56 protein-coding genes, 1 other RNA gene and 1 other annotated feature (1 of these 58 running past the window's edge) are annotated in these 56,024 nt (G+C 56.0%); of the genes, 31 read left to right on the top strand and 26 right to left on the bottom strand.

Going from position 1 to position 56,024, the window contains the following annotated elements:
- From ppiD to PZBJ_RS10375, 3 genes are all read left to right on the top strand, one after another.
- Positions 1–1,866 carry the 3' portion of a peptidylprolyl isomerase gene (gene ppiD, locus PZBJ_RS10385; protein ID WP_101762560.1) on the top strand. It extends 3 nt beyond the left edge of the window, so 1,866 of the gene's 1,869 nt are visible here — the last part of the coding sequence; its start codon lies off the left edge, out of view; the stop codon is at positions 1,864–1,866.
- Positions 1,867–2,006: 140 nt separating this feature from the next.
- A complete protein-coding gene (locus tag PZBJ_RS10380) occupies positions 2,007–2,330 on the top strand; it encodes a ComEA family DNA-binding protein (RefSeq protein WP_101762421.1) in 324 nt (107 codons plus the stop codon).
- Between the two features lie 102 nt (positions 2,331–2,432).
- Positions 2,433–2,840 carry an acyl-CoA thioesterase gene (locus PZBJ_RS10375; protein WP_101762420.1) on the top strand — a complete coding sequence of 136 codons (408 nt, stop codon included), beginning with the start codon at positions 2,433–2,435 and terminating at the stop codon, positions 2,838–2,840.
- Positions 2,841–2,877: 37 nt separating this feature from the next.
- Here PZBJ_RS10375 and queC read toward each other — a convergent pair whose 3' ends face one another.
- Positions 2,878–3,573 (bottom strand): 7-cyano-7-deazaguanine synthase QueC, encoded by a 696-nt coding sequence (queC, locus tag PZBJ_RS10370; protein ID WP_101762419.1) that lies wholly within the window; start codon positions 3,571–3,573, stop codon positions 2,878–2,880.
- A 26-nt stretch (positions 3,574–3,599) separates the two neighbouring features.
- Positions 3,600–5,315 (bottom strand): SgrR family transcriptional regulator, encoded by a 1,716-nt coding sequence (locus PZBJ_RS10365; protein WP_101762418.1) that lies wholly within the window; start codon positions 5,313–5,315, stop codon positions 3,600–3,602.
- 93 nt (positions 5,316–5,408) lie between these two features.
- On the opposite strand from PZBJ_RS10365, the gene cof reads away from it, so the two are divergent.
- Positions 5,409–6,230, top strand: a complete 822-nt coding sequence (gene cof / locus PZBJ_RS10360; RefSeq protein WP_101762417.1) for an HMP-PP phosphatase — start codon at positions 5,409–5,411, stop codon at positions 6,228–6,230.
- 34 nt (positions 6,231–6,264) lie between these two features.
- Here the strand turns inward: cof and PZBJ_RS10355 are convergent, their stop codons facing one another.
- Complete coding sequence (locus PZBJ_RS10355; protein ID WP_101762416.1) at positions 6,265–7,299, bottom strand: PLP-dependent cysteine synthase family protein; 1,035 nt, start codon at positions 7,297–7,299, stop codon at positions 6,265–6,267.
- A gap of 115 nt (positions 7,300–7,414) precedes the next feature.
- On the opposite strand from PZBJ_RS10355, the gene PZBJ_RS10350 reads away from it, so the two are divergent.
- From PZBJ_RS10350 to amtB, 5 genes are all read left to right on the top strand, one after another.
- The gene (locus PZBJ_RS10350; RefSeq protein WP_101762559.1) at positions 7,415–7,876 is read left to right on the top strand and encodes an Lrp/AsnC family transcriptional regulator; all 462 of its coding nucleotides are present in this window, start codon (positions 7,415–7,417) and stop codon (positions 7,874–7,876) included.
- A gap of 23 nt (positions 7,877–7,899) precedes the next feature.
- Positions 7,900–9,669, top strand: a complete 1,770-nt coding sequence (locus tag PZBJ_RS10345) for a SmdA family multidrug ABC transporter permease/ATP-binding protein (RefSeq protein ID WP_101762415.1) — start codon at positions 7,900–7,902, stop codon at positions 9,667–9,669.
- Positions 9,662–11,437 (top strand): SmdB family multidrug efflux ABC transporter permease/ATP-binding protein, encoded by a 1,776-nt coding sequence (locus tag PZBJ_RS10340; protein ID WP_101762558.1) that lies wholly within the window; start codon positions 9,662–9,664, stop codon positions 11,435–11,437. Before PZBJ_RS10345 ends, PZBJ_RS10340 begins: the two co-directional genes overlap by 8 nt.
- A 259-nt stretch (positions 11,438–11,696) precedes the next feature.
- Positions 11,697–12,035 (top strand): P-II family nitrogen regulator, encoded by a 339-nt coding sequence (gene glnK, locus PZBJ_RS10335; RefSeq protein ID WP_007886947.1) that lies wholly within the window; start codon positions 11,697–11,699, stop codon positions 12,033–12,035.
- 33 nt (positions 12,036–12,068) lie between these two features.
- Positions 12,069–13,358, top strand: coding sequence for an ammonium transporter AmtB (gene amtB / locus PZBJ_RS10330; protein WP_101762414.1), 1,290 nt, complete (start codon positions 12,069–12,071; stop codon positions 13,356–13,358).
- Between the two features lie 71 nt (positions 13,359–13,429).
- On the opposite strand, the gene tesB is transcribed toward amtB, so the two are convergent.
- Positions 13,430–14,293 (bottom strand): acyl-CoA thioesterase II, encoded by an 864-nt coding sequence (tesB, locus tag PZBJ_RS10325; RefSeq protein WP_101762413.1) that lies wholly within the window; start codon positions 14,291–14,293, stop codon positions 13,430–13,432.
- 205 nt (positions 14,294–14,498) lie between these two features.
- Here tesB and PZBJ_RS10320 point away from each other — a divergent pair, with 205 nt between their 5' ends.
- On the top strand, positions 14,499–15,056 hold the full coding sequence (locus PZBJ_RS10320) for a YbaY family lipoprotein (RefSeq protein ID WP_101762412.1): 558 nt from the start codon (positions 14,499–14,501) through the stop codon (positions 15,054–15,056).
- Between the two features lie 188 nt (positions 15,057–15,244).
- Here PZBJ_RS10320 and PZBJ_RS10315 read toward each other — a convergent pair whose 3' ends face one another.
- The gene (locus PZBJ_RS10315; protein ID WP_101762411.1) at positions 15,245–15,556 is read right to left on the bottom strand and encodes an MGMT family protein; all 312 of its coding nucleotides are present in this window, start codon (positions 15,554–15,556) and stop codon (positions 15,245–15,247) included.
- A 177-nt stretch (positions 15,557–15,733) separates the two neighbouring features.
- Between PZBJ_RS10315 and ffs the strand changes: the two genes are divergently transcribed.
- Positions 15,734–15,830, top strand: an RNA gene (ffs, locus tag PZBJ_RS10310) — signal recognition particle sRNA small type.
- Positions 15,831–15,959: 129 nt separating this feature from the next.
- Here the strand turns inward: ffs and PZBJ_RS10305 are convergent.
- The 3 genes from PZBJ_RS10305 to PZBJ_RS10295 all read right to left on the bottom strand — a co-directional run bounded on the left by PZBJ_RS10305 (position 15,960) and on the right by PZBJ_RS10295 (position 17,081).
- Positions 15,960–16,178, bottom strand: coding sequence for a hemolysin expression-modulating protein Hha (locus tag PZBJ_RS10305; protein ID WP_007886938.1), 219 nt, complete (start codon positions 16,176–16,178; stop codon positions 15,960–15,962).
- Between the two features lie 24 nt (positions 16,179–16,202).
- Positions 16,203–16,580 (bottom strand): Hha toxicity modulator TomB, encoded by a 378-nt coding sequence (tomB, locus tag PZBJ_RS10300; RefSeq protein WP_007886936.1) that lies wholly within the window; start codon positions 16,578–16,580, stop codon positions 16,203–16,205.
- Between the two features lie 147 nt (positions 16,581–16,727).
- Positions 16,728–17,081, bottom strand: a complete 354-nt coding sequence (locus tag PZBJ_RS10295; RefSeq protein ID WP_101762410.1) for a hypothetical protein — start codon at positions 17,079–17,081, stop codon at positions 16,728–16,730.
- A 340-nt stretch (positions 17,082–17,421) separates the two neighbouring features.
- On the opposite strand from PZBJ_RS10295, the gene PZBJ_RS10290 reads away from it, so the two are divergent.
- The 3 genes from PZBJ_RS10290 to PZBJ_RS10280 are packed head-to-tail and all read left to right on the top strand — an operon-like array spanning position 17,422 to position 19,815.
- Positions 17,422–18,078 (top strand): metal ABC transporter ATP-binding protein, encoded by a 657-nt coding sequence (locus tag PZBJ_RS10290; protein ID WP_101762409.1) that lies wholly within the window; start codon positions 17,422–17,424, stop codon positions 18,076–18,078.
- Complete coding sequence (locus tag PZBJ_RS10285; RefSeq protein ID WP_101762408.1) at positions 18,075–18,914, top strand: metal ABC transporter permease; 840 nt, start codon at positions 18,075–18,077, stop codon at positions 18,912–18,914. The genes PZBJ_RS10290 and PZBJ_RS10285 overlap by 4 nt, the downstream gene beginning before the upstream one ends.
- Positions 18,915–18,936: 22 nt before the next feature.
- The gene (locus PZBJ_RS10280; protein WP_101762407.1) at positions 18,937–19,815 is read left to right on the top strand and encodes a metal ABC transporter substrate-binding protein; all 879 of its coding nucleotides are present in this window, start codon (positions 18,937–18,939) and stop codon (positions 19,813–19,815) included.
- Between the two features lie 44 nt (positions 19,816–19,859).
- On the opposite strand, the gene ykgO is transcribed toward PZBJ_RS10280, so the two are convergent.
- The 4 genes from ykgO to PZBJ_RS10260 form a co-directional block, all read right to left on the bottom strand.
- A complete protein-coding gene (gene ykgO / locus PZBJ_RS10275) occupies positions 19,860–20,000 on the bottom strand; it encodes a type B 50S ribosomal protein L36 (RefSeq protein ID WP_008103894.1) in 141 nt (46 codons plus the stop codon).
- Between the two features lie 15 nt (positions 20,001–20,015).
- Complete coding sequence (locus tag PZBJ_RS10270) at positions 20,016–20,273, bottom strand: type B 50S ribosomal protein L31 (RefSeq protein WP_101762406.1); 258 nt, start codon at positions 20,271–20,273, stop codon at positions 20,016–20,018.
- 149 nt (positions 20,274–20,422) lie between these two features.
- Positions 20,423–23,572: a multidrug efflux RND transporter permease subunit AcrB gene (locus PZBJ_RS10265; protein WP_101762405.1), complete on the bottom strand. Its 3,150-nt coding sequence runs from the start codon at positions 23,570–23,572 to the stop codon at positions 20,423–20,425.
- A gap of 16 nt (positions 23,573–23,588) precedes the next feature.
- Positions 23,589–24,779 carry an efflux RND transporter periplasmic adaptor subunit gene (locus PZBJ_RS10260; protein ID WP_101762404.1) on the bottom strand — a complete coding sequence of 397 codons (1,191 nt, stop codon included), beginning with the start codon at positions 24,777–24,779 and terminating at the stop codon, positions 23,589–23,591.
- Between the two features lie 142 nt (positions 24,780–24,921).
- Between PZBJ_RS10260 and acrR the strand changes: the two genes are divergently transcribed.
- Positions 24,922–25,560: a multidrug efflux transporter transcriptional repressor AcrR gene (gene acrR, locus PZBJ_RS10255; RefSeq protein ID WP_101762403.1), complete on the top strand. Its 639-nt coding sequence runs from the start codon at positions 24,922–24,924 to the stop codon at positions 25,558–25,560.
- On the opposite strand, the gene rsmS is transcribed toward acrR, so the two are convergent.
- Genes rsmS through priC form a run of 3 tightly spaced genes read right to left on the bottom strand, consistent with a single transcriptional unit; the run spans position 25,547 to position 26,524 of the window.
- On the bottom strand, positions 25,547–25,705 hold the full coding sequence (gene rsmS / locus PZBJ_RS10250; protein WP_101762402.1) for a pleiotropic regulatory protein RsmS: 159 nt from the start codon (positions 25,703–25,705) through the stop codon (positions 25,547–25,549). The two genes, acrR and rsmS, sit on opposite strands and share 14 nt — an antisense overlap.
- 8 nt (positions 25,706–25,713) lie before the next feature.
- Entirely contained in the window at positions 25,714–25,959 is a 246-nt protein-coding gene (locus PZBJ_RS10245) for a GlsB/YeaQ/YmgE family stress response membrane protein (protein ID WP_101762401.1), read from the bottom strand.
- 52 nt (positions 25,960–26,011) lie between these two features.
- Positions 26,012–26,524, bottom strand: coding sequence for a primosomal replication protein PriC (gene priC, locus PZBJ_RS10240; protein ID WP_101762400.1), 513 nt, complete (start codon positions 26,522–26,524; stop codon positions 26,012–26,014).
- A 58-nt stretch (positions 26,525–26,582) separates the two neighbouring features.
- Between priC and PZBJ_RS10235 the strand changes: the two genes are divergently transcribed.
- From PZBJ_RS10235 to htpG, 6 genes are all read left to right on the top strand, one after another.
- Positions 26,583–26,966, top strand: a complete 384-nt coding sequence (locus PZBJ_RS10235) for a DUF454 family protein (protein ID WP_101762399.1) — start codon at positions 26,583–26,585, stop codon at positions 26,964–26,966.
- A 149-nt stretch (positions 26,967–27,115) separates the two neighbouring features.
- Entirely contained in the window at positions 27,116–27,667 is a 552-nt protein-coding gene (gene apt, locus PZBJ_RS10230; RefSeq protein WP_101762398.1) for an adenine phosphoribosyltransferase, read from the top strand.
- Between the two features lie 151 nt (positions 27,668–27,818).
- Positions 27,819–29,798: a DNA polymerase III subunit gamma/tau gene (gene dnaX / locus PZBJ_RS10225; RefSeq protein ID WP_101762397.1), complete on the top strand. Its 1,980-nt coding sequence runs from the start codon at positions 27,819–27,821 to the stop codon at positions 29,796–29,798.
- Positions 29,140–29,201: a sequence feature (DnaX frameshifting element), on the top strand. Its footprint overlaps the gene before it by 62 nt.
- Positions 29,799–29,848: 50 nt before the next feature.
- Complete coding sequence (locus PZBJ_RS10220; RefSeq protein WP_008103874.1) at positions 29,849–30,178, top strand: YbaB/EbfC family nucleoid-associated protein; 330 nt, start codon at positions 29,849–29,851, stop codon at positions 30,176–30,178.
- Positions 30,178–30,783, top strand: coding sequence for a recombination mediator RecR (gene recR / locus PZBJ_RS10215; protein ID WP_008103873.1), 606 nt, complete (start codon positions 30,178–30,180; stop codon positions 30,781–30,783). Before PZBJ_RS10220 ends, recR begins: the two co-directional genes overlap by 1 nt.
- A gap of 99 nt (positions 30,784–30,882) precedes the next feature.
- Positions 30,883–32,757: a molecular chaperone HtpG gene (htpG, locus tag PZBJ_RS10210; RefSeq protein WP_101762396.1), complete on the top strand. Its 1,875-nt coding sequence runs from the start codon at positions 30,883–30,885 to the stop codon at positions 32,755–32,757.
- 54 nt (positions 32,758–32,811) lie between these two features.
- On the opposite strand, the gene PZBJ_RS10205 is transcribed toward htpG, so the two are convergent.
- Positions 32,812–33,681, bottom strand: a complete 870-nt coding sequence (locus PZBJ_RS10205) for a LysR substrate-binding domain-containing protein (protein WP_101762395.1) — start codon at positions 33,679–33,681, stop codon at positions 32,812–32,814.
- A 188-nt stretch (positions 33,682–33,869) separates the two neighbouring features.
- On the opposite strand from PZBJ_RS10205, the gene PZBJ_RS10200 reads away from it, so the two are divergent.
- The 4 genes from PZBJ_RS10200 to PZBJ_RS10185 all read left to right on the top strand — a co-directional run bounded on the left by PZBJ_RS10200 (position 33,870) and on the right by PZBJ_RS10185 (position 37,937).
- On the top strand, positions 33,870–34,700 hold the full coding sequence (locus PZBJ_RS10200; RefSeq protein ID WP_101762394.1) for a DUF6024 family protein: 831 nt from the start codon (positions 33,870–33,872) through the stop codon (positions 34,698–34,700).
- A 151-nt stretch (positions 34,701–34,851) separates the two neighbouring features.
- Positions 34,852–35,496: an adenylate kinase gene (gene adk / locus PZBJ_RS10195; RefSeq protein WP_008103865.1), complete on the top strand. Its 645-nt coding sequence runs from the start codon at positions 34,852–34,854 to the stop codon at positions 35,494–35,496.
- Between the two features lie 121 nt (positions 35,497–35,617).
- Positions 35,618–36,577, top strand: a complete 960-nt coding sequence (gene hemH, locus PZBJ_RS10190; protein WP_101762393.1) for a ferrochelatase — start codon at positions 35,618–35,620, stop codon at positions 36,575–36,577.
- Between the two features lie 58 nt (positions 36,578–36,635).
- The gene (locus PZBJ_RS10185) at positions 36,636–37,937 is read left to right on the top strand and encodes an inosine/guanosine kinase (RefSeq protein WP_101762392.1); all 1,302 of its coding nucleotides are present in this window, start codon (positions 36,636–36,638) and stop codon (positions 37,935–37,937) included.
- 197 nt (positions 37,938–38,134) lie between these two features.
- Here the strand turns inward: PZBJ_RS10185 and ybaL are convergent, their stop codons facing one another.
- Positions 38,135–39,823, bottom strand: coding sequence for a YbaL family putative K(+) efflux transporter (gene ybaL / locus PZBJ_RS10180; protein ID WP_101762391.1), 1,689 nt, complete (start codon positions 39,821–39,823; stop codon positions 38,135–38,137).
- A 459-nt stretch (positions 39,824–40,282) separates the two neighbouring features.
- Here ybaL and ushA point away from each other — a divergent pair, with 459 nt between their 5' ends.
- Entirely contained in the window at positions 40,283–42,034 is a 1,752-nt protein-coding gene (gene ushA / locus PZBJ_RS10175) for a bifunctional UDP-sugar hydrolase/5'-nucleotidase UshA (RefSeq protein WP_101762390.1), read from the top strand.
- Positions 42,035–42,084: 50 nt separating this feature from the next.
- Here the strand turns inward: ushA and PZBJ_RS10170 are convergent, their stop codons facing one another.
- Entirely contained in the window at positions 42,085–42,516 is a 432-nt protein-coding gene (locus PZBJ_RS10170) for a multidrug/biocide efflux PACE transporter (protein ID WP_101762389.1), read from the bottom strand.
- A gap of 90 nt (positions 42,517–42,606) precedes the next feature.
- On the opposite strand from PZBJ_RS10170, the gene PZBJ_RS10165 reads away from it, so the two are divergent.
- Complete coding sequence (locus PZBJ_RS10165) at positions 42,607–43,476, top strand: LysR family transcriptional regulator (RefSeq protein WP_101762388.1); 870 nt, start codon at positions 42,607–42,609, stop codon at positions 43,474–43,476.
- Here PZBJ_RS10165 and ybaK read toward each other — a convergent pair.
- The 3 genes from ybaK to copA all read right to left on the bottom strand — a co-directional run bounded on the left by ybaK (position 43,473) and on the right by copA (position 47,602).
- Entirely contained in the window at positions 43,473–43,952 is a 480-nt protein-coding gene (gene ybaK / locus PZBJ_RS10160) for a Cys-tRNA(Pro)/Cys-tRNA(Cys) deacylase YbaK (RefSeq protein WP_101762387.1), read from the bottom strand. The genes PZBJ_RS10165 and ybaK overlap by 4 nt on opposite strands.
- A gap of 261 nt (positions 43,953–44,213) precedes the next feature.
- Positions 44,214–45,014 carry a TraB/GumN family protein gene (locus PZBJ_RS10155; protein WP_101762386.1) on the bottom strand — a complete coding sequence of 267 codons (801 nt, stop codon included), beginning with the start codon at positions 45,012–45,014 and terminating at the stop codon, positions 44,214–44,216.
- 68 nt (positions 45,015–45,082) lie between these two features.
- Positions 45,083–47,602 (bottom strand): copper-exporting P-type ATPase CopA, encoded by a 2,520-nt coding sequence (gene copA, locus PZBJ_RS10150; protein WP_101762385.1) that lies wholly within the window; start codon positions 47,600–47,602, stop codon positions 45,083–45,085.
- Positions 47,603–47,698: 96 nt separating this feature from the next.
- On the opposite strand from copA, the gene cueR reads away from it, so the two are divergent.
- Positions 47,699–48,115: a Cu(I)-responsive transcriptional regulator gene (cueR, locus tag PZBJ_RS10145; protein ID WP_101762384.1), complete on the top strand. Its 417-nt coding sequence runs from the start codon at positions 47,699–47,701 to the stop codon at positions 48,113–48,115.
- Here cueR and PZBJ_RS10140 read toward each other — a convergent pair.
- The 5 genes from PZBJ_RS10140 to tesA all read right to left on the bottom strand — a co-directional run bounded on the left by PZBJ_RS10140 (position 48,091) and on the right by tesA (position 51,892).
- Positions 48,091–48,552: an NfeD family protein gene (locus PZBJ_RS10140; protein ID WP_225608369.1), complete on the bottom strand. Its 462-nt coding sequence runs from the start codon at positions 48,550–48,552 to the stop codon at positions 48,091–48,093. The two genes, cueR and PZBJ_RS10140, sit on opposite strands and share 25 nt — an antisense overlap.
- On the bottom strand, positions 48,549–49,463 hold the full coding sequence (locus tag PZBJ_RS10135; protein WP_101762383.1) for an SPFH domain-containing protein: 915 nt from the start codon (positions 49,461–49,463) through the stop codon (positions 48,549–48,551). The genes PZBJ_RS10140 and PZBJ_RS10135 overlap by 4 nt, the downstream gene beginning before the upstream one ends.
- A 63-nt stretch (positions 49,464–49,526) precedes the next feature.
- Positions 49,527–50,381: a co-chaperone YbbN gene (locus PZBJ_RS10130; protein WP_101762382.1), complete on the bottom strand. Its 855-nt coding sequence runs from the start codon at positions 50,379–50,381 to the stop codon at positions 49,527–49,529.
- A 79-nt stretch (positions 50,382–50,460) separates the two neighbouring features.
- Positions 50,461–51,234, bottom strand: coding sequence for an SDR family oxidoreductase (locus PZBJ_RS10125; RefSeq protein ID WP_101762381.1), 774 nt, complete (start codon positions 51,232–51,234; stop codon positions 50,461–50,463).
- 31 nt (positions 51,235–51,265) lie between these two features.
- Positions 51,266–51,892, bottom strand: a complete 627-nt coding sequence (gene tesA, locus PZBJ_RS10120) for a multifunctional acyl-CoA thioesterase I/protease I/lysophospholipase L1 (RefSeq protein WP_176971305.1) — start codon at positions 51,890–51,892, stop codon at positions 51,266–51,268.
- Here tesA and ybbA point away from each other — a divergent pair.
- The 3 genes from ybbA (at position 51,860) to PZBJ_RS10105 (ending at position 55,786) form a co-directional block, all read left to right on the top strand.
- Positions 51,860–52,546, top strand: a complete 687-nt coding sequence (ybbA, locus tag PZBJ_RS10115; RefSeq protein WP_101762379.1) for a putative ABC transporter ATP-binding protein YbbA — start codon at positions 51,860–51,862, stop codon at positions 52,544–52,546. The two genes, tesA and ybbA, sit on opposite strands and share 33 nt — an antisense overlap.
- Positions 52,543–54,960, top strand: a complete 2,418-nt coding sequence (gene ybbP / locus PZBJ_RS10110; RefSeq protein WP_101762378.1) for a putative ABC transporter permease subunit YbbP — start codon at positions 52,543–52,545, stop codon at positions 54,958–54,960. Before ybbA ends, ybbP begins: the two co-directional genes overlap by 4 nt.
- Positions 54,961–55,042: 82 nt before the next feature.
- Entirely contained in the window at positions 55,043–55,786 is a 744-nt protein-coding gene (locus PZBJ_RS10105) for a class I SAM-dependent methyltransferase (RefSeq protein ID WP_101762377.1), read from the top strand.
- Positions 55,787–56,024 lie beyond the last annotated feature (238 nt).

The raw sequence follows: 56,024 nt of genomic DNA, 5'->3' as shown, positions 1-56,024 counted from the left end.
ATGGACAATTTACGCGCGGCGTCGAATCATGTCGTGCTCAAGATTATTCTGGGATTGATCATCCTGTCTTTCGTACTCACCGGGGTGGGCAACTACCTGATCGGTGGCGGCGGTGATTATGCTGCCAAAGTTAACGGCCACGAGATCAGCCGTGCAGAGCTGGAGCAGGGTTATAACAACGAGCGCAATCGTCAGCAGCAGATGCTGGGCGATCAGTTCTCGCAGTTAGCCAGCAACGAAGGCTACATGCAGCAGATGCGCCAGCAGGCGCTGTCGCAGTTGATCGATCAGGCGTTACTTGATCAGTACATCAAAGATCTGCACATCGGCATCAGCGATGATCAGGTGAAACAGGCGATCTTCAATCAGAAAGCTTTCCAGACCAACGGTAAATTCGACAACGCCAAATACAGCGGCCTGATCACCAGCATGGGCTTCACTGCCGACCAGTATGCCGAAGCGCTGCGCAAGCAGCTGGCGACGCAGCAGCTGATTAACGCAATTGCTAACACCGATTTCATGCTAAAAGGCGAAACCAGCAAGCTGGTGGATCTGGTGTCTCAGCAGCGTGAAGTGCGTCAGGCGGTGATTGATGTCAACGCGCTGGCGGCTAAGCAGACGGTCAGCGACGACGAAATCAGCCAATATTACCAGCAGCATCAGAATAGCTTCATGGCGCCTGAACAGTTCCGCGTGAGCTACATCAAAATGGATGCCGCTAGCATGCAGGAAACGGCCAGCGAAGCGGACATTCAAAGCTGGTACGATCAACATAAAGCGGATTATTCACAGCCACAGCGTAATCGCTACAGCGTAATCCAGACCAGGACGGAAGCTGACGCTAACGCCGTGGTTGACGCGCTGAAGAAAGGCGAAGATTTCGCTGCGCTGGCAAAAAGCAAATCCATCGACCCAATCTCAGCCCGCAAAGGCGGTGACATGGGTTGGCTGGAGCCGAGCACTACGCCAGACGAGCTGAAAAACGCCAATCTGACGCAGAAAGGCCAGCTTTCCGGCGCTATCAAATCGTCGGTTGGCTTCCTGGTGGTGCGTCTGGATGATATCCAGCCGGAGCAGGTTAAGCCGCTGGCCGATGTTCATGACATCGTTGCCGATAAAGTAAAACAAGAGAAAGCGGTTGATGCCTTCTACAAAATTCAGCAGAAAGTCAGCGAAGCAGCCAGCAACGACAACGAATCGTTGGCGGGCGCCGCGCAGGCTTCCGGCTTGAAAGTGGTAGAAACCAACTGGATCACCCGCGATAACCTGCCAGACGAGTTGAATTTCGATCAGGTTAAACAAGCGATCTTCAACGGTGGTCTGGTAGGCCAGAATGGTGCGCCGGGTAACAACTCCGACATCATCTCTGTGGATGGCGATCGTGCCTTTGTACTGCGTATCAGCGAGCACAAACCGGAAGCGGTGAAGCCGCTGGATCAGGTAAAAGCACAGATCGTAGACTCGCTGAAGCATGATAAAGCGACGCAGCAGGCGAAAGCACAAGCAGATAAGCTGCTGGCCGATTTGAAAGCCGGTAAAGCGGATGCACTGAAGGCTGCAGGCCTGACGCTCAGCGCCAGCAAATCGTTCGATCGCAACGCGCAGGATCCTGTTGCTCAGTCGGCCTTCAATCTGCCACAACCTGCCGAAAATAAACCGTCGTGGGGCGTGAGCGAAGATATGCAGGGCAATGTGGTGCTGATCGCGCTGGATAAAGTCAGCGCGGGCAACATGCCGCAGGCGCAGATCGATGAGATGGTAAAAGGCGTAACGCAGAATAACGCGCAAATCGCCTTTGAAGCGCTGCTGGAAAACCTGCGTAAAGAGGCGAAGATTAAGTACGGCGCCGCAGCACAAAACCAGTAAGCCTCACAAAAAAAATTAAATCACTGCAATACCCGAAAGGCCGCTTATGCGGCCTTTTCCATTTCTATAATTGCCCTTTTGAGCGTTGAATTGAGCTGTGACACCCTGCTGTTGCTGTCAAACACAAGGAGAAACACAGCATGGTTAAATCAACGTTTCAAGCCCTATGCATTACGCTGGCGCTGGGCGGCGCAGTTTATACCACCGGACTGGCGGCTGCCGAAAGTCCCAGTGAAACGCAGGCGACGCAAGTCTCCACGCCACAGGAAGGACAGGTCAGCATCAATTCAGCCACTGCCGAACAACTGGCGGCTGGTATGAACGGTATCGGGCTGAAGAAGGCGCAGGCGATTGTCAGTTATCGCGAACAATACGGGCCCTTTACCGCCATTGAACAGCTCAAGGAGGTGCCGGGCATTGGTAGCGCCCTGATTGAGCGTAACAGCGCCCGGCTTAAACTGTGAAGCGTCTCGCGACTTTGAAGGATTGAAAAAGCCCGGATTCAGGCTGTGCTATGCTCAACAGGTCTTACCAGTTGTCATTCTCAGCCTGAACAAGGAGCAACAATGCAAACCACAATTAAAGTGCGCGGTTATCATCTGGATGTTTATCAGCACGTGAATAACGCGCGCTATCTGGAATTTCTGGAAGAGGCGCGCTGGCAGTGGCTGGAGGATGTCGATGCGTTTCATTGGCTGATGGAGCAGCAACTGGCGTTTGTGGTGGTGAATATCAACATCAACTATCGTCGTCCGGCGGTATTGGGCGACGTATTGAATATTGAAAGTGAAGTGTCACAGCTCAGCGGTAAAAGTGGCATCATTGCGCAGCGTGTCTTGCTGGCGAGTGATAATTCGGTGGTGGCCGATGCCGCGCTGACCTTTGTCTGTATCGATTTGCGCACGCAAAAAGCGGTGCCGATGGAAGGGGAGTTGCGCGAGCGTCTGATGTCATTGATGGTGGAAAATGAATAACTGGCGCCGATGACGCCAGTTTACCCTGCGGCCTGAATCAGTTGAGGCCGCTTTTTTGTTTCATCGCTGCCATCACCGCCGGCGCGTTCGCCTGATAATCTGCCAGGCCACGGGCGCGTAAATGACAGGCCGCGCATTCGCCACAGCCATCACCTTTTACGCCGTTGTAGCAGGTAAGCGTTTCAGCGCGTACCAGCGGCAGCTGCTGCCAGTAATCGGCCAGCGCCCAGGTTTCCGCTTTATTCAGCCACATCAGCGGCGTCTCAAAGCGAATATTGCGCGCCATGCCGAGGCTGACGGCGTTATTCAGTGCTTTAACAAACTCATCACGGCAATCCGGGTAGCCGGAGAAATCGGTTTCGCACACGCCGGTGATCACCGCTTCGGCTTCGACCTGATAGGCATAAATCGATGCCAGCGTCAGGAACAGGATATTGCGGCCCGGTACAAAGGTACTCGGCAAACCGCTGGCATTGGGATCATAGGTTGGCACCGGAATGTTGTCGCGCGTCAGGCTGCTAACGGCTAACTCGTTGAGCAGCGTAACGTCCAGCACTTTGTGCGCGCGCGCGCCCAGCTTGTGCGACAGCTCAGCCGCAACCTCGATCTCTTCACGATGGCGTTGGCCGTAATCAAAAGTAACGCAATGCACTTCATCATAGTGTTGCAGCGCCTGAATTAAACAGGTGGTGGAGTCTTGTCCGCCACTGAATACCACAACGGCTCGTTTCATTTTTTCTTCCCCAAAAATCAGTGCGCTTATGGTACTGGCTCGGACGCAGGCTGAACAGCGCTAGCTGTGGTTGGCGGCGGAATCCAGGCGCGGATGAAATCAAACCATCCCAAACTATTAAGCTGGATGCCCTCCACGCCGGGCGGCGCAAAAACCTGATAGCGATAGTTAAACAGCGGCAGTAAGTGGCCATCGCACATCAGCTGCTGAAACAGTTGCTGAGTCAATTCACTGCGCTGCAGTGCATCAGGTTGTTGGGCAATCGCGCTCAGTGGCGTTTGCAGAACCTGTTCGCGCAGCGGCTGCCAGACCGGATCGTTCTCCAGCCAGTTCACCAGCGTAAACAGCGGTGCATCGCCAATCAGTCGATCGCCCATCACCACATCGGCCTCACTGAGATCGCTATCGTCACGCCAGCTTTTTACGTCATGGAAGATGCAGGTGAGGGCGCAGCCGTGTTGCGCCAGCAGTGGAATCAACGCCTGTGCCATCACATGCAGTTCGACCGGCAAGTGGTAATGCAGCGTTAATGTGGGCGGCAGTGCAATCGTCTCTCTTTCGGCGCGCGGTACCGGCCAGCCAGGAAGCAGCTCATGGCTCGGTGTGATTAAACCCTCATCCAGCGGCAGTTGCTGAATCACACCGCTGCGCTGAATCAGGGCAATCAGCGATTGGGCCTGTTCGGCACTGAAGTTCGCCGAGATGCGTGGCGTCAGATAGCAAAATCCCAGGCTGATACTGCGATCAACCGGACGTAGCGAGCCGAGTTCGTCAGGATCGCCAATGGCGATTTGCACCGGATGGCTGCAACTGGTGCCGAGATCACGATCAAACAGCTGCGGTGTGATCCAGTATTCCATCCGCTGGATCAGCGGGCGCTGCAAATGCCAGCGCGCATGGCTCTCCAGCCGCACCATCTCAGCGGTGAAATGCGTGAGTTTCCACGGCCCGCTACCGATATCGGCGAATTCAGGATGCGGTAATAGACAGAACTGGTGCGCCAGCCGCTGCGGCAGCCAGTAATCGCTTTCACGCAGTTGAATATGTATCGCTAGCGGATGCGGCGCTTCAATCTGTTCAATCGCCGCCAGCAGCCGCGCACCGCGTGGCGAATGCCTGATCTGTTGCAGTTGCTCAACCAACTGTGCCGCCTGCACCGGTTCATCGTTGTGCCAGCTGAGCTGTGGGCGCAGCCAGAAATACCAGTCACGGCCGCTGGCATCATGCTGCCAATGGTGAGCGAGATCGCCTTCAACATCGTTATCGCGAAAGCGCGTTAACCCGGAGAAAACCTGGCGCGCCAGATGTTGCTCGGCACGTCCGGTCAGCTGCAGCGGACGCAACGGCTCCATCGCGCGGTAGTAAGGAATGCGCAGCACCGGCGATTGCTTCTGCCACTGACCGCCCATCAGTGGTCGCAGCAATTTTACTAATCGCTCGGGATGCAGATCGAGCACCTGCAGCGCCTGTACCGCCTCGCCGGCGTCGAGTTGCTGCGTTAACAACTGCTGGCGCAGCTGTTCCGGCGACACCAGGAAAGTTAGCTCACCCTGTTTGCCACGCCCGGATTCACCGCGCCACTGCAGCCAGCCGGCATCCTGCCACTGACGCAGCAGCGTGCGCAGATGGCGCTCGCTGCAAAAGCAGTGTTGCGCCATCGCGGCGACGCTGAGGCGTTGAGTTTCGCCGTGGCTGAGTTGCCACAGGCGCTGAAATTGATTGACCCGATGAAGTTCACGCATAGTTAAACCCGGAACAGTTTTTAAAAAGTATTCACTATTAGTTCCGTAATTACCAGGCGATAGTAGCTGCCTCACTCAGACAGGAGAATTCGCATGGCTCGCCTCGCGGCATTTGATATGGACGGCACGCTGTTGCTGCCTTCGCACCGGTTAGGTAATGAAACGCTGGCAAGCCTGCATGCGTTGCATCAGCGCAGCGTCACGTTGGCGTTTGCCACCGGGCGTCATCTCATGGATATGCAGCGAGTACGCGAACAAATCACCTTGCCTGCGTGGCTGATTACCGGCAACGGCACGCGCATTCACGATTTGGAAGGCAACCAACTTTACGGCTGCGATTTATCGCCATCAGTGGCGGAAGAGGTGATTCATACGCATTGGCAAACGCCTGCCTCGATTCATGTTTTCAACGATGAGGGCTGGTTTACCGATAAGCCGCTGCTCGGCGCGCTGGAAGCGCATGCGATGAGTGGCTTCCATTATCAGCTGCGCGATTTGCGTCAGATGTCGGCGCATGAAGTCACGAAAATCTGTTTTATTGCGCCACATGAAATGTTGCAGGCGTTAAAAAGCGAATTGCAGGCCGCGTTGGGCGAGCGGGCCAACATTTGCTTCTCTGCGTGGGATTGTCTGGAGGTGTTGCCGGTCGATTGCCATAAAGGCGCGGCATTGGGACGTTTGTGCCAGCATCTTTCGCTGTCGCTGGCGGATTGTATGGCGTTTGGCGATGCCATGAACGATCGCGAAATGCTGGAACGTGTTGGCAGCGGTTTCATTATGGGCAACGCCATGCATCAACTGAAAGCGTCGTTGCCCCATTTACCGATTATCGGACATTGCGAGACACAGGCGGTGTCTCACTACCTTAATCACTGGATGACCACACCACACCTCGATTATTCCCCCGAATGCTGAGGCTTACAGTGAACCGGACAGGACGTCCGGTTTTTTATTGCAGCTCACGCACCCACGGCGCAATGTCGCCGATATTCTGCTCTACCCACTGCGCATTGTAATAGGTGTCGGGATAGCGCTCACCGCTGTCACACAGCAACGTCACTAAAGAACCCTGCTCGCCGTTTTCCCGCATGCGTTTTGCCACCTGCATCATGCCCCAGAAGTTGGTGCCGGTTGAAGCGCCAGGGCGACGTCCCAGCACCTTTTCCAGCTGCAGCATCGCAGCGATAGTCGCGCCATCCGGCACTTTCATCATCTCGTCAATCACGTCGGGTAAAAACGACGGTTCCACGCGCGGACGACCAATGCCTTCAATCAGGCTACCGCGTTCGCTGCGCAGCGTTTTGTCGCGGCTCTGCCAGTAATCAAAGAACACTGAATGCTGCGGATCGACCACCAGCAGGCGCGTGTCATGGCCCTGATAGCGGATATAGCGGCCCAGCGTTGCCGAGGTGCCGCCGGTACCGGCGCTCATGATCACCGTATGCGGCACCGGGAAGGGTTCGTGTGACATCTGGCGGAAAATGCTTTCGGCAATATTGTTGTTGCCGCGCCAGTCGGTGGCGCGCTCAGCATAGGTGAACTGGTCCATAAAGTGGCCGTTGAGTTCACGTGCTAAACGCTCGGATTCGCTGTACAGCTGGCAGGGATCGGCGACGAAATGGCACTCGCCACCGTAAAAACCAATCATCTCGATTTTGCGTTTCGCGGTGCTGGCGGGCATCACAGCGATAAAGGGCAAACCGAGCAAACGCGCGAAGTAAGCTTCCGATACCGCAGTACTGCCGGATGAGGCTTCAATGATCGGCGTATTTTCGTGGATCCAGCCATTCGCCAAGCCATAGAGAAACAGGGAACGCGCCAGTCGATGTTTTAAGCTGCCGCTGGGATGCGTGCTTTCATCCTTGAGATAGAAGTGAATGCCGGGATAATCATCCAGCTTAAAGCGGATCAGATGCGTATCCGCAGAGCGCTGAAAATCGGCGTTAATTTCATTGATGGCGCGGCGAACCCAGGGCGTTTGCATGTGGCATTTCCGTAATCATTATTGCGCACAGTGTAAGGCACTGGCAGGAAAAAGAGGTTGCTTTAATCACGGTATAATGGTGCGCTTAGAGAAAATTTTTCTCCGGGAGTGGCAAATGTTAGATAAAACTGACCGCGCTTTGCTGGCAATGCTGCAGCAGAATTGCACGTTGTCGCTGCAGACGTTGGCCGATGCGGTGAACCTCACAACCACGCCGTGCTGGAAACGCCTGAAAAAACTGGAAGATGATGGCATTATTCGTGCGCGTGTGGCGCTGGTGGACAGCGAAAAAATCGGTCTGTCACTTACCGCTTTTATGTTTGTCAAAACTCAGCAGCACAGCAGCGAGTGGTTTAAGCAATTTGTCGCCGTGGTGCAGCAAATGCCGGAAGTGATGGCGTTTTACCGCATGGCGGGCGAGTACGATTATTTGCTGCGCATTCAGGTCGCGGACATGAAGAGTTACGACAGCTTTTATAAGCGCCTGGTGAACGGCGTACCGGGACTGATAGATGTGACCTCCAGTTTTGCCATGGAAGAGATTAAATACACCACCGCCTTGCCGGTAGCGCCCTAACGGGCACAGAAAGAGACACGCTTGTGCAATTATTCAGCCAGTTAAGTTGGTATTTCCTGCGCGAGTGGCGGCGATATCTGGGCGCCGTCAGCTTGCTGATCGTTATTGCCTTACTGCAATTGCTGCCACCGCACGTGGTTGGCGTGATTGTCGACGGCGTCACCCAGCATAATTTAAGCGCCGGGCAGATCTTAATGTGGATCGGCGTGATGCTGGTGACGGCGGTGATTGTCTATCTGCTGCGCTACGTCTGGCGCGTGCTGTTGTTTGGCGCATCCTATCAATTAGCCGTTGAGCTACGTGAAGATTTCTATCGCCAGCTCAGCCGCCAGCATCCGGCATTTTATCTGCGCCATCGCACGGGCGATCTGATCGCCCGCGCCACCAATGATGTGGATCGCGTGGTGTTTGCCGCCGGTGAAGGCGTGCTGACGCTGGTGGATTCGCTGGTGATGGGATTGGTGGTGCTGATTGTGATGAGTACCCAAATTAGCTGGCAACTGACGTTACTGGCGCTGATCCCGATGCCAATTATGGCTTTCGCCATCCAGAAAGACGGTGCCCGCTTGCATCAACGTTTTAAAGTGGCGCAGGCGGCGTTTTCAAGCCTGAACGATCAAACCCAGGAAAGCCTGACCAGCATCCGTATGATCAAAGCATTTGGTCTCGAAGATCACCAGTCGCAGCAGTTTGCCGGCATCGCTGCTGATACCGGCAAGAAAAACCTGCATGTGGCGCGCGTGGATGCGCGATTCGATCCGATCATTTATATCGCCGTTGGCTTCTCCAACCTGCTGGCGATTGCCGGTGGCGGCTGGATGGTGTGGAACGGCAGTTTGACGCTCGGGCAACTCACCAGCTTTGTGATGTACCTCGGCCTGATGATTTGGCCGATGCTGGCGCTGGCGTGGATGATCAACATCGTTGAGCGCGGCAGTGCGGCGTGGAGCCGTATCCGTTCATTGCTGGCGGAAGCGCCAGCGGTTGAAGATGGACAGAAAGTGTTACCGCCCGAACCTGGCATCCTGCAGGTCGCTATTCGTGAGTTCCGCTATCCGGCCAGCTCTGGCCCGGTGCTGAGCCATCTTAATTTCCAGTTAAAACCGGGCCAAATGCTGGGATTATGTGGGCCAACCGGCTGCGGCAAGAGCACGCTCCTAAGCTTGATTCAGCGCCACTTCGACATCGATCAGGGCGATATTCGCTACCACAATACACCGCTGCCGCAGTTGCGGCTCGATAGCTGGCGCAGCCGGCTGGCGGTCGTCAGCCAGACGCCTTTCCTGTTCTCTGACACCATTGCCGCCAATCTGGCGCTGGGTCGCCCGAATGCGACGCAGCAAGAGCTGGAGCGTGTGGCAACCATGGCCTGCGTGCACGATGATATTCTGCGCCTGCCACAAGGTTATGAGACCGAAGTGGGCGAACGCGGCGTGATGTTATCGGGCGGACAGAAGCAGCGCATCGCGATTGCACGCGCGCTGCTGCTGAATGCCGAAATCCTGATTCTGGATGATGCGCTGTCGGCGGTTGATGGCCGCACTGAACATGACATCCTGCATAACCTGCGTCAGTGGGGCAAAGGGCGCACCTTGATTATCAGCGCGCATCGTCTTTCGGCACTTACCGAGGCCAGCGAAATTCTGGTGCTGCAGCACGGCGCCGTGACGCAGCGTGGCGATCATGACACCCTGGCGGGCAAAGAGGGTTGGTATCGCGATATGTACCGTTATCAGCAGCTGGAAGCCGCACTGGATGACGATGAAGTGGCAGAAGGAGCAAGCCGTGGCTAAATCACAACGTTTATGGCCGACGCTGAAACGACTGCTGGCGTATGGCAAACCGTGGCGTAAATCGCTGTGGCTGGCGGTCGGCATGCTGTGGATTGCGGCGGCAGCCGAAGTGACCGGACCGGTGCTGGTAAGCTACTTCATCGATAATCTGGTGGCGAAACATCAGATGCCGTGGGGCGTCGTCGCGGGCCTGCTGGTGGGCTTTGTCCTGCTGCAATTGCTGGCCGCCGGTTTGCACTATTTTCAGGCGTTGCTGTTTAACCGCGCGGCGATTGGCGTGGTGCAGCAATTGCGCGTGGACGTGATGAACGCGGCGTTGCGCCAGCCGCTCAGCGCCTTCGATACGCAGCCGGTCGGCCAAATCATCTCGCGCGTCACCAATGACACCGAAGTGATCAAAGATCTCTACGTTACCGTGGTGGCCACAGTGTTGCGGGCTGCCGCGTTGATTGGCGCGATGCTGGTGGCGATGTTCTCCCTCGACTGGCGCATGGCGTTGGTAGCGATCGTGATTTTCCCGCTGGTGCTGACGGTGATGATGATTTATCAGCGCTTTAGCACGCCGATTGCGCGTCGCGTGCGCAGCTATCTGGCGGACATCAACAACGGCTTCAATGAAGTGATTAACGGCATGAGCGTGATCCAGCAGTTCCGCCAGCAGGCGCGCTTTGGTGAACGCATGGGCGAAGCCAGCCGTTCACACTATCTGGCACGTATGGAAACGCTGCGGCTGGATGGCTTTTTGTTGCGCCCGTTGTTGAGTCTGTTTTCGGCCATGATTCTGTGCGGTTTGCTGACGCTGTTCAGCTTCGCCACGCCGGGCGTGTTTGAAGTCGGTGTGCTGTATGCCTTTATTACCTATCTTGGCCGCCTCAATGAACCGCTGATTGAACTCACCACGCAGCAGTCGATGCTGCAACAGGCGGTGGTGTCCGGCGAGCGTATCTTCGAACTGATGGATGCGGAGCAGCAAGGTTACGGCAGCGATAGTCTGCCGCTGGCCTCCGGCAGCATCTCGCTGCGGGATGTGAGCTTTGCCTATCGCGATAATCGCGATGTGCTCAGCCACATCAATCTCGAAGTGCCGGCGCGTCATTTTGTTGCGCTGGTGGGGCACACCGGCAGCGGGAAAAGCACGCTGGCGAATCTGCTGATGGGCTATTACCCGGTGACGCGCGGCAGTATCGAACTGGATGGCCGCCCGCTGCCGCAGCTGTCGCACGCCGCTTTACGTCAAAGCGTTGCGATGGTGCAACAGGATCCGGTGGTGCTGGCGGATTCGCTGCTGGCCAACGTGCGTTTGGGGCGCGATATCCCGGAAGATCAGGTGTGGCAGGCGCTGGAGACGGTGCAGCTGGCACCGCTGGCGCGCAGCATGGCGGACGGCATCCATACGCGTTTAGGCGAGCAGGGCAATAATCTGTCGGTTGGGCAGAAACAGCTGCTGGCGCTGGCGCGCGTGCTGGTGTCATTACCGCAAATCCTGATCCTCGACGAAGCCACGGCCAATATCGATTCCGGCACGGAACAGGCGATTCAGCAGGCGTTACGTGCACTACGCCAGCACAGCACGTTGGTGGTGATTGCGCATCGCCTTTCCACCATTACCGAAGCCGATCAGATTTTAGTGCTGCATCGCGGTCAGGTGGTTGAACGCGGTACGCATGCTGAGCTGCTGGCCGAGCAGGGCCGTTACTGGCAGATGTATCAGCTGCAGCAGGCCGGCGATGAACTCGCGGCGGGCATCCCCGTACAAGCCGAAGGGTGAATTGCACCTTTTTTGCACAGTTTTATCGGAATGTTCTGTATTGATGCACTTCTTTGAGGCTTGAAGCACCAAAGAAGTGCAATATTGCAACACCTTTCCTCTTCCTCCTCCGCAATCTGCGCTGTGCTTCACATAACGAAGCGTGATGCAGCGCGCCTATGCTACTGACATTCCCCTTTTTTTATTTATGGCACAGCCTTTGCTTATATCCCTACGTGTCCGCGAAGACTCACTCAATTTCTTATCCGGAGGGGAACGTATGAAGCTGGTTACCGTGGTAATCAAACCATTTAAGCTGGAGGACGTGCGTGAAGCCTTATCCTCTATTGGCATTCAGGGACTGACCGTTACCGAGGTTAAAGGTTTTGGTCGCCAGAAAGGTCACGCAGAGCTTTATCGCGGTGCCGAGTACAGCGTTAACTTCCTGCCAAAAGTAAAAATTGATATCGCTATTGCGGACGACCAACTTGATGAAGTGGTCGATGTCATCAGCAAAGCCGCGTATACCGGCAAAATTGGCGACGGCAAGATTTTCGTCGCAGAACTGCAGCGCGTCATTCGTATTCGTACCGGCGAGACCGACGAAGCAGCACTGTAACTGGGGCTCTGAATTGTGATGGGATGGAAAGAAATGAATAAACTGATAACGAAGTTGGGCCTCACCAGCCTTGCGCTGTTACCTTCTCTGGCGATGGCGGCAGCCCCTGCAGTAGCGGATAAAGCCGATAACGCCTTTATGATGATCTGTACCGCCTTGGTACTGTTTATGTCGATTCCCGGCATTGCGCTGTTCTACGGCGGTTTGATTCGCGGCAAGAACGTGCTGTCGATGCTGACGCAGGTTGCGGTGACCTTCTCACTGGTTTGCGTGCTGTGGGTAATTTACGGCTATTCACTGGCGTTCAGTGAAGGCAACGCCTTCTTCGGTAGCTTCCAGTGGGCGATGCTGAAAAATATTGAGCTGAAAGCGCTGATGGGCAGCTTCTATCAATACATTCACATCGCGTTCCAGGCTTCCTTCGCCTGTATCACCGTCGGCCTGATTGTTGGTGCGCTGGCTGAACGTATTCGCTTCTCTGCGGTATTGATCTTCGTGGTGGTATGGCTGACGCTGGCTTATCTGCCAATCGCACACATGGTATGGGCTGGTGGCTTGCTGGCGCAAGATGGCGCGCTCGACTTCGCGGGCGGCACCGTGGTTCACATCAACGCCGCCGTTGCAGGCCTGGTGGGGGCTTATCTGGTGGGCAAACGTGCTGGTTTCGGCAAAGAGGCCTTCAAACCACACAACCTGCCGATGGTGTTCCTCGGTACCGCGATTCTGTATGTGGGCTGGTTCGGCTTCAACGCTGGTTCTGCTTCCTCAGCTAACGAAATCGCTGCGCTGGCGTTCCTGAATACCGTGGTGGCTACCGCAGGTGCGGTGCTGTCGTGGGTGTTTGGCGAGTGGGCGGTACGCGGTAAACCTTCTCTGCTTGGCGCCTGCTCGGGCTTCATCGCCGGTCTGGTGGCGATTACCCCTGCTTGTGGTTATGTGGGTGTCGGCGGCGCGCTGATTATAGGTCTGGCGGGTGGTTTAGCCGGTCTGTGGGGCGTAACAACCCTGAAGAAATGGCTGCGCGTTGATGACCCATGTGATGTGTTCGGTGTGCACGGCGTGTGTGGCATCCTTGGTTGTATCCTGACCGGCGTGTTCGCGTCCTCTTCACTGGGCGGCGTAGGCTACGCAGAAGGCGTGACCATGGGCCATCAGGTTTGGATTCAGCTGTTCAGCGTGGGTGTGACCATCGTCTGGACTGCAGTTGTAGCCTTCATCGGCTTCAAACTGGCGGATATGATTGTTGGCCTGCGTGTTCCGGAAGATCAGGAACGTGAAGGTCTGGATGTAAACAGCCACGGCGAGAACGCTTACAACCAGTAACCGCCGCGCTAAAGAAGAGCAGTGCGCTAAAATTATAAAAAAACAGAGGGGCGATTTTATCGCCCCTTTTTTTATGCGTCGCGTTGGCGCATCACGCCTTCCTGCACCGTGGTCGCCACCAGTCGGCCATCCTGGGTATAAAACTCACCCCGCACAAAACCGCGCGCGCCCGAGGCGGAAGTGCTCACCACGCTGTACAGCAGCCATTCAGACAAGTCGAACGGACGATGGAACCACATTGAGTGATCGATGGTTGCAACCTGCATATCGGCTTCGAGGAAGCCTTTACCGTGCGGCTGCAGCGCCACCGGCAGGAAGTTGAGATCCGAGGCATAGCCCAGCAGGTATTGATGGATACGACGATCGGCCGGTAACTCGCCGTTGGCACGAATCCACACCTGACGCAGCGGCTCATCGACGTGGCCTTTCAGCGGGTTATGAATTTGCACCGGACGAATATCCAGCGGACGCTCGGCGAGGAATTTTTCTTTCAGCTTGAGTGGCAGATGCGCGGCCAGCTTCTTCGCCAAATCCTGTTCCGATGGCAGATTATCCGGGCCCGGCACCTGCGGCATTTCATTCTGATGCTCGAAGCCGCTTTCAGGTGCCTGGAACGAAGCCGTCATGTAGAAGATCGGCTGACCATTCTGTACCGCGCTAACGCGGCGTGCGCTGAAGCTTTTGCCGTCACGCAGCGTTTCGACATCATAAATGATGGCTTTTTGGCTATCGCCCGGACGTAGAAAGTAGCTGTGGAAGGAGTGAATGATGCGCTCTTCCGGCACCGTTTGTTTCGCGGCATACAGCGCCTGGCCGACTACCTGGCCACCAAACACTTGGCGCAAGCCCAGATCTTCGCTCTGACCACGAAACAGGCCTTCTTCCAGTTTTTCCAGATTTAATAAATTAAGCAGGTTGTGCAGTGCCTGGCTCATAGCGGATTCCTCAGCGTGACTTATCGCGTCAGTGTGAAAGATCCGACCAGTTTCCGTCAATGATTTTGCCGCGATTTCAGCGGGCTGGCGGAGGGTTTAGGCGCAATGCCGATATTTGTGCCAGAATTAAGGTCATTCGGCGGCTGAAAAGCTAAGCAATGAATTTACCGCCGACAATCATAGTGTTCATAAGGAGACGACATCGATGAAACTCTGGCAAGTTATTAGCGGTATGACCCTGGCTGCGGCGATTACCGGTTGTGCGGACCACAGCAAGCCGGTTGCCACACCTACACTCGGCTCAGCGGTAGCGGGGCAGCAGGCCGCGATTACGCAGCCTAATGTCAGTGGTTCGGTGTATATCCGCCAGCGCATTGCGCTGCCGCCGGATTCTGTGCTGACCGTTACGCTATCAGATGCATCGCTGGCCGACGCGCCTTCGAAAGTGCTGTCGCAGCGCGTGGTGCGTACGGAAGGGAAACAGTCGCCGTTCCAGTTTGTCTTGCCGTTTAACCCGGCTGACATCCAGCCGAACGCGCGCATTCTGTTGAGTGCGGCGATTTCGATTGATGGCAAGCTGGCATTTATCACCGATACGGTGAAACCGGTGATTAATCAGGGCGGAACAAAAGCCGAACTGCTGTTGGTGCCAGTGACTAACGTCGCGATGCAAACCCAGCCGGGAGCAGCAACAACAGTGCCTTCGACTTCACCTACGCAGGTGACGCCATCTGCTTCGGTGCCGGCACCGACAAGTCTGTAATTTCGATTGATGGGACGGGAGAGCGCCGGAAAGCATCATTGTTCCGTAAAGTCGCTGTCTCGTCCCTGATCGCCCGGCACACGCCATCCATGGCGTGTGACGCTTTACTCCACAACGATGCCTTCCAGCGTGCAGCGTGCAGCGTTCAGTGCGATTGGCAGCGGGCTTGTGCGCGACATATCGCACCGCTAAATTTCCCACCGATATTTCTCTAACTCGATCTCCCCAGCATCACTCACTTCAATCCCCTCCGCTTCCAGCGCATCGCGCTGACGAAATAAGTCGTCACCCTGTAATGAAATGCGGCCATGGCGATTGATAACGCGAAACCAGGGTAATTTACTGCCTTCCGGCAAACGGCGTAATACGCCACCTACCTGACGAGCCGCGCGCGGCGAACCCGCTAATTGCGCAACATCACCATAAGTGGTGACCTTTCCTGGCGGAATGGCTGCGATGATTTGCCACACGCGCTCAGAGAAATTGTGTTGGTCGCTCATATGCGCACCTATTTTCATCAGGAAAGGGCAAACTTTAGCATGCAGAAGGGTAGACATCAGCGCATTGCTGTGTGCTTGTGCAAGAAACCAACGGTTGTCGGGCCTGCGCTTGCAATTGCCAGGGGCATACTTGATAATGCCTGCGCTCTCGAAATGAGGGCTTGTCAATGGGGGCCCTGTTGGTTCTCCCGCAATGCTAACTTGTGAACTCGGTCAGATCCGGAAGGAAGCAGCCGCAGCAGGCGACGCGTGTGCCGGGATGTAGCTGGCAGGGCCCCCACCAATTTGTACCCGCCTCATACTCCACAGAATTTTACGCACAGAGAAATCTGGCAATCCTTTGCCGGTGATTCAATCCTTGATCAAAACGATGATGGTGCAGATCGGCTGTTAGGGGAAAAACTTAGCGGACGAACTTCCAGACAGAAACCGGTACTTTATCGTAAAGCTTATTCATGGTCAGTTCAGCCAGACGATGATCGGCTGCCGAATAAAATACCGCGAGTTCATTATCAGGTAATTCATACTTGTTTTTTTCGATAACCCGTTCAAGGGTATCGATTGAGCGACAGCGGCGCAGTCGCATCAAATAATCTGTTTTAGTTAAGGCTTGGTTGCTCATAAATAAACCGGTCTCAGTCTGGTGCTAAAAGGAATGGCTAGGTTGTTGGAGATAAGCGCACTCTTCGGCAAACAGATTAAATAAGCGTTTTGCTGAACGCTGCCACCGTTGTAGATCCTGAGTATTGATTCCATAGCTGCTGAACAGCATAAAGGTATCGTCAAGATATTCATCGATTTGCGTAATCAGGGCTTCATCTTCAACGTGCTTAATTTTGTAATTCATCGTGAAAGAAGCGATATGCTCAATCAAATCGTTGAGCTGTAAATTGCTTTCCGAAGTAGGATCATTAACCCAACCATGATGGCTGTCAGTCAATGTCGCCATACTTTCGTCGAACAGGTTCTCACACAGGTATTTAAGCTGGGCAATATCATGCCGTTTCGGTGAGTATTCGTCCATCTTTTTCCCCTCCATAGCTAGCACAGTTACCGCAGCGCGGCGAGATTAAGAAAAGCTACCAGGAAGCGATATCGAATAAAATTGAATTCAGCGACTCCTTAAATGTAATCCACAATCATTAGCTTTGCTCACCTCAATTACCAAATATTACAATTCATCGGCGGGAGAGGGGCGCTCATTGTCAATCACGTCAAACACCAGCGCGCCGGGCTTTACCTGAAACAACACTTCTTCACGACGCGTAAACGTTTCATTTAAATCCAGGCAAGGATTAAATAAATTCCAGCTGAAATCGTAAAGCATTTTAAATCGATTATTGTCGGTTGGTTGAATAGAAATAATCTGGAAGCTATCGGGAACTAATTGCGCGTTTTGAGAATACCACTGTAAATCACCGGCTAATGCCTCGGCTATTTTGAGAATATTCCCCTGGATAATTCTGACCAACTTTTCGCAATCGTCCTCATCCACAGCAATATCACAATGAATAATAGACGGCATTTTGTATCCAGTAAAAGAATGATGTTTCTATCATTGAGCTTATTGAGTGATATTGCAAGTCGCTAATAAACAGAAAGAGTAATCGTTGTGATGGGTTTCATAACACATTCATGGCGAAACGGCGAATTAACGCGGCTATCTTCATAATCGATCAACTTTTGAAACACTTTTGCTTAGGCGCAATGGAGGATGAGTCGGGTATGATAATTGTTATGTTATAACATTATTGGTTGTTGAGTATGAATCACAGCGGTTTACTTCTTTCCCTTGGCGGCCGTTTGCTGGTTGCACTGATGCTGATTGCCTTGCTAGCGCTGGCCTTATATTGGGGCATGCAGAAATGATGCATTTCAACCGCTTACAAGCCGGTTATCAAGGCCGTGCGGTGACGCCGGTCGTTAACGGGGAGCTGGCAACGGGCAGCATGACGGCGCTGATTGGCGCTAACGGCACCGGCAAATCGACATTACTAAAAACCATTGCTGGCTTACTACCGCCAATTTCCGGCAACTGCGAATTGCACATCCCACGCAAAGCCCTGGGCTGGTTACCGCAACGCAGTGAACTCGAAACCCGCTTTCCTCTTACTGCCTATGAACTGGTGGCGATGGGCTGCTGGCCACGCTGCGGCTGGTTTGGTGGTATCAATCGCGCCTTGCGCCTGGAAATCGATGCCGCGCTGGATGCGGTACAAATGCGTGAGTTCGCCGATGCGCAGCCATCGACGTTATCTGGCGGGCAACTGCAGCGCGTGCTGTTCGCGCGCTTAATGCTGCAGCGCAGCCAGCTGTGGCTGCTGGATGAACCCTTCAACGGCATTGATAGCCAAACCGTCACCTTGCTGATGTCGATCCTCGAACAGCAGCAGCAGGCGGGCACCACGTTATTAGTCGTGCTACACGATCGTCCGCTGGTGGCGCGCTATTTTCAGGATGTGCTATCGCTCGATGACGCTGATGCCGCACAAACTCCAACGTTGCATAGGGTGGCGTCGTGACATTACTCCAACCCTTTATCGAATTTGGTTTTATGCGCCGTGCGCTGGTGGCCTGCGTTGCATTAGCGATCAGCGCCACGCCGCTGGGCGTTTTCCTTTCCCTGCGCCGCATGAGTCTGGTCGGCGATGCGTTATCGCATGCTGTGTTACCCGGCGCGGCGATTGGTTATCTGGTGTCGGGATTATCGCTGGTGGCGATGGGTATCGGCGGCCTGATTGCCGGATTGGCGGTGGCGCTGCTCTCGGGAGCGGTTAGCCGTTATACGCATCTCAAAGAGGATGCCAGTTTTTCCGGCTTTTACCTCGGCTCTCTCGCACTCGGCGTCACACTGGTGTCGCTGCGCGGCTCCAGCGTCGATCTGTTGCACGTGTTATTTGGATCGCTGCTGGCGGTGGATAACGCGGCGATTCTGCTGGTTGGCGGCATTGCGGCTACGACCTTGCTGCTGCTGGCGGTGATCTTCCGTCCGCTGGTGATCGATGCCTTCGATCCCGATTTCCTGCGCGCTCAGGGCAAATGGAGCGCTCCGCTGGTGCACGGTCTGTTTCTGATGCTGGTGGTGCTCAATCTGGTGGCAGGCTTTCAGGTGCTGGGCACGCTGATGTCGGTGGGATTGATGATGCTGCCGGCCACCAGCGCACGCTTCTGGAGCCGCCATCTGGCTTACATGCTCGGCATCGCCATGCTGCTGGCGATCGTCTCAGCATTTATCGGCCTGATTCTTTCGTGGCATTTCTCGCTGCCGGCTGGACCGGCGGTGGTGCTCAGTGCTGCGGTGCTGTTTCTGCTTTCTGTTTTGACAGGACCATGTGGCGGCCTGTTGCGCCGTCGATAACCAAACCAATAAGGGGATAGGAATGAAAAAGTTACCGCTGAGTCTGGCGATTGGCGCCATGCTGGCAAGCCCGCTGTCGCTGGCGAAAAGCGTTGATGTTGTGGCGAGCTTTACCGTGCTGGCGGATATCGTTAAACAGGTTGGTGGCGACCACGTTAACGTGAAATCGCTGGTCGGGCCGAATGGCGATCCGCACACCTTCGAACCGACGCCGCAGGATAGCCAGGCGCTGTCGAAGGCGGATGTGGTATTCGTGAGCGGTTTGGGCATGGAAGGCTGGATGGATCGCCTGATCAGCGCGTCAGGCTATAAAGGCACCATCGTAGTGGCATCGAACGGTGTCAACACGCGCAAGATGGAAGAGGACGGCAAAAGCATCACCGATCCGCATGCGTGGAACAGCATGCAAAACGGTGTGATCTACGCCACTAATGTGATGAATGCGCTGATCAAAGCCGATCCAGAAGATGCGGCGGATATTCGTAAAAGCGGTGAAAGTTACATTCAGCAGCTGCAGAAGCTGGATAGCTGGGCGAAAAATGCCTTTGCCGAAGTGCCGAAGAGCAAGCGTAAAGTGCTGACCAGTCATGATGCCTTTGGCTACTTTGGCCAACGTTATGGCGTCAGTTTCCTTGCGCCGGTGGGCTTCTCTACCGAAGCGGAAGCCAGCGCCAGCGACGTGGCCTCGATCATCCAACAACTTAAGGCCGAGCACATCAAAACCTACTTCATGGAGAATCAAACCGATCCGCGACTGGTAAAACAGATTGCCAGCGAAACCGGCGCGCAGCCGGGCGGGGAACTTTATCCTGAGGCGCTGTCGGAAGCGAATGGCCCAGCAGCGACCTATGTCGCCGCGTTCAAACACAATGTTGACGCTATTCTGCATAGCATGAAGTAAAAAAAAGGCCGGGGAGCATCCCGGCCAACTATCACGACACTTTCCTACCTTTTTTTCTTTCTTCCCTGAACCGCCTTAAAGCGCGGGTTAGTTTTGCAAATCACATAGATGCGACCTTTACGACGCACGACTTTGCAATCCTTATGGCGCGTTTTTGCAGAGCGCAATGAACTCAATACCTGCATCTGTTCTCTCCAGCGTTACTTGTTGCGCGACAGGAAGCTGCCGAAACGCTGGTTGAAGCGCGCGGTGCTGCCTTCTTTAGCAAAGTCTTTCTGCTTGCCGGTGTAGAACACGTGGGATTTTGACGAGACATCCAGCGTGACATACGGCAGCACTTCACCTTCATACTCAATGGTGCGCTCGGTTTTGATGGTGGAGCCGACTTTAAAGTATTCGTTGGCCGAGGTGTCGTGGAACACCACTGGGCGATAAAGAGGATGGATATTCGGTTTCATAGTAACCTCGCTATGTAATGTTATACTATAACAATAGTATGAGCCCGAACATGGCTGATTGCAACCGTGAAAAACGCAGGGATTTTGGTGGGGCAGGGGAACAGCAATAAAAAAGGCCGCATCAGCGGCCTTTTAGGGAAGAGTAAAACTTAGTGTTTGTGCTCAACCGGATGACCGTGTTCCAGGTCACCTTTGTTCTTACTGAAGCGGCGACGTACCACCACGAAGAACACCGGAACGAAGAAGATAGCCAGCGCGGTCGCTGTTACCATCCCGCCCATTACGCCGGTACCTACCGCATTTTGTGCGCCAGAACCCGCACCGGTGCTGATCGCCAGCGGCATTACGCCGAGGATAAAGGCGAGTGAGGTCATCAGAATCGGACGCAGACGCATACGGGATGCTTCCAGCGTGGATTCCACCAACCCTTTACCTTCCTTCTCCATCAAATCCTTGGCGAATTCGACAATCAGGATGGCGTTCTTCGCCGACAATCCTATGGTAGTCAACAAGCCCACCACAAAGTAGACGTCGTTACTTAAGCCGCGCAGCGTGGTGAAGATCAGTGCGCCGACAACACCCAGCGGTACCACCAACATGACCGAGAACGGAATCGACCAGCTCTCATACAGCGCGGCCAGACACAGGAACACCACAATCAGTGAGATAGCATACAGCGCCGGAGCCTGGTTACCTGACAAGCGTTCCTGATAGGACATGCCGGTCCAGTCGTAACCAATACCCGCCGGCAGTTTTCCTGCCAACTCTTCCATCAGGTTCATGGCATCACCGGAGCTCTTGCCTGGCGCAGCCTGGCCCAGAATCTCCATCGATGGCAAGCCGTTGTAACGTTCCAGACGCGGTGAACCGTACTGCCACTTCGCCGAAGAGAAGGCGGAGAACGGTACCATGGTGCCGCCGCTGTTGCGCACGTACCATTTACTGATATCGTCCGGCAACATACGTGAATCGGCCTTGCCCATAACGTACACCTTCTTCACGCGACCGCGGTCGATGAAGTCGTTGACGTAAGAACCGCCCCATGCTGAAGCCAGCGTGGTATTGATGTCCGACAGCGACACACCCAGCGCCTGCGCTTTCTCCTGATCGATGATCAGTTTGTACTGCGGCGTATCTTCCATGCCGTTTGGACGCACACCCACCAGCGTATCCGAATGCTGGGCGATCATGCCAAACAGCTGGTTACGCGCGGCGGTCAGCTTCTCGTGACCCAGGTTGCCCTGATCGGTCAGCATGAAGTCGAAGCCGGTGGCGTTACCCAGTTCGATAATCGCTGGCAGGTTGAACGGGAACACCATCGCATCTTTGATTTGACCGAGCGCCTGCATGGCACGACCGGCAATCGCAGGCACTTTCAGGTTGGCATCGCCACGCTCATCCCACGGCTTGAGGCTGACGAACGCAATACCGGTGTTCTGTCCACGACCGGCGAAGCCGAAGCCGTTAACGGTAAACACGGAGTTAACGCTGTCTTTCTCTTTGGTCAGGAAGTAATCCGTCACCTGATCCAATACTTTCTGGGTACGTTCCTGGGTAGCACCGGCTGGCAATTGCGCCTGCGCCAGTAACAAACCCTGATCCTCTTCCGGCAGGAATGAGGTAGGCAGTTTCAGGAACAGGTACGCCATGCCGACCACGATCACCAGATAAATCAGCAGGTAACGGCCGGTGCTGCGAATGATATGACCGACACTATCAACGTAGTGGTTGGTGCTCTTATCAAACAGGCGGTTAAACCAGCCGAAGAAACCGGTGGTTTTGCCGTGAGCACCTTTCTCCACCGGCTTCAGCATGGTGGCACAAAGCGCAGGCGTCAGGATCAACGCCACCAGCACCGACAGCGCCATCGCCGAAACAATGGTGATGGAGAACTGGCGATAAATGACGCCGGTTGAACCACCGAAGAACGCCATTGGAATAAATACCGCTGACAGCACCAAGGCAATACCGACCAATGCGCCCTGAATCTGCTCCATCGAACGTTTGGTCGCTTCTTTCGGCGGTAAGCCTTCTTCCGCCATTACACGTTCGACGTTCTCTACCACCACGATGGCGTCATCCACCAGCAGGCCGATGGCGAGCACCATCCCGAACATCGTCAGGGTGTTTATCGAGTAGCCAAAGGCACTGATGATCGCAAAGGTTCCGAGCAACACAACAGGAACGGCGATGGTTGGAATCAGCGTCGCACGGAAGTTTTGCAGGAACAGATACATCACCAGGAACACCAGCACGATTGCTTCGAACAGCGTTTTCACCACTTCGAAAATCGAAATTTTCACGAACGGTGTGGTGTCGTACGGATAAACCGTTTTCATGCCTGCCGGGAAGAACGGCTCCAGTTTCGCCAGTTCAGCTTTCACCGCATCGGCGGTGTCCAGTGCATTAGCGCCAGTGGCCAGTTTGATACCGATACCGGAAGCCGGTTTGCCGTTATAACGCGCGATGATCTCGTAGTTTTCACCACCGAGTTCAATCTTCGCCACGTCACGCAGACGTACCTGCGAACCATCCTGATTCACCTTCAGCAGAATATTGCCGAACTCATCTGTCGATGTCAGACGGGTTTGCGCAATGATCGAGGCATTCAGCTGTTGGCCCGGTACAGGTGGCGTACCGCCCAACTGACCCGCGGCGATCTGGGTGTTCTGGACTTTCAGCGCGTTGATCACATCCACTGGTGTCAGTGAATAGTTGTTCAGCTTGTGTGGGTCCAGCCAGATGCGCATCGCATACTGCGCACCAAACACTTGGGTATCACCGACACCCGGCATACGGCTGACCGGATCTTTGATGTTTGAAGCAACATAGTCAGAAATATCATTCTGCGTCATGGTGCCGTCATCACTGACAAAACCCGCCACCATCAGGAAGCTGCTAGAGGATTTCTTAACCTGAATACCCTGTTGCTGTACTTCCTGTGGCAGTAACGGCGTGGCCAGCTGCAGTTTGTTCTGCACCTGAACCTGCGCGATATCGGCATCAGTACCGGATTGGAAGGTCAGCGTCAGCGTCAATGTACCCGACGAGTCACTGCTCGAGGACATATACATCAGTCCATCGATACCGTTCATGTTTTGCTCGATGACCTGCGTCACCGAATCTTGCAGCGTTTTCGCATCAGCACCCGGATAGGTGGCCTGGATTTCAACCGCCGGCGGTGCAACATTGGGATATTGCTCAATCGGCAGGCTGATAATCGATAGCACACCGGCCAACATGATGATGATGGCGAGCACCCACGCAAAAATGGGGCGATCAATAAAGAACTTAGCCATGTATCAGTGGCTCCTGTTATGACGATGATTTAGCAGACGGTGATTCTGGTGCAGCTTTGGCATCATCGGAGACTTCTTTTGGCGTCACCTGCGCACCCGGTTTGGCACGCTGGATACCGGTGGTGATCACCCGATCGCCTTCTTTTAGACCTTCCGTCACCAGCCATTTGTCGCCAAATGCCTGATTAGCGGTGATGTTACGGGATTCCACTTTATTATCTGCGCCAACCACCATTGCGGTTGCCTGACCGGTTGGGGTGCGTGTTACGCCCTGTTGCGGCACCAGCAGTGCGGTGGGATTGGTGCCCTCATCCAGACGCGCACGAACAAACATGCCTGGCAGCAGGCGATTGTCCGGGTTCGGGAAGATGGCGCGCAGCGTGATCGAGCCGGTGGTTTCATCCACGCTCACATCAGAGAATTCCAATGTGCCTGTCTGCGGGTATGCGTTACCGTTTTGCATCAGCAGGGTGACGTTGGCCTTACCGTCGTTCTGTTTCAGCTGACCGGATTCCAGCTCTGCGCGCAGACGCAGGAAATCATCACTGGATTGGGTCACATCGACATACATAGGATCGAGCTGTTGCACGGTCGCCAGGGCAGTGGTTTGCCCGTTGGAAACCAGCGCACCTTCGGTTACCGACGATTTACCAATACGGCCGCTGATAGGTGACGTCACTTTGGTATACGCCAGATTGATGCGCGCAGTTTCGACGTTGGCACGCGCAGCCTGGGCGGCTGCAGCAGTCTGAGCTGCGGTGCCTGCGGCGGTGTCATAGTCCTGCTGACTGATGTACTTAGTACCCAGCAGCGGCTTATAGCGAGTAATGGTTAACTGCGCAACACGCGCATTGGCTTCAGCCTGGGCGAGATCCGCTTTAGCGCTGTCGTAGGCCGCCTGATAGGTGGCGGGATCAATCTGATACAGCGACTGACCGGCTTTTACATCACTACCTTCAACAAAATTACGCTTGAGGATAATTCCTGACACCTGAGGGCGAACTTCCGCAACGCGGAAAGCCGAGGTACGGCCCGGCAGCTCGGTGGTAATTTTCAAGGGTTCGTTTTTTAACGTTACAACACCCACTTCTGGGGGCTGCTGCTGGGCGGCTTGCTGGGATTTATTATCATCACATCCTGTTAACACAAAGCTGCCTGATAGCATCAGGACGGCCGCCAGAGGCGCTAATCCTCTGTTTTTATTCATAAATAAACCTCTAGTGTCCGATATCAAATGATCAATGGATCACAAACCGATAAACCCATTGCTGCGTTAAAACACGGGTCATGCTATGGTACATACATTCACAAATGTATGTAAACTTACAAGTTTGTAAAAAAAGCCCAGCATGGCACGAAAAACCAAAGCGCAAGCTCTTGAAACACGGCATCAAATTCTTGACGCCGCATTAGCACACTTTTCCGAACATGGTGTGGCCGCCACGTCTCTGGCGGATATCGCAACAGCGGCCGGCGTCACGCGCGGGGCTATCTACTGGCACTTCAAAAATAAAGCCGATCTCTTACAGGAAATCTGGCTGCGTTGTGACGCTGGGCTGGACGATGTGGAACTTGAGTATCAGACAAAATACCCGGGCGATCCACTTTCTGTTGTTCGTTCTATGTTGATCTATATCCTTGACGCCACAGCAAAGGATCCGCAAAGACGCGCATTAATGGAGATTATCTTTCACAAATGTGAGTTTGTTGGCGAAATGTCGACGTTACAGGATATGCAGCAGAGCTTACTGCAAGCGTGTTACGATCGAATTGAAACTGTACTACGTCTTTGTATTGATGCCAGCCAATTGCCTGAGAACCTGAATACGCGTCAGGCGGCGCTACTGATGCGCGGCTATATTAATGGCATGATGGAAAGCTGGCTGTTCAACCCGCAAAGTTTTGATTTGGCAGCCGATGCGCCTCAGCTGGTGGATGCGTTTCTTGATATGTTGCGCCTAAGTCCAACGCTGCTTAGTCGGCCTTGATTTCCGCCGCTTGTTTCTGCTCATAATCCCGCTGAACAATCGCCAACGCAGCCAGCACGGTGGCGGTAGGGACATTATTCTCTTCAAGCAGTTGAATCAGATCGACGGCAAGTTTGATGTCGTCGGGTGCGCTGTCCAGTGACATTTTTTCTCCTAAATACGTAATTTCGCCGCGACCAGCAGCATTAATAGTGCGCCCAGCAGTGCGCTGGCGAAACCGGCTGGATGCAGGGCGGCCAGATCGCCGGTGGTGAAGTAGGTGGCGATATAGCCGCCAATCAGCGCGCCAATCACCGCCAGCACCAACGTCGGCACAAATCCTCCCGGACGACCGGGAAAAATCACCCGTTTGAGCCAGCCTGCCGCTAAACCGATCACAATCCATAATACCAGCGTCATGATTTTACTCCTTTTTCTCACCGCAATGAGTATAGAGGAAAAAGCGCCGCGTTCAGCGCGGCATAGGCGGCAACTCCAGTTTGTAGATAGCGGCGCGGCAGCGTGCCAAACGTTCTTGCAGCTGATCGACTTCACGAATTAACTGCTGCTGAACGCTCAGCGTTTCAGCGCGCGCCAGATGCTGCTCGCGCTGCGCAATCATCGCCAGTAAGCGTTTTTCGTAGCCTTGATACTCTTCACGCTTGGCCTGGCGTGCATCGACACGTGGCCGCTCGCGCTTGACGCGCAGCTGCTGGCTCTGGCATTCGCGCTGTAATGCGGCAATTTGATCCAGCACTTTCTCCGCCAGCCATTGACGGCGCGCCACATCAGTGTCAGCAGCGGTTAACTGCGTCACATTGCCTTCCAGTTCGCGCAGATAATCCGCCAGACGCGTGCCGCTGGTGCGAAACAGGTGAGAATCAAAACGGGGCTGACGACAGGCACCATCCGGCTGCTGCGCAATCTGCTGGCGCAGTAACTCTAACATGGCATGGAGACGTTGCTGGGCGGGCGGTTGGGGCATCACTCTGTTTCCGACTGTGTTAACGTAACGCTGTTTTTGACTTATTCAGGCATCAGGCATGCAGCGCATTTTACTACTGAGCCTTGGCTGGCTGGCGATTGTGCTAGGTACGCTGGGCATTGTATTACCTTTATTACCGACGACGCCATTTGTGTTGCTGGCGGCCTGGTGTTTTGCCCGCTCGTCGCCGCGTTTCCATCATTGGTTGCTATGGAAGTCGCCGTTTGGTCGCTTTATTCGCCACTGGCAGCAGCATCGTGCCATGCCGCCCGGCGCCAAAGGGCGCGCCATGTTGCTGATTGTGATTACCTTTTCGGTGTCCCTTTATTTAGTAAACCTGCTGTGGGTGCGCATCCTGTTAGGCGCGATGCTGTGCCTGCTGCTGCTTTTTATGTGGCGCATTCCGGTTGTAACCGAGGATGCCAACCCGCCACAACAGTAGCGTGAGGGTTGCATTTAGCCGGGTATTTGCATAGATTTGGGCATCTTCGTGCGTGGCTTCCCTTATAAACGACTTCGCTTAACCCGGTTTCCGGGGTTTGGCGCTAGAGAAGCTGCGCGTATTAGATATTTTCTCCAGGCGTAACATTTATGACCGCAACTGCGCAGCAGCTTGAACTCATCAAAAACAGCATTAAAAGCATTCCTGACTATCCGAAGCCGGGCATTCTGTTCCGTGACGTGACCAGTCTGATGGAAGATCCGCAGGCGTATGCCGCGTCGATCGCCATTCTGGTGGAGCGTTATCGTAACAAAGGCATCACCAAGGTGGTGGGAACGGAAGCGCGTGGCTTCCTGTTTGGCGCACCGGTGGCGCTGGGTTTGGGCGTGGGTTTTGTGCCGGTGCGTAAGCCGGGCAAACTGCCGCGTGACACCTTCAGCGAAAGCTACGAGCTGGAGTACGGCACCGATGCGCTGGAACTGCACAAAGATGCCATTAAACCAGGCGATGTGGTGCTGGTGGTGGACGATCTGCTGGCGACTGGCGGCACGCTGGAAGCAACGGTGAAGCTGATCCGCCGCGCCGGTGGAGAAGTGAAAGACGCCGCATTCGTGATTAATCTGTTTGACCTGACCGGTGAAGCCCGCCTGACTGCTATGGGCGTCGAGTGCTTCAGCCTGGTGAATTTCCCCGGCCACTAAGGCCTGCGCGCTCCGCTGCACGGCGGGGCGCCACCTCTGCAAAGTTAGTGGTTGCTGATCCGCTGGTGGCTGTTAAACTACTGCCAAAATAAACAGGGTTTGCGAAGCTGCATTTTCTCCCTTCTCCCTAAATTCCAGTGATTGAATCCACATGAGCTATCAGGTACTTGCGCGAAAATGGCGTCCCCAGGCCTTCGCTGACGTAGTCGGTCAGGAACATGTGCTGACTGCGCTGGCCAACGGGTTGTCACTGGGACGAATCCATCATGCTTATCTCTTTTCTGGCACACGCGGCGTCGGGAAAACCTCGATCGCCCGTCTGCTGGCGAAGGGGCTTAACTGTGAAACCGGCATCACGTCAACGCCGTGCGGGCAATGCGATAACTGCCGCGAAATCGAGCAGGGCCGTTTTGTCGATCTGATTGAGATCGATGCCGCATCACGCACCAAAGTTGAAGATACGCGCGATCTGCTCGATAACGTGCAGTACGCGCCAGCGCGCGGTCGCTTCAAGGTCTATCTGATCGATGAAGTGCACATGCTGTCGCGTCACAGCTTTAACGCGCTGCTGAAAACGCTGGAAGAGCCGCCATCGCACGTTAAATTCCTGCTGGCGACCACCGATCCGCAGAAGCTGCCTGTGACGATTTTGTCCCGCTGCCTGCAATTCCATCTCAAAGCGCTGGACGTGGAGCAAATCCAGCAGCAGCTGACGCATGTGTTGCAGCAGGAGCAGATTGCTGCCGAACCGCGTGCGCTGCATCTGCTGGCACGCGCCGCTGACGGCAGCATGCGCGATGCGCTGAGCCTGACCGACCAGGCGATTGCCATGGGGCAGGGCAGCGTAACGCGTGACACCGTGGCACAAATGCTCGGCACGCTCGACGATGAACAGCCGCTGGCGCTGATTGAAGCGCTGGTGGATGGCCAGGGCGAACAGGTGATGGCGCTGCTGAATCAGGCCGCGTCGCGTGGGGTTGAGTGGGAAGCGCTGCTGGTCGAGATGCTGCGTTTACTGCACCGCATTGCGATGGTGCAGCTGCTGCCAAGCTCGCTCAGCGAGGACGATCTCAGCCAGGCCGATCGCCTGCGCGAGTTAGCCCGCGTGTTGCCACCGGCTGACGTGCAGCTCTATTACCAAACGTTGTTGATGGGACGTAAAGATCTGCCGCTGGCACCGGATCGGCGCTTAGGCGTAGAGATGACGCTGCTGCGGGCGCTGGCGTTCCATCCGCAGGCAACGATTGCGGAGCCGGTGGCGCGTCCCACCTTGACGCCACAAGCTGCCCCGCAGGTTGCTGCGCCACAAGCCGCAGCGAAAGCCGCGCCCGCACCGGCTGCGCAGCCGCAGATGGCACCGCCGAACCCTGACGCGCCGCCGGTGTCGGATGATTATCCAGACATGCAGCCCGCGCCCGATCCGTTACCTGACTCCACCAGCCAGTTGTTACAGGCGCGAACGCAGTTGCTGCGTCAGGGAGCCGGCAAAGCAAAAAAGAGTGAGCCGGCAGCGCGTTCCGCGCGGCCGGCGAATCCGGCGCTGGAACGTCTCGCTAGCGTCACTGAACGTGTGCAACAACGTGCGTCTGAACCCACGGTAAAAGCCCCGGCCAAACCGGAAGCTTATCGCTGGAAAACGCAGCTGCCGGTAGAGGTTAAAGCGGAGCCGGTGGCGACGCCAAAAGCCTTGCGTTCGGCACTGGAGCATGAGAAAACCCCTGAGCTGGCGCTGCGTCTGGCGGAAGAAGCCCAGCAGCGCGATGCGTGGGCTGCTGAAATCGCCGCGCTGACGCTACCGAAACTGGTGCAGCAAGTGGCGCTCAATGCGTGGAAAGAGGTGGGCGAAGCCGGCGTTACGCTGCATCTGCGCAGCAGTCAGCGCCATCTGAATTCAGCTTCTGCCAGGCAGGCGCTGGCGGAAGCGCTAAGTCAGTCTGCCGGTCAGCCGGTTGAATTGACGATTATTGAAGACGATAATCCTACGGTATTGACGCCACTGGAGTGGCGCCAGGCCATTTATGAAGAGAAGCTGTCGCAGGCGCGACAGTCGATCGAAAGCGATACCCATATTCAGACATTGCGTCGATTCTTCGATGCCGATTTGGATGAAGAGAGTATTCGACCGGTGTGAACATGCTGCCGCGCGTCAACTGCGCGCAGCCCCAGCAGAGAGAGAAAACTATGTTTGGTAAAGGCGGATTGGGCAACCTGATGAAACAGGCCCAGCAGATGCAAGACAAAATGGCCAAAGTGCAGGAAGAGATCGCCGCGATCGAAGTGACCGGTGAATCAGGCGCTGGCTTGGTTAAAGTAACCATCAACGGTGCGCACAACTGCCGTCGTGTCGAAGTCGATCCTAGCTTGCTGGAAGATGATAAAGACATGCTGGAAGATCTGATCGCCGCGGCCTTCAACGATGCGGCACGCCGTATTGACGAAACGCAGAAAGAGAAGATGGCTGCGGTCTCTTCAGGTATGCAGCTGCCGCCTGGCTTCAAGATGCCGTTCTGATGCAAACCAGTCCACTGCTTGAATCTTTGATGGAGTCGTTGCGCTGCCTGCCGGGCGTTGGCCCGAAGTCGGCGCAGCGTATGGCTTTTCAGCTGTTGCAGCGCGATCGTAGCGGTGGCATGCGTCTGGCGCAGGCATTGACCCGCGCCATGTCGGAAATCGGTCACTGCGCCGATTGCCGTACCTTCACCGAACAGGAAATCTGCACCATCTGCGCCAATCCGCGTCGTCAGCAAAACGGCCAGATTTGTGTGGTGGAGAGCCCGGCAGATATCCACGCCATTGAGCAGACCGGCCAGTTTGGCGGCCGCTACTTTGTGCTGATGGGGCACTTGTCACCGCTGGATGGCATTGGGCCACAGGATATCGGCCTGGATCGGCTGGAGCAGCGTCTCGAGCGCGAAACCTTAACCGAAGTGATCCTCGCCACCAATCCCACGGTGGAAGGGGAAGCCACGGCCAACTACATCGCCGAGTTGTGCGGACAATATGGCGTTGATGCCAGCCGCATTGCACACGGTGTGCCGGTCGGTGGTGAGCTGGAAATGGTCGATGGCACCACGCTGTCGCACTCGCTCGCCGGACGCCACAAGATTAATTTCTAATCACTTGCCGATGTCTTCACAGACATCGGCTTGAAATCCTCTCCTTCATCCCCATTTCTCTCTCAACGTATCATCAACCCCGATTCAGTTGAGGTAGCAATGACCATGAAAGGACAAGAGACGCGTGGCTTCCAGTCAGAGGTAAAACAACTTCTGCACCTGATGATCCATTCACTCTATTCAAATAAAGAGATTTTCCTGCGCGAGCTGATTTCCAACGCTTCAGATGCCGCCGACAAACTGCGCTTTCGCGCGCTGTCGACGCCCGATCTGTATGAAGGCGACGGCGACCTGCGCGTACGTATCTCGGTCAATCCGGAAAATCGCACGCTGACGCTCAGCGATAACGGCATCGGTATGCGCCGTGATGAGGTGATTGAGAACCTCGGCACCATTGCTAAATCCGGCACCAAATCCTTCCTCGAATCTATGGGCTCCGACCAGGCGAAAGACAGCCAGCTGATCGGCCAGTTCGGCGTGGGCTTCTACTCTGCGTTCATTGTGGCGGATAAAGTCACCGTGCGCACCCGCGCCGCCGGCGCTAAAGCCGATGAAGCGGTGTTCTGGGAATCTGCTGGCGAAGGCGAATATACGCTGGCAGAGATTGAGAAAGCCGATCGCGGTACCGAAATTACGCTGCACTTCCGTGAAGGCGAAGATGATTTCCTCGATGCGTGGCGCGTGCGTAACGTGATCAGCAAATACTCCGATCACATCGCGCTGCCGGTGGAGATTGAAAGCAAAGACGAAGAGAGCGACACCACCACCTGGGAAAAGATCAACAAAGCCCAGGCGCTGTGGACGCGCAACAAGTCTGAGATCAGCGACGACGAGTACAACGAGTTCTACAAACATATCGCCCACGATTTCAGCGATCCGGCGATCTGGAGCCATAACCGCGTGGAAGGTAAGCAGGAATACACCAGCCTGCTGTATATCCCGGCGCGTGCGCCGTTCGACATGTGGAACCGCGACAGCAAGCACGGCCTGAAACTCTACGTACAGCGCGTGTTCATCATGGACGATGCCGAGCAGTTCATGCCGAACTACCTGCGCTTCGTGCGTGGTTTGATAGATTCCAACGATCTGCCGCTAAACGTATCGCGTGAAATCCTGCAGGACAGCCGTGTGACCCAGAGCCTGCGTGGCGCGCTCACCAAGCGTAGCCTGCAGATGTTAGAGAAGCTGGCGAAAGACGACGCGGAAAAATATCAGCAGTTCTGGAAAGAGTTCGGTCTGGTACTGAAAGAAGGTCCAGCCGAAGACAACGCTAACCAGCAACAGATTGCCAAACTGCTGCGCTTTGCCACCAGCCAGAGCGAAAGCGCTGAGCAGACCGTTTCGCTCGACGATTACGTGACGCGCATGGTGGAAGGTCAGGACAAGATTTACTACATCACCGCCGACAGCTATGCCGCCGCGAAGAGCAGCCCGCATCTGGAACTGTTCCGCAAAAAAGGCATCGAGGTGCTGCTGCTCTCCGATCGTATCGACGAATGGATGATGAGCTACCTCACCGAGTTCGACGGCAAAACCTTCCAGTCAGTCAGCAAAGCGGATGATTCGCTGAGCAAACTGGCCGATGAAGAGACCGAAGAGCAGAAAGAAGCGGAGAAGGCGCTGGAGCCGTTTGTTGAGCGCGTGAAAACGCTGCTGGGCGAGCGTGTGAAAGAGGTGCGTCTGACGCATCGTCTCACCGACACGCCAGCGATCGTCACCACCGATGCTAACGAAATGACCACGCAGATGGCGAAGCTGTTTGCCGCGGCCGGTCAGGACGTGCCGGACGTGAAGTACATTTTCGAGATCAATCCGGATCATACGCTGGTGAAACGCGTGGCCGATACCCAGGACGAAACGCGCTTTGCCGAGTGGGTTGAGCTGCTGCTGGATCAGGCGCTGCTCGCCGAGCGCGGTACGCTTGACGATCCAAACCAATTTATCCGTCGCATGAACCAGTTGCTGACGGCGTAATCGCACCAAACCCGAAAGGTCGCCATTCATGGCGACCTTTTTTTATATCTGCTGTTAAATCTGCGCCTGATCCCGCAACCAATCGCGAAACAACGTAATCTCCGCATCGTGCTGACGCGAAGTCTTGGTCATCATCAACGTGGCGCGATCGACGCGCACAAAGCCCAGCGGCGCGATCAAGGTGCCATCACTCAACTCCTGACGCACCAGCAAGCGTGGCGCCATAATCACGCCCAATCCGTTTCTCGCCGCCTGAATGGCTAACGTCAAATTATCGAAATGCTTGCCGATCCAGTAATTGCCGCGTACGCCGCTGGTTTTCGCCCATTCGGCCCACGCATGCAGCCGCGTATCGGCGTGCAGCAATGGCAGTGAGGCGAGATCCTGCTCGCTTTGAAAGCGGGCGGCAAACTGCGGGGCGCACAGTGGGCCGATATAATCATCGCTGATCAAGGTGGCATCAATATCGTCATCCGGCGACTGCTCGGCGCTGAGAATCAGCACATCGGTATGCTCGCTGCGCAGCTGGTCAATCTCTACCAGCGGCTGAAACTGCACTTCAATATCGGGATAGCGCTGATAGAAGCTGGCGATGCGCGGAATCAGCCATTGCGAGAGAAAGCTGGGCGCGCAGGAGACGCTGATATGATGGCGCATGCCGGTACGAATGCTTTCGCAGGTGGTGGAGAGCTCGCTAAAGGCTTTCTGACAACTCACCAGCAAACGTTCACCGTGTGAGGTTAATTTGACGCGTCCATTGGTACGCACAAACAGCGGCTTCCCCATCCAGCTCTCCAGCTGTCGAACCTGATGGCTAATGGCGCTATGGGTGACATGCAGACGTTCGGCCGCTACGCTAAAACTGCTGAACAGTGCCGCCTGGTGGAAATAGTGCAGTGCACGTAACGAAGGAAGCACGGTCATACTTGTCCCCTGTGTAAAAACCTAACAGGGATTGTCAGTTTATATCATTTTAATGTCCAGCCGCATTGGCCTAACCTTTCCACCAGATTCTGGCAGGTTGACGGCTACGGCTCTCTGTGTTTTACGCCGACTATCACCGCAGGTTTCACCTCCCACACACAGCATAATAACCAGAGACATACCACGCGATGGCTCCACAACTTGCTTCTGCCAGGGCGGCGGCGGCGCGCGATAAGCTTCGCGGCTCGCTTTCCCGTTATTACCGGCTTGAAAATTTCGATCTCTTCTTCGCACCCTCTTTGCATATCTCGCGAGTGCTGCTTTCCCAGCTGTTTCTCCGTCAGGAGCAATCACGTAATCACACGCGCTATGCCTCGCACTATCCGGTTAGTGAACTGAGCGTGCTGCCCACTTTGCCGATGACGGCGGGCAATATTGCGCTGGTGGATCATGTTGATATGCAGCAAGGTCGCGTGCGTGCGTTGAGCGAATGTCAAAGCCACGGCGTTACCGATGCATCGGAGTCGTTTGCCACGCAGCTGCATAAACGGCTGGTGAGCGATGCGCGACTGTTTGTCGCCCGCCTTGATCGCCATTCGGCGTTATGCGGCGATCTGGTGTTAATCGCATTGCGCACCGCCGATTTCAGCACATTGGTGCGCAGTGAGCTGCGGCTGTTTGAGCAAGGATTAGCGCTCGGTGGCGCGCCAGAACAGGCGCTGGCAATGATGAAGGACAGCGAATGGCGTCCGTACAATATTGCGATGGTGGAAAAAATCGCGCTCGACTCGCCATTCATCCTGCACTCCATTCAGCAACCGGGTTTACCCTTTGCACTTTTTCCGCTGCCGAACGGCCTCAATGCCAGTGAATTGCCGCAGGATATTCAGGTGCTGCCCGAACAGGCGCAATTACGCTTGTGCGCCGACGTGCGCGGCGGGGTCAACAAACAGCTGAACGTCACACCCGCACTGAAAAAACGCCTCAAAGACCTACTCATGCTTAGCCGTGATTCCTAAAAACGGGCACTCTGCTGGTATTTGCTGACAAAGCAGGTCAAAGTAGACCTTTCGTGGCGAGCGCGCCCGTTTCCTTGTGGTGCGCGGGCCATAATGGTATGTTCTTCGCCTTCTCAGATTGAACAATGCGATTCGCAAGGGGAATTACGCAATGCGTATTATTCTGCTCGGAGCTCCGGGCGCAGGTAAAGGCACTCAGGCTCAATTCATCATGGAGAAATACGGTATTCCGCAAATCTCCACCGGTGACATGTTACGTGCGGCAGTCAAAGCAGGTACGGAACTGGGCCAACAGGCAAAAGCGATCATGGATGCCGGTAAACTGGTGACTGACGAGCTGGTGATTGCGCTGGTTAAAGAGCGTATCGCGCAGGAAGACTGCAAAAACGGTTTCCTGCTCGATGGCTTCCCACGCACTATCCCGCAGGCTGACGCGATGAAAGAAGCGGGCATCAAGGTTGACTACGTGCTGGAGTTCGCTGTACCGGACGAGCTGATTGTGGATCGTATTGTTGGCCGCCGCGTACATACGCCATCGGGCCGCGTTTATCACGTCACTTACAATCCACCGAAAGTGGAAGGTAAAGATGACCTGACCGGCGAAGAGCTGACCACGCGTAAAGATGACCAGGAAGAGACCGTGCGTAAGCGTCTGGTGGAATACCATCAACTGACTGCGCCGCTGATTGCCTACTACGGCAAAGAAGCGCAAGACGGCAACACCGAATATCACAAAATCGACGGCACGCGTCCTGTCGCCGAAGTGAGCACGCAATTGGCCACGATTCTCGGTTAATGCGTTGAGGGGCCGGTTGTCCGGCCCTTTTGCAGCAATTGCTTTCCCCTCCTTCAATTTCCGCTACAATTTCCCCCTGATTTTGCATTCGACCCATTCGTTTCGACATCAAGGAAATACCATGAGGCAAGAAAAGCCCGGGGTTTTGCTGGTTAACTTAGGCACACCAGACGCACCCACAACACCTGCGGTTAAACGCTATCTGAAACAATTCCTCGGCGATCCACGAGTGGTTGATACACCGCGCTTACTGTGGTGGCCGATTCTCAATTTCATCATCGTGCCTTTTCGCTCGCCACGCGTATCGAAACTGTATGCTTCCGTATGGATGGATGAAGGTTCACCGCTGATGGTGTTCAGCAAGCGTCAGCGTGAAGCATTGGCGCAGCGCCTCGATATGCCGGTTGAACTGGGCATGAGCTACGGCCAGCCAAGCCTCGACAGCGCGCTGAAACGCTTGCTGGATCAGGGCGTGACCAAACTCATCGTGCTGCCGCTCTATCCGCAGTTCTCCTGCTCGACGGTTGCCGCGGTTTGGGATGGCTTAGCCACCAGCTTTAAACCACTGCGCTCGCTGCCGGAAGTGGCGTTTATCCGCGATTACGCGGAGCATCCGGCTTACATCGCTGCGCTCAAAGCCTCGGTTGAGCGCTCGTTTGCGCTGCATGGCGAACCGGATCTGCTGGTGCTGTCCTATCACGGCATTCCGCAGCGTTTCGCCAATGAAGGCGATGATTATCCGCTGCGTTGCAAAGACACCACCGATGCGCTGGCCGCGGCGTTGGGCATTGCGCCGCACAAGATCATGATGACCTTCCAGTCGCGCTTTGGTCGCGAGCCGTGGCTGACACCGTACACCGATGAAACCATGAAGAGCTTGCCGGCGAAAGGCATCAAGCACGTGCAGGTGATGAGTCCGGGCTTTGCGGCGGATTGCCTTGAAACGCTGGAGGAGATCAGCGGTGAGAACTGCGAGATCTTCCTGCATGCCGGCGGCGAAAAGTTCGAGTACATTCCTGCGCTCAACGCCGATGCGGAGCACATTGAAATGATGGTGCAGCTGGTCAACGCGCGTCGTTAAGGGTGTGGCAGAGAGTGTGATATCATTCTCTGCCTGATTTTCCCTGACGGCACTCTCGATGAAATTTCCCGGCAAACGCAAATCCAAACACTATTTCCCCGTCAACGCGCGCGATCCGCTGCTGCAAGCCACGCAGCAAGAGCAGGAAGAGGGCAGTTGGGTGGTGGGTATCGACCAGACGCTGGTGGATATTGAAGCCAAAGTCGACGACGACTTTCTGCAGCGTTACGGTTTAAGCGCCGGTCACTCGCTGGTGATCGACGATGCCACCGCCGAGGCGCTCTACAACGAACTGATGCGCGAAGCGCTCATCAGCCATCAATTTGCCGGTGGCACCATCGGAAATACCCTGCATAACTACTCGGTGCTGGCGGATGACCGCTCGGTACTGCTCGGCGTGATGTGCAATAACATCCAGATCGGCGGCTACGCCTATCGCTACCTGTGCAACACCTCCAGCCGCATGGATCTTAACTTCCTGCAGGGCGTCGATGGCGCGATTGGCCGCTGCTTTACGCTGATTGGCGAGCAGGGCGAGCGTACCTTTGCCATCAGTCCCGGCTTGATGAACCAGCTGCAGGCCAACAGCATTCCGGAAGAGGTCATTGCAGGCGCGTCGGCGCTGGTGCTGACTTCCTATCTGGTGCGCTGCCAGCCGGGCGAACCGATGCCGGAAGCCACTTTACGCGCCATCGACTACGCCAAAAAACACAACGTGCCGGTGGTATTGACGCTCGGTACCAAATACGTGATTCAGGATAATCCGCAGTTCTGGCGCGATTTCCTGCGCGATCACGTCTCAATTGTGGCGATGAACGAAGAAGAGGCTTTTGCGCTGACCGGCGAGCAGGATCCGCTACTGGCGTCGAATATGGCGCTGGATTGGGTGGATTTGGTGCTGTGTACCGCCGGGCCAACCGGTTTGTACATGGCCGGTTTCACTGAAGAAGAGTACAAGCGCAAAACCAACCATCCGCTGCTGCCGGGCGCGCTGGCTGAGTTCAACCAATATGAATTTAGCCGCGCGATGCGCCACAAGGATTGCGATCAGCCGCTGCGCATCTTCTCGCATATCGCGCCATATATGGGCGGCCCAGAGAAGATCATGAACACCAATGGCGCGGGCGATGGTGCGCTGGCGGCACTGCTGCATGACATCACCGCTAACAACTTCCATCGCCAAAAAGTGCCGAACTCCAGCAAACACGGCCGCGCCTACCTGACCTATTCGTCGCTGGCACAGGTGTGTAAATACGCGAACCGGGTAAGTTATCAGGTGCTGAACCAGCATTCACCGCGCCTGACGCGCGGCCTGCCGGAGCGGGAAGACAGCTTAGAAGAGTCGTATTGGGACAGATAAAACGCAAGGTCGCCGTTCATGGCGTAATGCTCGTCAGTTAAGGCATGAAAACCCTTAATTACCGAGAGCACACATTGTAGCGGCGCAATTTATTGCGCGATAAATCGCGCCGCTACGGAATGTGCGGTGATTTGATAAGGTGCTTAACTGATCGGCATTACGCCGTTAATGGCGACCTTGCCAAAGACCACACTCACTTAAATTGGGCACTCACGTACAATCGGGTTCTGCGCAATCTCCTCTTCCAGCACATGCAGCATGCTGTTGGCAATCTCACGCTCGCCCATCACTACGCGATTCGCGCCGCGCTCCATTATGTAGGTCACTTCATCGTCATAATGCGCACGGGCAATTATCTCAATGTCCGGACGCTTCTCGCGCGCTGCCGTCACGACTTCACCGGCTTCGTAGCCATTCGGAATGGTCAGCAGCAGCCAGCGGGCACAGTCGAGGCGCGCCAGTTCCATGGTATCCACGCGTGCCGCATTGCCCAGCACCGCTTTGATCCCTTGCTCGCGCAGCGCTTCAACGCGCGGACGGGAGTTCTCCACCACCACCAGTGGCACATCCGCTTCCATCAGCTTTTGCCCCAGCAGGCTGCCGACGCGGCCATAACCTACTAAAACCGCGTGATTGCAGATATCCACCGGAATCTGCTTCTCTTCTTCGATCGCTTCTTCCAGCGTCTGTTCTTCGATGGTCTCGGTTTTGTCGAGGTAGCGTTCCAGCACGCTAAACAGAATCGGGTTAAGCATGATGGAGAGAATCGCCGCCGCCAGCACCAGATTGCGGCCTTCCTCGCTCAGCATGCCGAGCGAGATGCCGAGGCCGGCGAGAATAAAGGCGAATTCACCAATCTGCGCCAGGCTCACCGAAATGGTCATCGCGGTGCGACGTGAATGACCCAGCAGCGTTACCAGCAGCCAGGCGGCAATGGATTTGCCCAGCACGATAATCGCCAGCGCGCCAAGCACCGCCAGCGGTTGCTCAATCAGGATCATCGGGTCAAACAGCATGCCGACGGACACAAAGAACAGGACGGCGAACGCATCCCGCAGCGGCAAGGTATCGTGCGCCGCGCGGTGGCTGAGTTCAGATTCGTTCAGCACCATGCCGGCAAAGAAGGCGCCGAGGGCGAAGGAGACATCAAAGAATTCGACGGCGCCAAAGGCGATACCGAGCGCCAGCGCTAACACCGCAAGGGTAAACAGCTCACGCGAGCCGGTCGCGGCACTTTTTGCCAGAATCCACGGCACTACGCGACGGCCTACCACCATCATCAGCACCATAAAGGCGACGACTTTACCGATGGTCAGCAGCAGATCCCACAACAGCAGCGTTGGGCTGGCGTTGCCCTGTTCCAGCATGCCGGCGATGGCTGGCAGCAGCACCAGCGTCAGCACCATCACCAAATCTTCCACGATCAACCAGCCAATGGCGATTTGCCCGCGCTGGCTATCAATCAGCTGACGCTCTTCCAGCGCGCGCAGCAGCACCACGGTGCTGGCGGTGGAAAGACACAACCCAAATACCAAACCGGTCATCCACGACCAGCCCATTGTCCATGAAAGTCCCATTCCCAGCAGCGTCGCCACGGCGATTTGCGCGATGGCGCCAGGAATGGCGATGGACTTTACCGACATCAAATCCTTCAGCGAGAAGTGCAAACCGACGCCGAACATCAGCAGAATAACGCCGAGTTCAGCCAGTTCAGGGGCAAGGTTGGTATCCGCGACAAAGCCTGGCGTGAAAGGGCCGGCCAGGACGCCAGCCAGAAGATAACCGACCAGCGGTGAGATGCGCAGGCGGTTTGCCAGCATACCAAGGAGAAATGCGAGGACCAGTCCCCCGACAATGGTAGTGATCAACGGTGTGGTGTGATGCATGCCTGTCTCCTTGTGTGCAAATGTATCCGCTTGTAACAACCTAGTGTAATGCACAATCCCTTACCGCGTTTAAACATTTGAGCGGTTAAAGCCCACTAAATTGAAAAAATGAGACTAAAACGCAGCTGAAGCTCCATTTTCGTCAGTTATCTCACTATATCGGCTGGAAATACGCAGAATGAAGGGTGGCGCGGAAAAAATAGTTGCAGGGGGAAATTGGCTTCGCAGCAGGGGTTGTTAGGGTTAAAGCGGTTCTAAGTCGATAAAGTCACCGCCAGGTGTAGAATTGGGTTGTCATTCCCAGCGAGAAGCGAATTTAAAAATGCTGATCATCACGCTGTGCCATTATGCAATGCGTGTTTCATCTTGAGTTAGCCAGCCATCTGTGCGACACAGAAGGGCGATAACGCACATTAAGTCCACCGCTAAGTGGAAAAACGCAGAATAAGGAGATCGACTTTGTTTTTATCACCGCGAAAAGGGCGCTGGCTGGCGCTGACAGTGTTACTGCTGCCGATGCTGGCGCAGGCGTGGCAAACGGATCGCAGTTATCGTTTCAGCATTCTGCACACCAACGATCACCACGGTCGTTACTGGCCGAACGCACAAGGTGAATATGGCCTTGCGGCACAGAAAACGCTGATGGATCAACAGCGCTACGATGTGCAGGCCAAAGGCGGCGGCGCGCTAATCCTGTCGGCGGGCGATGTGAACACCGGCGTGCCAGAGTCAGACATGCTGAATGCTGAACCCGACATTCGCGGCATGAACCTGGTGGGCTATGACGCCATGGCGCTGGGCAACCACGAATTCGACAAGCCGCTTAGCGTGCTGCAACAGCAGCAGAAGTGGGCCAAATTTCCATTCCTTTCGGCCAACATCTATCAAAAAGGCACCGACACGCGCTTATTTAAGCCGTGGGCAATCTTTAACCGCATGGGGCTGAAGATTGCGGTGATCGGCCTGACTACCACCGACACGCTGCGCATCGCCAATCCGGAAAACATTGCAACGATCGATATTCGCGATCCGGTGAAAGAGACCGAAAAAGCGGTGGCGGAACTACGCGTCAGCGAAAAGCCTGATGTCATCATCGCGCTGACACACATGGGCCACTACGACGACGGTCAGCACGGCAGCAATGCGCCGGGCGACGTGGAGCTGGCGCGCAGCCTGCCGCCGGGTACCCTCAACGTGATCATTGGCGGCCATTCGCAGGATGCGGTGTGCATGGAGAAAGAGAACGTCAGCGTAAAAGATTATCAGCCAGGCCAGCCCTGCCAGCCGGATCGGCAAAACGGCGTGTGGATCATGCAGGCAAAAGAGTGGGGCAAATTTGTTGGGCGCGGCGACTTTACCTTCCGCAATGGCGAGCTGACGCTGGAGAATTACCAGCTGATCCCGGTCAACCTCAAGCACAAGGTAAAAAATCTTGATGGCAGCGAATCCTGGCTCACCTGGCAGGAAGAGATCCCGAAAAACAGCGCGATGATGAAGCTGTTAACGCCGTATCAACTGCGTGCTGGCAAGAAACTGGATGTCAAAGTCGGCAGCAGCGACGGCGTGTTTGTCGGTGAGCGCGACAAGGTACGCTTTGAGCAGACCAATCTTGGGCAGCTAATTTTGCGCGCCCAAATGGCGGCGACCAAAGCGGACTTTGCGGTGATGAGCGGCGGTGGCATTCGCACTTCGCTGGCGCAGGGTAATCTCAGCTGGCGCGATTTGTTGCAGGTGCAGCCTTTTGGCAATCAGGTGGTGTCGGTGACGCTGAAGGGTAATGAAGTGCTGAATTATCTGGCGACGGTTGCCAATATTAAAGTGGATTCCGGCGGCTTCGCGCAGTTCAGCAACATCAGCCTGGTGGCGGATGGTAAAGGCGTCAGCGACGTGAAGATTAATGGCGAACCGCTGCAAAAGGATAAAACCTACCGCATGGCGACTAACAGCTTTAACGCCAGCGGCGGCGATGGTTATCCGAACATTGAAACCCATGCTGGCTTCAGCAACAGCGGGCAGCGCGATGCGGATGTGCTGCGTGATTATGTCAGCCAGCATTCACCGCTGAAGGTAGCGGATTATCAACCTGGCGGGATTGTGCATCTGACGGCAGCGCAAATTGAAGAGCGCAACAAAGCGCTGGAGAAGCAACGCAAGCCAAGCTACCCGCAAATGATTCTGGCGTGGATCTGGCCGCGCGCCGCACAACATTGAACTCTGCGCTCGTAGGTCGCCATTTATGGCGACCTCTTTTCAAATGCACATCACGCCTGACACGATTTCTGCGTCACCCAACGGTGGCGCATCTTATCCCACATCCAGTTGTAAACCATGGTATAGGGCAGGAAGAACAGGAAGAACGCCACTTCCAGCACAAAGGCTTCCAGCAGCGAAATATTCAGCATCCAGGCGGCAATCGGCAAGCCAATCAGGATAAAACCGCCTTCAAAGCCTAGCGCATGCATGGCGCGTAAACCGAATCCGCGTTTCACCTGCGGCGGCCAGATGCGATCAAAGCCGGTGTTATAGATCATGTTCCACAGCATGGCGACGGTCGACAGCATAATCGCCAGCGCGCCCATCTGAAACAGCGGTTTCTCCATGATCCAGGCAGCCAGCGGCGCAACAGTGATAAGTGCTAACCCTTCAAAGCCTGCGGCATGACAAAAACGTTCTTTCAGCGAACGGGTACGCATATAAACCTCCTTATTGGTGATAACCCCTATTTTCGCACTGGGTGATGCTAAGATAAAATGATCACCTATCGATAAAAGCGATGGTTCAACATGAAATATTCCCCGGAATCCCTTGAGGCGTTTGTGCAAACCGTGGCCAGCGGATCCTTTTCGGCGGCGGCGCGCGCGTTGTCTAAAAGCCAGTCCACCATCAGTAACGCGATCGCTAATCTGGAAGACGATTTGGGTTTCACGCTGTTTGATCGCAGCGGACGTAACCCGGTATTGACCGAGCATGGCCAGCGCGCGTTTGCGCAAGTGCAGCAGATTCTGGCCGCCAGCCAGCGGCTGGATGAGCTGGCAGTGCGCTTGTCGCAGGGCGTAGAACCGCGCCTGAGCCTGGCGATCTCCGATTTTTGGCAAGCGGATCACCATGAAAATCTGCTTAACCGGTTTGAGGTGCGTTATCCAGATATCGATTTTGAGTGCATGATCGCCGAGGATGCTGATGCATTAGATTTGATACAAGCCGGGCGCGTGCACCTTGGCGTGGTGCGGGCGCAGCCACAATTGCCGCCGGATTTGGCGGTGGCACGCTTGCAAGTGGGGGCGCAGATGGCGATCTACCTTCATCAGGATCATGCGCTGTCGCAGGCTCAGCAGGTGAGTGAAGGGCAGTTAGGTGAGTTGCGGCATCTGCGGCTCAATACCTGGGTACAAAATCGCGATCCCTTGCCCGCCGGACGCGTGTGGTCGGCGCCATCTTATTTATTGCTGTTAGAGATGGCAGAGCAGGGTTTTGGCTGGAGTATATTACCGCGCTGGCTGGTGGAGCAGTTTGGTCATCAGGTGTTGAAGGAGTTGCCGGTGCCGGGCTGGCCGCAGCATATCGCGGTTGATGTGGTGTGGTCGCGGCGTAATCCGCCGGGACCGGCCGGACGCTGGATGATCGATCAACTCTGCGCCCAGCAGCCCGACTAATCGCGCCGTGCGACGTCGGCCAGCGGCGCATCCAGCAGGCGAGACAAATCTTGCGCGGCCAGCTCGATATCCAGCCCGCGTTTGCCGCCGGAGATAAAGATGGTGGCAAACTCCGCTGCCTGCTGATCGATCACCGTTGGCAGACGTTTTTTCTGTCCCAGCGGGCTAATGCCGCCTACCAGATAACCGGTCACGCGCTGTGCCAGCTGCGGATCGGCCATATCCGCTTTCTTGGCGCCCAGCGCTTTGGCGACCTTTTTTAGATCCAATTGGGTTGAGACCGGCGTCACCGCAACCGCCAGCGCTTTAGCATCGCCGTTGAGCGATACCAGCAAGGTTTTGAACACCTGGCGGGCATCCAGATTAAGCTTACGCACCGCTTCGTCGCCAAAATTGGTTTCGTGGCTATCGTGGTCGTAGGGATGCAGGGTAAAGGTGACTTTTTGTTTTTCCAGAAGTTTTACCGCGGGCGTCATGATCGGTCCTTGTTAGGAAAATTCTTATTTCAGTTTTGATGGAAAAACAGTGGCGAAATTCTGAACTTTGCGCGAGAATTGGCCCGCGCCAGCAAGAGATTGTTGGTGATAACCAAAATCATAAACAAATTCCTCTTTGACGGGCCAATAGTATTATTGGCCTTCTTTTTTTCTGCCAAACGCACAGTTAATAAAACGCACAAGCCCGTAGCGGCGCGTTTTATCGCGCAATAACTTGCGCCGCTAAGAAATGTGCATAAATCAGCTCTTCAGCAGTCCCGGCAAATTATCATCGCCATACAGATGCAGTGCGCCCACCGCCACCACATAACGCCCTTTCGGTAACGCCAGCAGCAGCTCGCGCCAGTGCTGGTTGCGGTTGCGCATCAGCGTGTCGTTCAGCTCGCTGCTAAAGGTGGTCGGCAGCGCCACCGGTTGCTGGGTGGGCGGCGCATCCAGCCACCAGCTGATCATGGTTTGCAGCAGGCGCGCGTTGGTGTGCCAGTGTTCCAGCGTATCCAGCAACAGCGGCAAACCATCCTGCGGCAGCGATTTCAGCAGGGCGATCTGCGTTTCCGGACCTTCCAGCTCGATAATGCGTTTGTTGGCCGCTTTGGCCGCCTGCAACAGCTGATAATCGATACCAAACTGCGGACGCAATCCCAGCCGCTGCGCCTGTTGCGCCTGCAACATCAGCGCGATCTGCCAGAACGGCAGCGTATCGAACAGGCTCAGTGACAGCGAAAGCTCCTCGCACAAGGCCTGCAAGCGCTGCAGCACGTCGTCGTCGAGTCGCATTGCCAGCGGCGGATGTTCATCATCATTGCTGAACGGCGATTCGCCTTGAGTGATATCGGCTTCGACAATCAGCGCGTCGGCTTTATGCAGCTGGCGCAATAGCCCGGCAGGCAGCGGCTGCATATCGCGCGTGCCCATGTGAATGCTGCCCGCCAAATGCAAACGACGATCGCCCAGCTGAATATCCATGGCCGGCCAGCTGTAACTGGCCGGAAAAAGGGTCGCGATCCGTTGTTGGATGCTGTGCCACAGACCGTGTCTCATTCCCTGTCCTTTTTAAGGCAAAAAACCATGCTAGCGATTTCATCTCATGAAAAACAGGGCTGGAATGGCTATTGCCGTTGCGCGGGCTTGAAGCGCAACAAACGGTTAGCGTTGCTCACCACGGTAATGGATGACAGCGCCATCGCCGCGCCCGCGACAATCGGGCTCAGCAGCATGCCAGTAAACGGATAGAGCACGCCGGCCGCAATGGGAATCCCGAGGCTGTTGTAGATAAAGGCGCCCAACAGATTTTGCCGCATATTGCGCAGCGTAGCGCTGGAGATCGACAGCGCATCGGCGACGCAGTGCAGATCGTTGCGCATCAGCGTCATGGCGGCGGTTTCTACCGCCACATCGCTGCCGCCGCCCATTGCAATGCCGACATCCGCCTGCGCCAGCGCGGGCGCATCATTAATGCCGTCGCCGACCATCACCACTTTGCGGCCTTGCTGCTGTAACTGAGTAATCGCCTGCGCTTTGCCATCCGGCAACACGCCGGCAATCACTTCATCAATACCCGCTTCGGCGGCAATGGCCTGCGCGGTTTTCTGGTGATCGCCGGTCAGCATAATCAGGCGATAACCTTGCTGATGCAGACGCTGCAGCGCCGCTTTACTCTCGGGACGCAAGCTGTCACGCAGCGCGATCAATCCCAGCAGCTGCTGATTGTCGGCCAGCAGCACCGGCGTTGCGCCTTGTGCGGCGAAGCGCGCGATATCGTCCTGCGCGGCGCGGTAATCAACCTGCTGCTCATCCAGCAGCGCCTGATTCCCCAGCAGCAGCGTTCTGTTTGCCACTGTAGCGCTGATGCCTTTGCCGCGTATTGTACGAAATTGCTTAACCGCTTCGGCGTTCACCGCAGGCGCAGCCTCAAGAATCGCTTTGGCGAGCGGATGGCTGGAGCCTTGCTCCATCTGCGCCGCCGCGCTGAGCACCTGCTCGCGATTCCACTCGCCATACAGCACCACATCGCTGACCTGCGGCGTGCCGCGCGTCAGGGTGCCGGTTTTATCAAACACAATGGTATCGACTTCGCTGGCTCGCTGCAGCGCATCGGCGTCACGCACCAGCACGCCCAGCTCTGCGGCGCGTCCGACGCCAGCAATCACTGACATCGGCGTGGCTAAACCCAAAGCGCAAGGGCAGGCGATGATCAGCACCGTGGTGACAATTACCAGCGTGTAAGCCAGTTGCGGCTGCGGACCCGCCAGATACCAAATAACCCCGCTCAGCAGCGCAATCGCCACCACCACCGGCACAAATACCGCGGAGATGCGATCCGCCAGTCGGCCAATATCCGGTTTGCTGCTTTGCGCCTGACGCACCAGATTGATAATGCGCGCCAACGTGGTGTGGCTGCCGATGGCGCGCGCCACAAAGTGCAGCGTGCCGTCTTGTACCAGCGTACCGGCAAAGATTTTATCTCCCGGCTGTTTGGCCTGCGGCACTGCCTCGCCTGTCAGCATCGCTTCATCCAGCCAGGCTTCACCGCTGGCGACCTCACCGTCCACCGGTACGCGATCGCCGGTGACCAGCTTCAGCGTCATGCCGGACTTAACCTCGCTGAGCGGCAGCAGTGTTTCACCCTGATCGCTGATGACCCGCGCCTGCGCCGGAGTTAAATCCAGTAATCGTTCCAGCGCCTGCGAGGCACGCTGGCGTGCGCGCTGCTCCAGCGCGTGGCCGAGATTGATCAGGCCAACGATCATCACGCTGGCTTCAAAATAGAGATGACGCGCCTGATGCGGGAAGAATTCGGGCCAAAGGGCGACGCTCATCGAATAGAGCCACGCCGCGCCGGTTCCCAGCGCCACCAGCGTGTCCATGGTGGCTGTGCCGTGACGCAAACTGCGCCACGCGCTGCGATAGAAGTGGCCGCCGGCCATCACCATCACCAGCAAGGTAATCACGCCGAGCGTGCGCCACAGCGTTTGGTTATCTGCGCTCAGCATCATGTTGTCGCCGAGCATGCCCCAAATCATCATCGGCACGCCGAGCAGCAACGCCAGCGCCGATTGCCAGCTAAAACGGCGCATAGCGTGCTGCGCGCTAACCTGCTGGCGTTCGCGGCGGGTTTGTTCATCCTCGATCACTTCGGCGGAATAACCAGCCTGATCGACCGCGCTCACCAGCGCTTCGGCGCTTGCATCACCCATGATCAGCGCGCTGCGCTCACCGAGATTGACGCGTGCCTGGCTGACGCCCGGCACTTTTTGCAGCGCCTGTTCCACGCGGCTTACGCAGCTGGCGCAGCTCATGCCGCCAATCAGTAAATGATGCACAGCAAGCTCAGCTTCAGTGGATTGTGCCGGTTGCGACTCCGTTGTCAGCGCCTCCGGCGGCGGCTCTGTAGCTGTCAACGGATCAGGCTTTGGGCTGGCTGCGCCGTCTTTCAGCACCGCGTGATAACCGGCTTGTTCAACCGTAGCGATCAGATCGCTGGCGCTCGCCGCACCGGTCACGCGCGCTTCTTGCTGCGTGACGTCCGCCTGTTCAACATCGCTGCGCTGCTCCAGCGCTTCTTTGACGCGTTTTACACAGTGGCCACAGGACAAGCCGTCCAGCGCCAGCAGTTGGGTATGTGACATGGTGTACTCCTCAGGCTAATGATTTTGACTGCATGCAAAATTTGCATTAGAACTACAGCCTAAACCTTCCCCTGAATGGAAGGTCAAGGGGGAAAGATGAACATCAGCGATGTGGCAAAAAAAACCGGACTCACCAGCAAAGCGATTCGCTTCTACGAAGAGAAGGGCGTGGTGACGCCGCCGTCGCGCGGTGACAATGGCTATCGCCATTACGCGGCGCATCATATTGATGAGCTGAATCTGCTGCGCCAGGCGCGTCAGGTGGGATTTACGCTGGAAGAGTGCCGTGAACTGGTGACGCTGTTCAACGATCCCGCGCGCCACAGCGCCGATGTTAAAGCGCGCACTTTGCAGAAAGCCGACGAGATTGCTGCGCACATCGAAGAGTTACATGCAATGCGTGCGCGCTTGCTGGAACTGGCGGAGGCTTGCCCCGGCGATGACAGCGCAGAGTGCCCGATCATCAATCATCTGGCCGGTTGCTGCCATCACGCCGATGGAAAGCGCGGCTGAATCATCAGCGTAATGCCGACCACGCCAGTGACAATCACCGGCGTGCCCGCCGGCAGGTCGCTGTCCGCCTGCACGCGCCAGCTGCTGTCGCCAATGCGTACGTGTCCAAGGCCGTTTTTCAGCGCATTATCCAGCGTCAGCTGCATGCCCATTAACTGGTTACCGCGTTGGTTAAGCGTGTTAGCGACCTGCGACGATTCGCGATAGCGCATCCAGCGATGCCAGAAGAACGCGCTGAACAACGTCATCACCGCAAACACAATGCCCTGACTGGTCCATGAGATGGGAAACAGCCACTCAATCAGCGCCACCGCGACGGCGGCTAAGCCACTCCACAGCAGATAACCGCTGGTGCCGAGCATTTCGGCGGCCAACAGCAGGCCGCCCAGCGTCAGCCAGAACCAGTGTGGATGCGCAATCAGCTCCATCAGAATCATGGTCTGCGCTCCGTCCGGTTCTCCTTCAGCAATTCACTGATACCGGCAATTGAACCGAGCAGGCTGCTGGCGTCCAGTGGCATCATCACCACTTTGCTGTTGTTAGCTTCGCCGATTTTTTGCAGCGCGTCGGTATATTTTTGCGCCACAAAGTAGTTCACCGCCTGAATATCACCGGCGGCTATCGCCTCGGAGACCATGCGCGTCGCCGTGGCTTCCGCTTCTGCCTGACGCTCGCGCGCTTCAGCTTGCAGGAAGGCCGAGGTGCGTTCGCCTTCTGCTTTGAGGATCTGCGACTGCTTGTCCCCTTCGGCGCGCAAAATCGCCGCCTGACGTACGCCTTCGGCGGCAAGGATATCGGCGCGTTTGGTACGTTCCGCCTTCATCTGCGCGTTCATCGCGGCGATCAATTCCTGCGGCGGGCGCACGTCACGAATTTCGATACGGGTAATTTTCACGCCCCACGGATTGGTGGCTTCATCAACGATATGCAGCAGACGCGTGTTGATGTTGTCGCGCTGCGACAGCATCTCATCCAGCTCCATGCTGCCGAGCACGGTGCGGATATTGGTCATGGTCAGATTCAGGATCGAGAGTTCAAGATTGCTGACTTCGTAGGCGGCGCGCGCCGGATCGACAACCTGAATAAAGCAGACTGCATCAATGGTGACGTTGGCGTTGTCTTTAGAGATGATTTCCTGCGAAGGGATATCAAGTACCTGTTCCATCATATTGATTTTGCGACCAATACGATCCATGAACGGCACAAGCAAATTGAGGCCGGGCGCCAGGGTTTTGGTGTAGCGGCCAAAGCGCTCTACCGTCCACTGATAACCCTGTGGAACAATTTTTACACCGGCCCACACGGTAACGAGTGCGAGCACAATGATGACGGGAATGACCGTTAACATATAACCTCCTGGCTGTCAGATTGTCGGGCCGAGTCGTTCGGCCCGTTTAACGCGCGGTACCGATCAGTACAGCAGCGAGTAAAGCTGGCGGCGATAGCGCGTGGCGAGGGTGTCGCCGGTGCCGAGTGCGGCCAAAATTTCCTGGAACATTTTACGCACCTGGCCGTCACCAACGCTGAGATCGCTTTTCAGGAAGCTGAACAACAACTCCAGCGCTTCCTCGTTGCGACCAACCTGATGCAGCTGTAACGACAGTTTAGCAGCCAGTTCGGCATTGGTTGGATCGCTGGCTAACTGCTCCTGCAACAGCTGAATTTCTGGCGTATCGGCGGCCTGCTTTAACAGGTCGATTTGCGAAATCAGGCTTTGATAGCGCGTGTCCTGATCCTGCAGCGGCACCGCATCCAGCACGGTTTCTGCCTCGTCGCTGCGGTTCAGGGTGATCAACACTTCTGCCAGCAGGAAGCCAATTTCGCTGTTTTTGTTGCTCAGCTGCCAGGCGTCTTTCAGCAGCGGCAGCGCTTCCAGCGGTTTGCCTTCGTGCATCAATTGCATCGCCTGCTGCGCTTTAACTTCTTCTTCACGCGGCAACACTTTTTGCAGCAGAGCGCGAATCGCCTCTTCCGGCTGCGGTCCCTGGAAGCCGTCAACCGGCTGACCGTTCTGGAACAGATAAACGGTTGGGATCGAGCGCAGGCCAAACTGCGATGCCACCATTTGCTCTTTATCGCAATCCAGCTTCGCCAAAATAAACTGACCCGCATACTCCTGCGCCAGGCGATCCAGCACCGGCGTCAGTTCCAGACAGTGCTGACTGCGTTCGGACCAGAAATAGAACAGCACCGGCAGCTGCATCGACTGTTCTAAGGTCTGCTGCAGGTTGGATTCGTTGATGTCGATAATCAAAGCGTGTGACATGAATACGTCTCTTGTCAGAAAGTGTGTTGAGGATATGGGGGCAAGCTGCCCCGGTTCAAGTTTGATTCTGCGTTGCAGCTTAGTTGCTGCGCAAAATGCGATCCAGTATCCAACCTGGCAGCAGGCGTTTCAGCAGGCTCATCGCCCAGGCCACCAGCGTTACCGGATAGCGCAGGCGCGGATGTTTGCTCTCTAACGCGTGGCGCAGCTTCGGCAAAATCGCTTCCGGCGGCAGCGTGAAACGCGCGGCGATGCCCGGATTTTGTACCGGTTTATCCTGCTGGCCCTGATGCACGTTATCGGTGAAACGCGTGCTTATCGGGCCCGGTTCAATCAGGCTAACGCGCACGCCAGAGTCGCGCACTTCAAGACGCAGCGCATCGCTCCAGGCTTCCAGCGCCCATTTGCTGGCGGCATAGGCGCCGCGCCCCGGCGTCGAGATCAGTCCCAGTACCGAACTGGTATTGACGATGCGTCCGTTGCCGCTGGCTTGCAGCGCGGGCAGCAGGCGCATGGTCAGTTGATGAGTGCCAAACAGGTTGGTGGAAAATTGCTTCTCTAATTGCTGACGCGAAACGCTGCTGAGCGGCCCATATTGACCAAAACCGCCGTTGTTAAACAGCGCGTGCAGGCGATGATCGGTGAGTTCCAGCACGCGATCGGCGGCGGCATCGACGCTGGCAGCATCATCCAAATCCAGCTGCACGCCAGTAAATCCCAATGCTTCCATGCGCGCCACATCGTCGGCGCGGCGACAGGCGGCCAGCACGCGATAGCCGCGCGATAAAAGGTCATTTGCGGCGACCAAACCAATGCCGCTCGAGCAGCCGGTGATGAGAATTGTTTTTTGCATTTCTTTACCCGTTAAAAATCACACGCCTGCATTAATCATGCTTTACTAGCGGAGCCAGTTCGGTCGCCATCAGGTTGGCGATAAACGGCTGAGCATCCGGATTGGGGTGAATTCCATCCTGCTGCATCCACTCCGGCTTCAGGTAGACCTGCTCCATAAAGAAGGGCACCAGAGGAATGTCGTACTGCTGTGCCAGGCGCGGATAGATCGCGCTAAACGCTTCCGTATAACGACGTCCATAATTAGCCGGCAGACGAATCTGCATCAGCAGCGGCTGCGCTTTCGCGGCTTTCACTTCGTCGATCACTTTGGTCAGATCCGCGGCGATATTCTGCGGCGGGAAACCACGCAGGCCATCGTTACCGCCCAATTCGATTAACACCCAGCGGGGTTGATGCTGTTTTAATAGGCCCGGTAAACGCGCCAGCCCTTGTCCTGCGGTATCTCCGCTGATGCTGGCGTTGACCACTTTGGGCTGCTGTTGCCACTCTTTATTCAGCAGGCTGGGCCAGGCCGCCGTGGCCGACATGCGATACCCGGCGCTCAGGCTGTCGCCCAACACCAGCAAGGTATCGGCGGCGGCGAGTCGGGACACCAGCAGAAGCAATAACAACAGGAAGGGATAATGCCAGCGGAAAACATTGTTGCAGTTCATCATCTTACTAAGTCCGTCGGTCAGGGAGAGCATCAGCTGACCATCCTTACCGGAGTTGAGCTGGTTGTCAAACCAGCTGAGACCATCGCCCTGATTGGCGAGTCCGGCTCGGGCAAATCCACGCTGCTGGGCATTCTGGCCGGACTGGATGACGGCAGCAGCGGCGAAGTGCATCTGCTTGGCCAGCCGCTGCACAGCATGAATGAAGAGCAGCGAGCGGCGCTGCGCGCGCGCGAAGTGGGCTTTGTGTTTCAATCCTTTATGCTGGTGCCGACGCTGAATGCGCTGGAAAACGTGCAGCTGCCGGCGCTGCTGCGTGGCGACAGCGATCGCGAAAGTCGCCGCCAGGCGGTGGAACTGCTGACGGTGCTGGGTTTGAAAGATCGTCTGCACCATCTGCCGGCGCAACTTTCTGGCGGCGAGCAGCAGCGTGTGGCGCTGGCGCGTGCCTTTAGCGGCCGTCCCGGTTTGCTGTTCGCCGATGAACCCACCGGCAACCTCGACCGTAAAACCGGCGATCGTATCGCCGATCTGCTGTTCTCCCTCAACCGCGATTTTGCCACCACGCTGATTCTGGTGACGCACGATGAACAACTGGCGGCGCGCTGCGACCGTCGCTTACGGCTGCGCGACGGCAAATTGTGGGAGGAGTCATGATTTGGCGCTGGTTTTGGCGCGAGTGGCGTTCGCCCTCGCTGCTGATTGTCTGGCTGGCGCTCACTTTAGCCGTGGCCTGCGTGCTGGCGCTGGGTTCGATCAGCGATCGCATGGAAAAAGGCTTAAGCCAGCAGAGCCGCGACTTTATGGCGGGCGATCGCACGCTGCGTACCACCGCGCCCGCGCCGGAAGCGTGGCTTAACAAAGCGCGTGATGAAGGGCTGTCGGTCAGCAGCCAGCTGCACTTTATGACCATGACCTTCGCGCAAGAGACGCCGCAGCTGGCGGACGTAAAGGCGGTGGACAATGCCTATCCGATGTTCGGCACGCTGCAAACCGATCCGCCGGGCCTACGTCCACAAGCGGGCACGGTGTTGGTCGCACCGCGTTTGCTGGCGCTGTTGAATCTGAAAGTGGGCGATAGCGTGGATGTCGGCGACACCACGCTGCGCATTGCCGGGGAAGTGATTCAGGAGCCGGATGGCGGCTTCAATCCGTTCCAGACCGCGCCACGTCTGCTAATGAATCTGGCCGACGTGGAGAAAACCGGTGCGGTGCAGCCGGGCAGTCGTCTAAGCTGGCGCTATAAATTCTCCGGCGATCCGGCACCGCTGGCGCGCTATGACAGCTGGATCGCGCCGCAGCTAAAAGCCGATCAGCGCTGGATCAGCGTGGATAATTCGGAAGATGCGCTGGGCCGCTCAATGCAGCGTGCGCAGCAGTTTTTACTGCTTTCAGCCTTGCTGACGCTGATGCTGGCGATTGCTGCGGTGGCGGTGGCGATGAGTCATTACTGCCGCAGCCGCTACGATTTGGTGGCGGTGCTGAAAACGCTGGGCGCAACGCGCAAGGCGCTGCAGCGGCTGATTATCGGTCAATGGTTGGCGGTGCTGCTGCTGGCGGCGATTGTCGGGAGCGCCCTGGGGCAGGGCATTGAAGTGATTCTGCTGCTGATGCTGAAACCGGTGCTGCCGGGCGCGCTGCCTGCGGCGAGTTTCTGGCCGTGGCTGTGGGCGATCGGCGCGATGTTTGTGATTTCGCTGCTGGTGGGTTTGCGTCCGTATCGTTTGCTGATGGCGACGCAACCGCTGCGCGTACTGCGGCGGGATGCGGTGGCGAACGTCTGGCCGCTGCGATTCTATCTGCCGGCAATGGCGCTGGTGGTGATTGGCTTGCTGGCGCTGCTGATGGGCGGCAGCAAAATGCTGTGGGCGCTGCTGGCGGGCGTGGTGATGCTGGCGCTGCTGCTGGCGTTACTCGGCTGGGGCACCTTGCTGCTGCTGCGTCGGCTGGTGGTGCGCAATCTGGCGCTGCGCCTGGCGATCAACCGTCTGCTGCGTCAACCGGTGATGACGCTCAGCCAGCTGGCGGCGTTTTCGCTGTCATTTATGCTGCTGGCGCTGCTGCTGGTGATGCGCGGCGATCTGCTGGATCGCTGGCAACAGCAACTGCCGCCGGACAGTCCGAACTATTTCCTGCTGAACATCACCAAAGAGCAGGTGCCGCAGGTGCGCGACTTCCTGGCTGGTCATCAGCTTAAGCCAGAAACCTTCTACCCGATTGTGCGCGCGCGTCTGACCGAGCTGAACGGCAAAGAGGCCGATCCCAGGCTGGATAACGCGCTGAATCGCGAACTTAATTTGACGTGGCAAGCGGAGCGTCCGGATCACAATCCGCTGATTTCCGGTAACTGGCCGCCGCAGCCCGGTGAAGTGTCGATGGAGGTGGAGCTGGCGGATCGTCTGGGCGTGAAGCTCGGCGATAGCTTAACCTTCAGCGGCGATACCCAGCAGTTCAGCGCCAAAATCACCAGCTTGCGCAAGGTGGATTGGGAAAGTCTGCGGCCGAATTTCTTCTTTATCTTCCCGCCGGGCGCACTCGATCAGCAGCCACAAACCTGGCTGACCAGCTTCCGTATGGAGAGCAATCCGGCGCTGCTGGCGCAGCTTAATCGTGCATTCCCGACGCTGAGCCTGCTGGATATCGGCAGCATGATGCGCCAGATCGGTCAGGTGCTGACGCAGGTGAGCCAGGCGCTGGAAGTGATGGTGGTGCTGGTAACGGTGTGCGGCGTGCTGCTGTTGCTGGCGCAGATCCAGGTTGGCATGCGTCAGCGTCGGCAGGAGTTGGTAGTCTATCGCACGTTGGGTGCCAGTAAGCGCCTGCTGCGCGGCACCTTATGGTGTGAGTTTGCGCTACTTGGCGTGGTGTCGGGGATTGCGGCGGCGCTGGGCGCGGAAGCGGCGCTGTGGGGCTTGCAGCGCAAGATCTTCGATTTCCCGTGGCAGCCAGACTGGACGTTATGGATCGCCTTGCCGATCGGCGGCGCGCTGCTGCTCTCGCTGTGCGGTGCCTGGTTGGGGATTCGACTATTAAAACAGAAGGCGCTGTTCAGAAGCTTCAGTGCCGGATAAGCAAAACGATTTGTCTTAAATTTAAGTTCTGGTCTGCGTGAGTCGACTCATAAAAGCAGACCAGACTTATTTAAGGCTAAACATGTCATCTCCACTTATCGTCAAATCCGTTGTTGAAATCGGCTGCTGTAAAGTCTGCCAGGGCGAGGCCACGCTGTATGGTGTGACCGATTTCAATACCATCTGTCATTCGGAAAATGCCAGTCGTTACACTTATCCGCTCACCGGCGTGGCGATTTATTATCATCAATGCCAGACCTGTGGTTTGGTGTATACCCACGCATGCGATGACTGGACGCCAGCGGATTATGCACAGCATATGTATAACGAGGCTTACGGGCAGTTTGATCCTAACTATGAGATCAATCGACCGATGAGAAATCGTGATCTGATTTTGACGTTATTCAAAAAATATCACGGCAAAAAAATGCTGGATTACGGTGGAGGCACCGGCACGCTGGCGCGCTTAATGCAGGAAGTGGGCATTGATATGGTGGCGTGGGATCCGTTTGTGCCCGGCGATTATCCAGAACTGAATTCTTATGAATTTATGACCAGTTTTGAGGTGTTTGAGCATACGCCGGATCCGCATAAAACGCTGGCAGAAGTGTCAGGTTTTTTGAAAAAAGGCGGGGTGTTTTTCTTCAGCACCGCGACCACGGACGAAGTGAGTCATTTGGGGATGACTGACTGGTATATTGCGCCGCGCACCGGTCATATTACGATTCATTCGGAAGCGTCGCTGAATGCATTGTTCAGTGCGCATGGATTCCAGATTACGCATCTGAATCGCTGGAGCCATGTGGCGATGAAGATGGTGGGGTAAGGGGAGTTCTAAGCGGGCTGATGCCCTCATCTCGGCCCTCTCCCACAGGGAGAGGGAGACAACATGTTAGCGCGATTGGTTCCCTCTCCCAGTGTGTACAGTCCGGGGACATGGTAGACAGGTGTTCGGGGACATGGTGAACACTTTTTAACATCCTTTACCCATGGTGATCGACTTTTTCTTCAGGTCGATCACCCCCACTTTTGTGCTGTACCACCATACCTCGTAGCACCCGTCT

The sequence above is a fragment of the Pantoea endophytica genome (assembly GCF_002858935.1).
Lineage (GTDB): Bacteria > Pseudomonadota > Gammaproteobacteria > Enterobacterales > Enterobacteriaceae > Pantoea > Pantoea leporis.
This window is presented reverse-complemented; position numbering and strand designations above follow the sequence as displayed.

Bases quoted from the DNA above. Each gene is read 5' to 3' on its own strand.
- PZBJ_RS10380 (WP_101762421.1), top strand. From the start codon at position 2,007: ATGGTTAAATCAACGTTTCAAGCCCTATGCATTACGCTGGCGCTGGGC.
- PZBJ_RS10375 (WP_101762420.1), top strand. From the start codon at position 2,433: ATGCAAACCACAATTAAAGTGCGCGGTTATCATCTGGATGTTTATCAG.
- queC (WP_101762419.1), bottom strand. From the start codon at position 3,573: ATGAAACGAGCCGTTGTGGTATTCAGTGGCGGACAAGACTCCACCACC.
- PZBJ_RS10365 (WP_101762418.1), bottom strand. From the start codon at position 5,315: ATGCGTGAACTTCATCGGGTCAATCAATTTCAGCGCCTGTGGCAACTC.
- cof (WP_101762417.1), top strand. From the start codon at position 5,409: ATGGCTCGCCTCGCGGCATTTGATATGGACGGCACGCTGTTGCTGCCT.
- PZBJ_RS10355 (WP_101762416.1), bottom strand. From the start codon at position 7,299: ATGCAAACGCCCTGGGTTCGCCGCGCCATCAATGAAATTAACGCCGAT.
- PZBJ_RS10350 (WP_101762559.1), top strand. From the start codon at position 7,415: ATGTTAGATAAAACTGACCGCGCTTTGCTGGCAATGCTGCAGCAGAAT.
- glnK (WP_007886947.1), top strand. From the start codon at position 11,697: ATGAAGCTGGTTACCGTGGTAATCAAACCATTTAAGCTGGAGGACGTG.
- amtB (WP_101762414.1), top strand. From the start codon at position 12,069: ATGAATAAACTGATAACGAAGTTGGGCCTCACCAGCCTTGCGCTGTTA.
- tesB (WP_101762413.1), bottom strand. From the start codon at position 14,293: ATGAGCCAGGCACTGCACAACCTGCTTAATTTATTAAATCTGGAAAAA.
- PZBJ_RS10320 (WP_101762412.1), top strand. From the start codon at position 14,499: ATGAAACTCTGGCAAGTTATTAGCGGTATGACCCTGGCTGCGGCGATT.
- PZBJ_RS10315 (WP_101762411.1), bottom strand. From the start codon at position 15,556: ATGAGCGACCAACACAATTTCTCTGAGCGCGTGTGGCAAATCATCGCA.
- PZBJ_RS10305 (WP_007886938.1), bottom strand. From the start codon at position 16,178: ATGAGCAACCAAGCCTTAACTAAAACAGATTATTTGATGCGACTGCGC.
- tomB (WP_007886936.1), bottom strand. From the start codon at position 16,580: ATGGACGAATACTCACCGAAACGGCATGATATTGCCCAGCTTAAATAC.
- PZBJ_RS10295 (WP_101762410.1), bottom strand. From the start codon at position 17,081: ATGCCGTCTATTATTCATTGTGATATTGCTGTGGATGAGGACGATTGC.
- PZBJ_RS10290 (WP_101762409.1), top strand. From the start codon at position 17,422: ATGATGCATTTCAACCGCTTACAAGCCGGTTATCAAGGCCGTGCGGTG.
- PZBJ_RS10280 (WP_101762407.1), top strand. From the start codon at position 18,937: ATGAAAAAGTTACCGCTGAGTCTGGCGATTGGCGCCATGCTGGCAAGC.
- ykgO (WP_008103894.1), bottom strand. From the start codon at position 20,000: ATGCAGGTATTGAGTTCATTGCGCTCTGCAAAAACGCGCCATAAGGAT.
- PZBJ_RS10270 (WP_101762406.1), bottom strand. From the start codon at position 20,273: ATGAAACCGAATATCCATCCTCTTTATCGCCCAGTGGTGTTCCACGAC.
- PZBJ_RS10265 (WP_101762405.1), bottom strand. From the start codon at position 23,572: ATGGCTAAGTTCTTTATTGATCGCCCCATTTTTGCGTGGGTGCTCGCC.
- PZBJ_RS10260 (WP_101762404.1), bottom strand. From the start codon at position 24,779: ATGAATAAAAACAGAGGATTAGCGCCTCTGGCGGCCGTCCTGATGCTA.
- acrR (WP_101762403.1), top strand. From the start codon at position 24,922: ATGGCACGAAAAACCAAAGCGCAAGCTCTTGAAACACGGCATCAAATT.
- rsmS (WP_101762402.1), bottom strand. From the start codon at position 25,705: ATGTCACTGGACAGCGCACCCGACGACATCAAACTTGCCGTCGATCTG.
- PZBJ_RS10245 (WP_101762401.1), bottom strand. From the start codon at position 25,959: ATGACGCTGGTATTATGGATTGTGATCGGTTTAGCGGCAGGCTGGCTC.
- priC (WP_101762400.1), bottom strand. From the start codon at position 26,524: ATGCCCCAACCGCCCGCCCAGCAACGTCTCCATGCCATGTTAGAGTTA.
- PZBJ_RS10235 (WP_101762399.1), top strand. From the start codon at position 26,583: ATGCAGCGCATTTTACTACTGAGCCTTGGCTGGCTGGCGATTGTGCTA.
- apt (WP_101762398.1), top strand. From the start codon at position 27,116: ATGACCGCAACTGCGCAGCAGCTTGAACTCATCAAAAACAGCATTAAA.
- dnaX (WP_101762397.1), top strand. From the start codon at position 27,819: ATGAGCTATCAGGTACTTGCGCGAAAATGGCGTCCCCAGGCCTTCGCT.
- PZBJ_RS10220 (WP_008103874.1), top strand. From the start codon at position 29,849: ATGTTTGGTAAAGGCGGATTGGGCAACCTGATGAAACAGGCCCAGCAG.
- recR (WP_008103873.1), top strand. From the start codon at position 30,178: ATGCAAACCAGTCCACTGCTTGAATCTTTGATGGAGTCGTTGCGCTGC.
- htpG (WP_101762396.1), top strand. From the start codon at position 30,883: ATGACCATGAAAGGACAAGAGACGCGTGGCTTCCAGTCAGAGGTAAAA.
- PZBJ_RS10205 (WP_101762395.1), bottom strand. From the start codon at position 33,681: ATGACCGTGCTTCCTTCGTTACGTGCACTGCACTATTTCCACCAGGCG.
- PZBJ_RS10200 (WP_101762394.1), top strand. From the start codon at position 33,870: ATGGCTCCACAACTTGCTTCTGCCAGGGCGGCGGCGGCGCGCGATAAG.
- adk (WP_008103865.1), top strand. From the start codon at position 34,852: ATGCGTATTATTCTGCTCGGAGCTCCGGGCGCAGGTAAAGGCACTCAG.
- hemH (WP_101762393.1), top strand. From the start codon at position 35,618: ATGAGGCAAGAAAAGCCCGGGGTTTTGCTGGTTAACTTAGGCACACCA.
- PZBJ_RS10185 (WP_101762392.1), top strand. From the start codon at position 36,636: ATGAAATTTCCCGGCAAACGCAAATCCAAACACTATTTCCCCGTCAAC.
- ybaL (WP_101762391.1), bottom strand. From the start codon at position 39,823: ATGCATCACACCACACCGTTGATCACTACCATTGTCGGGGGACTGGTC.
- PZBJ_RS10170 (WP_101762389.1), bottom strand. From the start codon at position 42,516: ATGCGTACCCGTTCGCTGAAAGAACGTTTTTGTCATGCCGCAGGCTTT.
- PZBJ_RS10165 (WP_101762388.1), top strand. From the start codon at position 42,607: ATGAAATATTCCCCGGAATCCCTTGAGGCGTTTGTGCAAACCGTGGCC.
- ybaK (WP_101762387.1), bottom strand. From the start codon at position 43,952: ATGACGCCCGCGGTAAAACTTCTGGAAAAACAAAAAGTCACCTTTACC.
- PZBJ_RS10155 (WP_101762386.1), bottom strand. From the start codon at position 45,014: ATGAGACACGGTCTGTGGCACAGCATCCAACAACGGATCGCGACCCTT.
- copA (WP_101762385.1), bottom strand. From the start codon at position 47,602: ATGTCACATACCCAACTGCTGGCGCTGGACGGCTTGTCCTGTGGCCAC.
- cueR (WP_101762384.1), top strand. From the start codon at position 47,699: ATGAACATCAGCGATGTGGCAAAAAAAACCGGACTCACCAGCAAAGCG.
- PZBJ_RS10140 (WP_225608369.1), bottom strand. From the start codon at position 48,552: ATGATTCTGATGGAGCTGATTGCGCATCCACACTGGTTCTGGCTGACG.
- PZBJ_RS10135 (WP_101762383.1), bottom strand. From the start codon at position 49,463: ATGTTAACGGTCATTCCCGTCATCATTGTGCTCGCACTCGTTACCGTG.
- PZBJ_RS10130 (WP_101762382.1), bottom strand. From the start codon at position 50,381: ATGTCACACGCTTTGATTATCGACATCAACGAATCCAACCTGCAGCAG.
- PZBJ_RS10125 (WP_101762381.1), bottom strand. From the start codon at position 51,234: ATGCAAAAAACAATTCTCATCACCGGCTGCTCGAGCGGCATTGGTTTG.
- ybbA (WP_101762379.1), top strand. From the start codon at position 51,860: ATGCCAGCGGAAAACATTGTTGCAGTTCATCATCTTACTAAGTCCGTC.
- tesA (WP_176971305.1), bottom strand. From the start codon at position 51,892: ATGATGAACTGCAACAATGTTTTCCGCTGGCATTATCCCTTCCTGTTG.
- ybbP (WP_101762378.1), top strand. From the start codon at position 52,543: ATGATTTGGCGCTGGTTTTGGCGCGAGTGGCGTTCGCCCTCGCTGCTG.
- PZBJ_RS10105 (WP_101762377.1), top strand. From the start codon at position 55,043: ATGTCATCTCCACTTATCGTCAAATCCGTTGTTGAAATCGGCTGCTGT.